Source organism: Pararhizobium polonicum (assembly GCF_001687365.1).
In the GTDB taxonomy this organism is placed as follows: Bacteria; Pseudomonadota; Alphaproteobacteria; order Rhizobiales; family Rhizobiaceae; genus Pararhizobium; species Pararhizobium polonicum.
The window spans coordinates 1-46,555 of record NZ_LGLV01000024.1; the positions used below are offsets into that span (position 1 = coordinate 1).

Sequence of the window (46,555 nt, forward strand, 5' to 3'; positions counted from 1 at the left end):
CTGGACCCATGGACGGCAAAGCCGTCCGGCGGGGTGAACCGCCCGTGGTGTGGCTACCCGGCACGCCCGGCCCGCTTTCACGAACCGGAGGAGAACCGCCTTTCACGCAGCCCCGGGGATCTGACGCGCGTTTCGCCAAACCGTCCGGGCACCGGCTCCGCCTCGCCGGCAACGCAAACCGGTGTATCCTCGGCGGAACGAAGTCATGATGGCATGGAACGAAACGGCGGGGATGAACGGGGATGAAAAAATGGACGGCAGGGTCCGGCACCGGCCGTCTTGCCGCCCGATCGCTGCTCTCCTTACGTAAGAAAGATCGGATTCAATCTTTATTGGTAATTTTCCGTTAGCAATTATTGGCAGTGGGGGCGGATGCCGCCGATTGTCTGTTTTGCGTGCGGGTTCTCAATGCGTCTATCGGCTCTTCCAGCAATCCTTCTTGTCGGCCTTTTCCTGGCGGGCTGCACCTCCAGTTCCGGACCGGACAGCCTCACCGCCGGATTGCCGTCGAAGGAAACCACCAGCTCGGTTGCGCGCGGACCGGTTCCCACGACAGATGTCGGTCAGGTCATCGCACAGGCCGAGGCGCATCAGGAGCAGCTGGCCTGGGCCGGCCAGGTGCCGCAGCCGCAGGCCTTCGAATCCATGACGACAGAGGGCATGGCCGTTCCGGCGGAGCGGCCGGTGGCGCTGGTCATGCCGCAGAACCCGGGCACCGATGCGAGCCCCCGGCGGCGGGCGCAGATCTACAGCCACCAGTTCCGCGACGCGCATCCGATCAATTTCGGCAAGGCTTCGCCGCGCAAGCTGGCCGTGCACGGCGTCGATGTGTCGCGCTGGCAGGCCGAGATGGATTGGCCGAAACTGCGCACGCAGGGGGCAAACTTCGCCTATATCAAGGCGACCGACGGCGGCGACCACCTCGATCCGATGTTCAAGACGAACTGGAAGCGGGCAAAGGACGCCGGGCTGAAGCGGGGTGCCTATCACTTCTTCTACTGGTGCCGCACGGCCGGCGAACAGGCCGACTGGTTCATCCGCAACGTGCCGCGCGATCCCGACGCGCTGCCGCCGGTGATCGACGTCGAATATAACGGCGAATCGAGCTGCAAATACCGCCTGTCGCGGGCCAAGACGCTGGAAAAGATGCAGGTGTTCATGGACAAGCTGGAGCGCCACTACGGCAAGCGCCCGGTGATCTACACCGCGCCCGACTTCTACCGCGACAACCTGACGGGCGAATTCAAGGACTATCCCTTCTGGCTGCGCTCGGTCGCGGCGCATCCGTCCCAGGTCTATCCGGGCCGCAAATGGCTGTTCTGGCAATATTCCGGCTCCGGCCTTTCGCACGGCGTCGAAGGCCGTATCGACCTCAACGTGTTCCATGGCAGTGAAGAGGAATGGCACCGCTGGGTGGCGCGGGGATAAACGGTCTCCGCCCTGCATGGAGCGGAGACTGCTGAGGTGGCTCTCCTGCCGCTCGGTCGGCCAACGTCGGCCGACCTTCGGGAATAGCCGCAAGGCATAGTCGCGGTTACAGAGCTTCGAGAATGATGCCGATCAACCGCCGCGCCGCGCCCGGATGATTGCGGCGACGTCGATCTTCTTCATCTCCATCATCGCCTCGAACGCCCGCTTCGCTTCGGCGCCGCCGACCGCCAGCGCCTCGATCAGCACGCGCGGGGTGATCTGCCAGGAGATGCCCCACTTGTCCTTGCACCAGCCGCAGGCGCTTTCCTGTCCGCCATTGCCGACAATGGCGTTCCAGTAGCGGTCCGTCTCCTCCTGATCGTCGGTGGCGATCTGGAAGGAGAAAGCCTCCGTGTGCTTGAAGGCGGGGCCGCCGTTGAGGCCGAGACAGGGGACACCGGCGACCGTGAATTCGACCGTCAGCACGTCGCCCGCCTTGCCGGAGGGGAAATCGCCGGGCGCGCGATAGACGGCGCCCACCGCGCTATCGGGAAATGTTTCGGCATAGAACCGCGCGGCCGCCTCGGCATCCTTGTCGTACCAGACGCAAATCGTATTTTTTGCCATTGTCTCCATCCCTTCTCGTTGAGCACAACTTCATCTTGCTTGCCTGTGCGCAGACCTGCTCCGTCCTCAGCGTAGCCGTCGAATACGACGATAGAATGCATGGGCGCGCTCGATGTTCCTGCAATCGGCCCAAAAGGCGATGATCCTACGCTGCCCGTCCTCCCATCGCCCGCGTCACCCCGTCGGCCGCGGCCTTCACCACCGGCCCCAGTACCGCCAGCGTCTCGTCTGCCAGCCGCACCGCCGGGCCTGACACCGAAATCCCGGCGATCGCCTCGCCGTACTCGTTGAAGATCGGGGCGGCGAGGCAGCGCATGCCGAGTGTATGCTCCTCATCATCGATGGACCAGCCGCGGGCGCGGATGGTTTCCAGATCGGCGAGCAGCCTGGGCAGGGTGTCGCGGGTTTTTTCGGTGAAGCGGGGAAGCGGGCGGAACGACAGCAGGCGTTCGATGTCGGTGTTGTCCCACGTCGAGAGGATGGCCTTGCCGATGCCCGACGCGTGGATCGGGCCGCGGCGGCCGGGCCGGAAGAAGGCGCGCATCGGAGCGTGGCTTTCGACCTGCGAGATGAAAACGACGTCGCCGCCATCCTCGATACCGATATTGGCGGTTTCGCCCGAGCTTTCCATCAGCTGTTTCAGGAAGGGACGGCTGATCGTACCGAGTTTGCGGAAGCGCAGGAAGGCATTGCCGATTTCGAAGGCTTTCAGCCCGATGGTCCACGCGCCGGTCTCGGTATCGTGGGCGACCATGCCATGTGCGCCCAGCGACGTGAGCAGCCGGTGGACGGTGGAGGGGGCCATGCCGGTCTGGTCGGCGAGATCGGTGAGGGCGGCACCTTCACCGGATGCGACGAGATCGAGCAGCTTCAGGCTGCGGTCGAGAACCTGCACGGAGGAGGGAGCGGCGTTTTCGCTCGCCTTGCGGCCGGGTTTTGCGCGGAGGTGATCCTGTTTCGATGGTTGCGGCTTGGCGGGCATATCGGCTCCGTTCGGTTCAAGGGCTGGGGCTTATTGCATTATCGTGAAGTCTGGGCGTCTCGCTTGCACGAACGGCCCCCTCATCCGGCCTGTCGGCCACCTTCTCCCCGTTCACGGGGAGAAGGGATATGCCGCACCTTCATCGCTAATCGAACAGGAGGAAGAAGGACAGGCGGCGCACTCTGTCATTCCGTCTCCCCGCGTGCGGGGAGAGGGCTAGGGTGAGGGGCCATTGGAAAGGGGCCAGGCGTTTGTCATGCGGCTGATTGCCCTAGATTCATTGAAAATGTTTATTTCCACATGATGGGAATGATTTCCATTCAATAATTGCCTGATCGGAAAAAAGCTCTACCCTGATCCTCACACGACGGAGGAGACAGTCATGGCGAAAATGCGCGCAGTCGATGCGGCGGTTCTGGTTCTGGAGAGGGAAGGCGTCGATTGCGCCTTCGGGGTTCCGGGGGCTGCAATCAATCCCTTTTACTCGGCGCTGAAGGCGCGCGGCTCGGTGCGTCATATCCTGGCGCGGCATGTCGAGGGTGCGTCCCATATGGCGGAAGGCTATACCCGCGCCAAACACGGCAATATCGGCGTCTGCATCGGCACGTCGGGGCCGGCCGGCACCGACATGATCACCGGGCTCTATTCGGCTCAGGCGGATTCGATCCCGATCCTCTGCATCACCGGCCAGGCACCACGCGCCCGGCTCGACAAGGAGGATTTTCAGGCGGTCGATATCGCCAGGATCGCCGGGCCGCTGACCAAATGGGCAGTCACCGTGATGGAGCCGGCGCTGGTGCCGTTCGTCTTCCAGAAGGCGTTCCACCTGATGCGCTCGGGGCGTCCCGGTCCAGTGCTGATCGACCTGCCGGTCGATGTACAGCTGGCCGAAATCGAGTTCGATATCGACACCTATGCGCCACTCGAGGCCTACAAACCCTCCGCGACGCGGGCGCAGGCCGAAAAGGCGATCGCCATGCTGAACGCGGCGGAGCGGCCGCTGATCGTTGCCGGCGGCGGAATCATCAACGCGGATGCGTCGGATCTGCTCACCGAATTCGCCGAGATCACCGGCATCCCGGTTATCCCGACGCTGATGGGCTGGGGGACGATCCCGGACGACCATCCGCTGATGGCCGGCATGTGCGGGTTGCAGACATCGCACCGCTACGGCAATGCCAATCTGCTCGCCTCGGACTACGTGCTCGGCATCGGCAACCGCTGGGCCAACCGGCATACCGGCAACGTGCCGACCTATACGGAAGGCCGCACCTTCGTGCATGTCGATATCGAGCCGACCCAGATCGGCCGCGTCTTTGCGCCCGATTTCGGCATCGTCTCGGATGCGGGGGCTGCGCTGAAACTGTTCCTCGATGTCGCGACGGAATGGAAGACAGCGGGCAAGCTGAAGGACTGGTCGGGCTGGGCGGAGGAATGCCGCGCGCGCAAGCGGACCATGCTGCGCAAGACGCATTTCGACCAGACGCCGCTAAAGCCACAACGTGTCTACGAGGAAATGAACAAGGCGTTCGGCCGCGACACCTGCTACGTCTCGACCATCGGGCTTAGCCAGATTGCCGGCGCGCAGTTCCTGCATGTCTATCGCCCACGCAACTGGATCAATTGCGGCCAGGCCGGCCCACTCGGCTGGACGCTGCCGGCCGCGCTCGGCGTGCGGGCTGCTGATCCGGACAGGACGATCGTGGCGCTCTCGGGCGATTACGACTTCCAGTTCATGATCGAGGAGCTGGCTGTCGGCGCCCAGCACAAGCTGCCCTACCTGCATGTGGTCGTGAACAATTCCTATCTCGGCCTCATCCGCCAGGCGCAACGCGGGCTGAACATGGATTTCGAGGTGAGCCTCGCCTTCGACAATATCAACGCATCCGGCGATGCCGAGAAGGGTTACGGCGTCGATCATGTGGCGGTGGCCGAAGGGCTGGGCTGCAAGGCGCTCCGGGTGAGAAGCCCGAACGAGTTTCAGGAGGCATTCGCCAAGGCCAAGGATCTGATGGCGGAGCATCAGGTGCCTGTTGTCATCGAGTTCATCCTCGAGCGCGTCACCAATATTTCGATGGGCGCCGACATCAATGCGGTGGTCGAGTTCGAGGAGCTGGCCGAACGCGGTGAGGATGCACCGACGGCGATCATGGCCTTGCTCGACTGACAGACAATACGGAGGAAACATCATGCCCAAGTTCGCGGCAAACCTGACCATGCTTTTCAACGAGGTGCCGTTCCTCGACCGCTTCGCGCTGGCCGCCAAGGCCGGGTTCACTGCGGTGGAATATCTCTTTCCCTATGATTTCGATGCCAAGGGGCTGAAGGCGGCGCTCGATACCAACGGCCTGACACAGGTGCTGCACAACCTGCCGGCCGGCGATTGGGCCGGCGGCGAACGCGGCATCGCCATCCTGCCCGACAGGATCGACGAATTCCGCCGTGGCGTCGCCTTGGCCATCGACTATGCGACGGTGCTCGGCTGCACGCAGATCAATTGCCTGTCCGGCATTGCGCCGGCCGGCATGTCGGACGCGGTGCTGTCGGCCACCTTCGTTGCCAATCTGCGGCTGGCGGCGGCGGAACTCGGCAAACACGGAATCCGGCTGTTGATCGAGCCGATCAACCGCTTCGATATTCCCGGCTTCTATCTCAACACGGTGGAGCAGGCCGCCTCGATCATCGCGGAGGTCGGTAGCGACAACCTGTTCATCCAGTACGATCTCTACCACCAGCAGCGCACCGAGGGCGAGCTGATCGGCGCGTTCAGGAGGCACCAGACACAGATTGCCCATATCCAGCTCGCCGACAATCCCGGACGCAACGAACCGGGCACCGGCGAGATCAACTATCCCTTCGTCTTCGAAACGCTGGATGCGGCCGGATATGACGGCTTCATCGGCTGCGAATACAAGCCGCGCACCACGACATCCGAAGGGCTTGGCTGGCTCGCCGCCACCCAATTCGCCCGTAGTGCAGACATCATCAGGATCAGGAGTTAAGCATCATGGCCACAATCGGCTTTATCGGACTGGGTATCATGGGCACGCCGATGGCGCGCCACCTGCAGGATGCCGGCCACACCGTTATTACATCCAAATTCCACATTCCGCCGAAACAGGAGCTTCTCGATAACGGCCTGCGTTTTGCCGACACCCCGAAGGCGCTGGCGGACAAGGTCGACATCACCATCCTGATGCTGCCGGATACGCCGGATGTGAAGGATGTCCTGTTCGGTGAAAACGGCGTTGCTTTCGGTCTGTCGAAGGGCAAGCTGGTCATCGACATGAGCTCGATCTCGCCCATCGACACCAAGGAATTTGCCAGACAAGTTCGCGAGACGGGCGCCGAATATATGGACGCGCCGGTGTCGGGCGGTGAAGTCGGCGCCAGGAACGCATCACTGTCGATCATGGCGGGTGGCACCGAGGCAAGCTTCGAGCGGGCGCTGTCGCTGTTCAAGCTGATGGGCAAGAACATCACGCTGGTCGGCGATTGCGGCGACGGGCAAGTGACCAAGGTCGCCAACCAGATCATCGTCGCGCTGACCATCGAGGCGGTTTCGGAAGCGCTGGTGTTTGCGTCGAAGGCCGGTGCCGATCCGGCGCGGGTGCGCGAAGCCCTGATGGGCGGCTTTGCCTCCTCGCGAATCCTCGAAGTGCATGGCGACCGGATGATCAAGCGCAGCTTCGAACCGGGGTTCCGCATCTCGCTGCATCAGAAGGATCTCAATCTGGCGCTGCAGGGGGCCAAGGCTCTCGGCGTCTCGCTGCCGAACACGGCGGCAACGCAGGAACTGTTCAACAGCTGCGCCGCCAATGGCGACGCCGGTCTCGATCACTCGGGCCTCGTCAAGGCTCTCGAACGCATGGCCAACCACGCGGTCGCCTGACGAACCGGCCGGGCGGCAAGGAGGAGGGCCGCCCGGCCATTCCATTGGATGAGAATATGATATCCGCGCGATCGCGGCGTCAGCCGTTTGTCCGCAGCCAGCCATCGATCCCCTCAGCCGCCGCTCGCCCCGTGGCAAAACACGCGGTCAGCAGATAGCCGCCGGTCGGCGCTTCCCAATCGAGCATTTCGCCGGCGGCAAAGAGGCCGGGGAGCGCTTTCAGCATGAAGCGATCGTCGACGCCGTCAAGACCGATGCCACCCGCCGACGAGATTGCCTCGGCGATGGGACGCGGCCGGACGACGGGGACCGGGAGTGCCTTGATCAAACGTGCCAGTTGGCCGGGATCGTTGAGGATGGACTGGGGGCCAAGCTCCCGCACCAGCGCGGCCTTGACGCCTTCAACACCGGCGCCCTTGCGCAGGCGGGTGGAGAGGCTCGCCTTTGCGTCCTGCCGTGCAAGGTCTTTTGCCAGACGCTCGGTGCTTCTTCCCGGTGCGAGATCGACAAGCAGGCTTGCCTTTCCCTGCCGCGCCAGCCTGTCCCGCAGTGCCGTCGCATGCGCATAGACGAGGCTGCCCTCGATGCCATGGCCGGAGACCACGAATTCGCCGGGAAAAGTACCGGCATCCGATGTGGTGGTGACCGACTTCAACGGCGCTCCGGCGAAGCGGCTTTTGAAGACATCGCTCCAATCGACATCGAAGCCGCAATTGGCGGGCTGAAGGTCATGAATATCAACGCCCCTTTCCCTGAGCAGCGCAATCCAGCTGCCGTCCGATCCAAGGCGCGGCCAGCTGGCGCCGCCGAGCGCAAGCAGGGTGGCATTGCTGCGGATTGTTGTGGGGCCGTTCGGGGTTTCGAAGGCGAGGTTGTCACCGGCAAAACCTGTCCATCGGTGGCGCGTCAGCAGCCTGACGCCCTGCGCCTCCAGCCTCCCCAGCCAGGAGCGCAACAGCGGCGAGGCTTTCATGACGTTGGGGAAGACGCGGCCGGATGTGCCGACGAATGTCTCCGTGCCGAGGCCTGATGCCCATGCCCGCACGTCATCTGGCGTGAAGGCGTCGAGCGCCGGGCGCAGCCGCGCGGATGCCGCTCCGAAACGGGTGGCGAAGCGCTGATAGTCTTCGGAGTGGGTGATGTTGAGACCGGACTTGCCGGCGAGCAGGAGTTTCCGACCAAACGTCGGCATGGCGTCGTAGACCGTGACGGCATGGCCGGAAAGCGAAAGCACCTCCGCCGCCATCAACCCCGCCGGCCCGCCGCCGATGATTGCGATCTGCTTTCCCGTCATGATCTGTCCCGTACCGATTCCTGGTCGCCAGTCTTGGCGTCTGCGGCCGCCCGGCGCAAGGGCAGTGACGATCGTGCGTGGCCATCGCCGGAACGCAAACGACCGGTTTTGCATCGCAATTTTTGCAAATCGTGCGCGCAACTTCCTGTCTTGGTTCGGAAATTGTCGGGCACGTGTGATAGTCTCACCAGACGGATTGACCGCGCGGGAAGAGGAGCCTGCCCGGTCTGTGTCTGACGGTTGCGATCTCGGGAGGAGGTTCGATGTATTCAGGCGGTTTGAGCTTTGCGCTTGGCGGCGAAATCGAGGCTCTGCGCGACACCGTGCGCCGGTTTGCCGGTGAGCGTATTGCGCCGAAGGCAGCCGACATTGACCGGGACAACAGCTTTCCGATGCCGCTCTGGCGGGAGATGGGCGATCTCGGGCTGCTCGGCATCACGGCGGGCGAGGATTACGGTGGCATCGGTCTCGGTTATCTCGCCCATTGCGTGACGATGGAGGAGATCAGCCGGGCCTCGGCGTCGGTGGGCCTGAGCTATGGCGCGCATTCCAATCTCTGCGTCAACCAGATCAACCGCAACGGCTCGGATGCGCAGAAGAAACGCTATTTACCGAAGCTGATTTCCGGCGAACATGTCGGGGCACTGGCGATGTCGGAGCCCGGAGCCGGGTCCGATGTGGTGTCGATGAAACTGCGCGCCGACAAGCGCGGCGACCACTACATCCTCAACGGCAACAAGATGTGGATCACCAACGGGCCGGATGCGGATGTGCTGGTGGTCTATGCCAAGACCGATCCCGAAGCTGGACCACGCGGCATCACGGCGTTCCTCGTAGAGAAGGGTTTCGCGGGATTCTCCACCGGCCAGAAGCTCGACAAGCTCGGCATGCGCGGCTCCAATACCTGCGAGCTGATCTTCAGCGATTGCGCAGTACCGGAAGAGAATGTTCTCGGCACTGTCGGTGGCGGGGTTCGTATCCTGATGTCGGGGCTCGACTATGAACGCGTCGTGCTGTCGGCCGGGCCGCTTGGCATCATGGCGGCTTGCCTCGATGTTGCGGTCCCCTATCTGCATGAGAGAAAGCAGTTCGGTCAGCCGATTGGAGAGTTCCAGCTGATGCAGGGCAAGATCGCCGACATGTATGTGACGATGAACGCCGCGCGGGCTTACGTCTATGCCGTGGCTGCCGCCTGCGACCGGGGCGAGACGACACGCAAGGATGCGGCGGGATGCATTCTCTACGCGGCGGAGCGGGCAACGGCGCTGGCGCTCGAAACCATCCAGGTGCTGGGCGGCAACGGCTATACCAACGACTATCCGGCCGGCCGGTTGCTCAGGGATGCGAAGCTTTACGAAATCGGTGCCGGAACCTCGGAAATCCGCCGCATGCTGATCGGCAGGGAGCTGTTCGGCGAGACGGCGTAAGGCGGGAGGAGAGCAGGATGTTTGGTCGGGGGAATGAATGGCCGTTCTGAAATCGCAGATATCGACGTCGTCGGAAACATTCCGTGCCAACAGCGCGGCGATGACGGAGGCGATGCGCGTGGTCGAGGACGCGGCCGTTCTGGCCGCCGGTGGTGGCGGCGAGGTGGCGCGCGAACGGCATGTCAGCCGCGGCAAGATGCTGCCGCGCGAGCGGGTGGCCCAGCTGATCGATCCGGCGACGCCGTTTCTGGAAATCGGCCTGACCGCCGCGCACGGGCTTTACAAGGGCGAGGCTCCGGGGGCGGGACTGGTGACGGGCATCGGCCGTGTTTCCGGCCGCGACTGCATGATCGTCTGCAACGACGCCACGGTCAAAGGCGGTACCTATTATCCGATGACGGTGAAGAAGCATTTGCGGGCGCAGGAGATTGCGGCGGAAAACAACCTGCCCTGCATCTATCTGGTCGATTCCGGCGGCGCCAACCTGCCGAACCAGGACGAGGTCTTTCCGGATCGCGATCATTTCGGCCGCATCTTCTACAATCAGGCCAATATGTCGGCCGCCGGCATTCCGCAGATCGCCGTGGTCATGGGATCGTGCACGGCAGGCGGCGCCTATGTGCCGGCCATGTCTGACGAGGCCATCATCGTCGAAGGGCAGGGCACGATCTTTCTGGCCGGTCCGCCGCTGGTTCGCGCGGCGACCGGCGAGGTGGTGTCTTCCGAGGATCTCGGCGGCGGCGATGTGCACACGCGGCTTTCGGGCGTGGCCGATCATCTGGCGCGCGATGATGCACATGCGCTGGCGCTGGCACGGCGGGCGGTCGCCAACCTCAATCGGCCAAGGATTGCCACCGTCGAGCGGCAAGCGCCGGAGGAGCCGGTCTACGATCCCGACGACATTCCGGGCATCGTGCCCTTCGACCTGCGCACGCCCTATGACATTCGCGAGGTGATTGCCCGCATCGTCGACGGTTCGCGGCTGGACGAGTTCAAGGCGCGCTATGGCTCAACGCTGGTCTGCGGCTTCGCCCATGTGCACGGCATTCCCGTCGGCATCATCGCCAACAATGGCGTGCTGTTTTCGGAATCGGCGCTGAAGGGTACGCATTTCGTCGAACTGTGTTCGCAGCGCAAGATCCCGCTGGTTTTCCTGCAGAACATCACCGGCTTCATGGTCGGGCGGAAATACGAGACGGAGGGCATTGCCAAGCATGGCGCCAAGCTGGTGACGGCGGTGGCGACGACGAAGGTGCCGAAGATCACCATGCTGGTCGGCGGTTCCTTCGGTGCCGGCAATTACGGCATGGGCGGCCGGGCCTTTTCGCCGCGCTTCCTCTGGACCTGGCCGAACAGCCGGATTTCGGTGATGGGCGGCGAGCAGGCGGCCGGTGTGCTGGCGACGGTGCGCGGCGATGCGCTGAAGCGGACAGGCACGCCCTGGAGCGAGGAAGACGAGGCGAAATTCAAGCAACCGGTGCTGAACCTGTTCGAAACCCAGAGCCACCCGCTCTATGCCTCGGCCCGGCTCTGGGACGACGGCATCATCGATCCGCGCAGGAGCCGCGACGTGCTGGCTCTGTCTCTTTCTGCGGCGCTGAACGCGCCGATCGACGACACACGCTTTGGCCTGTTCAGGATGTGAGGAGAATGAGCATGAAACGCGATGCTTTCAACGCCAAGAACGCCCCGCAGCCGCGCGGCGGCTATTCGCAGGCCGTGCGGCTGGAGGATTTCACCCGTGTGCTGTTCGTCAGCGGCCAGATCCCGGCGGATTCCGATGATATCCTGCCGGCTGGATTCGAAGCCCAGGCGCGGCAGGTCTGGCTCAATGTCGATGCGCAGCTGAAGGCGGCCGGCATGACCAAGGCGGATATCGTCAAGGTGACGACCTATCTTTCCGACCGGCACCACACCATGGCCAACCGGGAGATTCGCAGCGAGTATCTGGGGCACCTGGCACCGGCGATGACGGTGGTGATCGCCGGTATCTTTGACGAGAGCTGGCTGCTCGAAGTCGAAGTCGTCGCCGCGCAATAGACCACCGGAAGACATCGATGTTCACGAAGATCCTCATTGCCAATCGCGGCGAGATCGCCTGCCGCATCATCCGCACCGCGCGGCGGCTCGGCGTGCGCACCGTCGCGGTCTATTCCGATGCGGACGCCGGTGCGCTGCATGTCGAACTGGCCGACGAGGCTTTTCGCATCGGTGGCGCATCCGCAAGCGACAGCTATCTGTCCGGCGAGCGCATCATCGCGGCGGCGCTGCGATCCGGAGCGCAGGCCGTCCATCCCGGCTACGGGTTTCTTTCGGAGAATGCGGAGTTTGCGGAAAGCGTCGAGGCGGCGGGGCTGGTGTTCATCGGCCCGTCACCCTCAGCCATTCGCGCCATGGGGCTGAAGGATGCGGCTAAGGCGCTGATGGAGCAATCGGACGTGCCGGTGGTTCCGGGCTATCATGGCGACAATCAGGATGCCGCGTTTCTTGGCGAGCAGGCCGTCGGGATCGGTTTTCCGGTGCTGATCAAGGCGCGGGCCGGCGGCGGTGGCAAGGGCATGCGGCGGGTCGACCGGGCGGAGGATTTCGGCCCGGCACTCGACGCGGCACGGCGGGAGGCGCAAGCGGCCTTCGGCGACGGCGCGGTGCTGATCGAGAAATATCTGCTGCGGCCGCGCCATATCGAGATCCAGGTCTTCGGCGACCGGCATGGCAATGTCGTGCATCTGTTCGAGCGGGACTGCTCCCTGCAGCGGCGGCACCAGAAGGTGATCGAGGAAGCGCCGGCGCCCGGCATGACGGCGGAAATGCGCCGCGCCATGGGCGATGCTGCCGTCCGCGCGGCGCGGGCGATCGGCTATTGCGGCGCGGGCACGGTCGAGTTCATCGCAGACGTCTCGGACGGTCTCTGGCCGGACAAGTTCTTCTTCATGGAAATGAACACGCGCCTTCAGGTCGAGCATCCGGTGACGGAGGCGATCACCGGGATCGATCTGGTCGAATGGCAATTGCGGGTCGCGAGCGGTGAACCGCTGCCGAAAAAACAATCCGACATCGCCATCGAGGGATGGGCTTTCGAAGCGCGGGTCTATGCCGAGGACCCGGCACGCGGGTTCCTACCCTCGACCGGCACGCTGTCCTCTCTTGCCTTCCCGGAAGGCGGGGTCCGGGTCGATGCGGGTGTGCGGCAAGGCGATCGCGTCAGCCCGTATTACGACCCGATGATCGCCAAGGTGATCGTTCACGGGCCGACCAGACCGGCAGCACTTGCCCGCCTGACCGAGGCGCTGCAAGGCAGCCATATCGGCGGTGTTGCCAACAATCTGGATTTTCTCGCCCGGTTGAGCCGGCAAGCGGATTTTGCCTTGGGGCATCCCGATACCGGGTTGATCGAGCGTGAGCTCGAAGCGTTGACCACGCCCGAGGCGCCGGCCGATACGGTCGTGGCGCTTGCCGCTGTATTCTCACTGGGGGCTCTGAAAACCCCGCCGGCCGGCGATCCCTGGCTGTCGCTCGGCCACTGGCAGCTCTGGGGGCAGGCGACCCGCACGGTGACGCTGGACCATGCCGGCGAACGCCACATCCTGCGGGTGGCGGCGCGCGGGCTGGATCTGTTTGCCGTCCATATCGGCAGCCGGGTTATTCCGGTGCGCATCGGCAGCCGCTCCGAAACGGGCTGCCATGCCGAAGTCGATGGCCGGCAGAGCCGCGTCGAGGTGCTGGAGCACCCTTCAGGGCTGACGCTGCGTCTCGATGGCCGATCTCATGATTTCCATCTGCCCGATCCGCTCGACGGGGTATCGGAGAACGCGGCAGGCAGCGACCGTCTCGTCGCGCCGATGCCGGGCCTCATCAAGCTGGTGCGGGTGCGGCAGGGCGATGCGGTCTCCAAAGGCGATGCGCTTGTTGTCATGGAAGCGATGAAGATGGAGCTGACGCTGTCGGCCGGCCGGGATGGCATCGTGGAGAGCCTGAACGTTGCCGAGGGCGACCAGACGACCGAGGGCACGGTGCTGCTCGTGCTGAAAGCCGAGGAGGCGTGATGGCGGAGCCATATGCCGCTGGGGCCTCAAACCGTGTCTCGATCGTGGAGATGGCGCCGCGGGACGGGCTGCAGAACGAGAAGGCGCTGATCGATACGGCTGCCAAGGTTCGCCTGGTCGATATGCTATCGGCCTGCGGCTTCGAGCGGATCGAGGTGACCAGCTTCGTCAGCCCCATATGGGTGCCGCAACTGGCGGATGCCGCTGACGTGATGGCCGGGATCGCCCGCAGGCCGGGCGTGCGCTATGCGGTTCTGACGCCCAACATGAAGGGCTTCGAGGCCGCACTTGCGGCCGGAGCGGACGAGGTGGCGATCTTTGCGTCGGCCTCGGAAGGATTTTCGCAGCATAATATCAACTGCTCCATCGCCGAGAGCATCGAGCGGTTTCGCCCGTTGGCGGAGGCAGCGCGAGAGCAAGGCGTTCCGGTGCGCGGCTATGTGAGTTGCGTCGTGGAATGCCCCTATGACGGGGCTGTCGCGCCCGAAAGCGCTGCCAGCGTCGCCGGGCGTCTGAACGATCTCGGCTGCTACGAGATCAGCCTTGCCGATACGATCGGCAGGGGAACGCCGCAAGCCGTGGATCGTATGCTGGAGGCGGTGCTGGCGGCGATCCCCGCCGCCAAACTCGCCGGGCATTTCCACGACACGTCCGGCCGGGCGCTCGACAATATCGGCGTGGCGCTCGAACGCGGTATCCGGGTCTTCGATGCGTCGGTCGGCGGGCTCGGCGGTTGCCCCTATGCGCCGGGGGCGAAGGGCAATGTCGATACGCTGGTGGTCGACCGGTATCTGAAAGCGCTCGGTTTTGAAACGGGGCTGGATGAGGACGCGCTTGAAAAGGCATCAGCATTTGCACGCAGCTTGAGGAGCCCGGCATGACGCTCGAGACCATTCGGATCGAGATCGACGGCAGGGGCGTTGCCCGTCTGACGCTTTCGCGGCCGGACAAGCACAATGCCCTGTCCGGCGCGATGATCGGCGAACTGACCATGGCGGCGCAGCAACTGGGTGCCGATAGTGCCGTTCGGGCCGTCGTGCTGGCTGCCGAAGGCGTCAGTTTCTGCGCCGGCGGCGATCTTGGCTGGATGAAGGCCCAGATCGAGGCGGACCGGACGACGCGTATCGTTGAAGCCAAGCGGCTGGCGCTGATGTTCAAGGCGCTGAACGATCTCGAGAAGCCGGTCATCGCCCGTGTCCATGGCAACGCCTTTGGCGGCGGCATCGGCTTGCTCAGCATTTCGGATGTTGCGATCGCCGCAGATACGGCCAAATTCGGACTGACGGAGACGCGGCTGGGGCTGATCCCGGCAACCATCAGTCCCTATGTCGTGGCACGGATCGGCGAGGGGCAGGCACGGCCGCTGTTCATGTCCGGCAGGATTTTTGACGCGCGGGAGGCGCAGTCGGTGGGCCTGCTGATGCGCGTGGTGCCGCCGGAAGACCTCGATGCGGCGATCGAAAGGGAGATCGCGCCGTATTTGCAGGTCGCCCCCAGTGCTGTCGGCCAATCCAAGGCGCTGGCGCGGTCGCTGGGAATGCCGATCACGCAGACCGTTATCGACGCGACGATCGAGCGTCTGGCCGACGTCTGGGAAACGGATGAGGCGCGGGAAGGGGTCTCGGCCTTTCTGGAGAAGCGGGAGCCCTGGTGGCGGCGACCGGTTTAATTGCCAGACGCGCTTGAAATGCGCATGTTTTGCGCATATTTTGATATTATGCTTATCAAAATGCGTTAGGATCGTGTCATGACAGCTTTGAGCTTCGATACTGCGGCAAGCCGGTTCGGTGACGGCCAGTCGCCGTTTCTGTCGGCGCAACGCGTCTGGGAACAGCTTGGCGTCACGCAGTCCGAGCTTGCCCGGCTGATCGGCGTTGCCCGCAATACGCTGACGGCAAAATCGAGCGCGCGCAAGGTGGACAGCGCCTTGAGCCAGGTCGTGCGCATCCTTGCCATGGCCAGCGAAATGGCCGGCGACGAAAACCGCGCGACCATCTGGTTCAAGCACCAGCCGATCCCCGGCTGGGCCGGCAAGACGGCCTATGATCTGGTGAGCGAAGGCAAGTCGGACAAGGTGCTGGCCTATCTCGAGGCCGTGCGGTCCGGCGTCTATGCCTGACAAAAACACGGGCACGCAGACGCTGTGGCGCGCTTTTGTGCCGCAATGGGCTTTTGCTCCGCTTTCGGGCGAGGGAGCCGCGCGGTTCGGCGGCCGCTGGAACCCGGTCGGCGTGCCGACGATCTATGCGGCGCGTGAGCTTTCCACAGCCTGGGCGGAATACAATCAGGGCTTCGTCCAGCACCCGGCCTTGATCACGCAGCTGGAGCTGAAAAACGCTGATCTCGCCGATCTGACCGATGCGACAATGCTTTCGAGCCTCGCAAGCTCCGACGAGATACACCGTTGCGAATGGCGCATGCATCTCGATCGGGGCGAGGTGCCCGAAACGCACCGTCTGCGCGAACGGTTGATCGGTCAGGGGTTCGATGGCGTGATCTATCCGTCCTTCATGTCGCCCGGCGGGACCTGTGTGGCGCTCTGGCGGTGGAATTCAAAAGATGCGCCGCGGCTCGACGTCATCGACCCGGATGGACGATTGCCGAAGACGCCGGCATCGTGGATGTAGCGGCTCTCCTTGGTCGTGCGCTGCCGAGGCCCTAAGCGGACGCGACCTTCATCGCCGAAGCACTCCCGTTCCTGTGAACCGCGGCCCCCGCATATGCTCGCAGGAAGGTGCCCACCGCATTGCGCGCAGCACTTTCCAGCTCTTCTTCCGTCGGGATCTCGCCAAACAGCGTGCTCATCTGCAGATCGGCATTGACCAGCGCCAGAAACTGCCGGGCGGCGACGTCGAAGTCGTCGATCTGCAGCAGCCCCTTATGGGCAAGCCGGGCGAACAGGGCGGCCAGCGCCGTGCCGATCTTGCCGGGGCCGTGCTGGCGCCAGGATTCGAACAGATGCGGATAGCGCTCGCCTTCCGACTGCACCAGCTTGCGCAGGAATTTTCCATCCTGATTGCACAGGCAATTGCGGCTGAGCCGCACGGCAAAGTCAGCAAGATCCTGTTCGAGATTGTCCGGGCTTTCCGGAAAGGTCGACAGGATGGAGAACAGCATGGCGTTTGCGCGATCCATCACATCCTCGACCACCGCCGTGAACAGGTTCTCCTTCTCGCGGTAGTGATTGTAGACGGTCTGGCGCGACACGCAGGCTTCTCCTGCGATCTCATCGATGCTCGTACCGGCAAACCCCTGACGGCAAAAGACTTCGGCGGCGGCATCCAGAATCGATACACGCTTGGCACATTGTCCGCGCTGGCTGTGCACGGATGTCCTGGGAACAGTGTTGTTGGAACGTTTCATCGCTTGAAGATAATGCCTCTTGACGTTTTAGACAACAGTGTCTAATTTTACACCTGTGTCCAAGTTTATTGACACGTTCTGCCAAGTGGGCGCGGGTTCCTCCCAAGCACCGCGCGACCATTCCGGCAACGATCATTATTGAACCCTCGTGAAAGCAACGCAGCGCGACCCTGACCCGGTTTGCGCTGCTGTCTTCTGAAAGATGATCCCATGACGTCCTCTTTTTTCCGTACGGCGCTTATTCTTGGCCTCCTGTCCGCCATAGGTCCCTTTGCCATCGACATGTATCTGCCTGCGCTGCCCTCGATCGGACAGGACCTCGGCGCTGAAAACCACATCGTCCAGCTGAGTCTGCTGGCCTTCTTCATCTCCTTTGCTCTTTCCCAGCTCGTCTATGGTCCGTTGTCGGACATGTGGGGCCGCAAGGCACCGCTTTATATCGGCATCGGCATTTTCGCCGTCGCCAGCATCGGCTGCGCGCTGGCCAGCGATATCGAAACCCTGATTGCCTTCCGCTTCCTGCAGGGCATCGGCGGGGCCGCCGGCATGGTCATTCCGCGCGCCATCGTCCGCGATATGCACACCGGCGTGCAGGCCGCGCGCCTGATGTCGCTGCTGATGCTGGTGTTCAGCATCTCGCCGATCCTGGCACCCTTGACCGGCAGTGCCGTCATCGAGTTCTACGGCTGGCGTGGCGTATTCTGGGCCGTGACCGTTGCAGCCTTCATCGGTCTGATCCTGCTGGCGACGCAACTTCGCGAAACCCGCCCGAAGGAACACCGGGCCGAAAGCGGCCTGCGCAGTGCGATGGCGGCGTATGGCCTGCTGCTTCGGGACAAGAACTTCCTGACGCTCACCTTCATCGGCGGCCTCGGCATTTCCAGCTTCCTCGTCTATCTCGCCAATTCGCCCTTCGTGCTGATCGACTATTACGGGCTGACGCCGACGCAATACAGCTTCGCCTTCTCCATCAATGCCGTGTCGTTCTTCACGGTGTCGCAGGCGACCGGCTGGTTCGGCGAGCGTTTCGGTCTCGTCCGCGTCATGCGTATCGCGGTCACTGCCTTTGCGCTCACCATGGCCGCCATGGCGATCGTCATGAGCCTCGGGTTCAACCAGTTGCCGGTTCTGGCCGCCTTCCTGTTCGTCGGTTACGGCTTCCTCGGTCTGGTCATTCCGACAACTGCGGTGCTTGCGCTGGAAGAGCATGGCGAGATCGCCGGCACGGCATCGTCATTGATGGGCACGCTGCATTTCGTCACCGCGGCCGTCGCCATGGTCATCGCATCCGTCTTCTTCGATGGAACGGCCGTTCCGATGGCGATTGGGATTGCACTCTGCGCTGTCGGGGCACTGCTGCTCACCCAGGCGACCATCGGCCGCCGCCGCGCGGTTGCCGCCGCCGAGTAAATTCGACGGTCGACGATATCTGCAGAATCAAGGCGCGGGACAATGTCTCGGGCTTTTTTTCGACCGTGTTGCACGACGGCGTTAACCCGCCGTTAGCCATACGGCCAGAAAAATTCCGCGTCGCTCGGCATGTTTCCGGTGCCTACACATTGACGTTTTCTCCTAGAAGTATACTATATCTAGTGTTCAAGGTTCCCCTGACTCGCAAGGGTCGGGGGCTAAGACGGGAATACGGTGCGCAAGGCCATTCTGGCCAAGCAATGCCGGAGCTGCCCCCGCAACTGTAAGCGGCGAGCGTCTGTCCCATTTCAAGTCACTGAAGCATGATGCTTCGGGAAGACGGGACAGAAGCAACGACCCGCAAGCCAGGAGACCTGCCTTGAGCGAAAACGTCCACGGGCGGGGTGTCCGGAAGGTCGCGTGATGTGCAGCGGAATGACTCCGCTTTATGTTGCGTTCCTCCGATACCCGCCAAAAGGCTTCGGGGTGAAGGCATGTCAGTCAAACGAATTCGCAGACCAAGAGACGCGGGATCGCGATTGACGGCGCACGCCTAGTCCATTCGCCAGCGCGACATTGAGAAGAACACGATCGGATCCGCGTGCAGCGGCCCGGAAGCCTTTCGTGCGCCCATTTCCATCACAGACAACGAGGAACGACATGAGCATTACCGTCTACAGCAAGCCCTCCTGCGTCCAGTGCACCGCGACCTATCGCGCGCTTGAGCGCAGCGGCATCGACTACCGGGTCATCGACATTTCCACCGACGAGGACGCCTTTGCGACCGTGGTCGGTCTCGGCTACCAGCAGGTACCCGTGGTGGTGGCGGGGCAGGACCATTGGGCCGGCTTCCGGCCGGACAAGATCAGCGCGCTTTCCTGATCGCGGCCCGAACTTGAATGGACAAGCGATGGGCCTGATCGTCTATTATTCCAGCCTTTCGGAAAACACCCATCGCTTTGTCGCCAAGCTCGGACTGCGCGTGGCCCGCATCCCTGTCAGCACTGGCGATGCGGCGCCGGACGTGCGGGAACCCTTCGTTCTCATTCTGCCGACCTATTGCGGCGATGACGGCAGGGGCGCCGTTCCCAAGCAGGTCATCCGCTTCCTCAACGACGCGGACAACCGGTCTCTCATCCGGGGCGTGATCGCCGCCGGCAACAGCAATTTCGGCGAGACGTTCGGTCTCGCGGGCGATGTGATCTCGCAGAAATGCCAGGTGCCGTACCTCTACAGGTTCGAGCTCCTGGGCACTGATGAGGACGTCGCCAACGTCAGGAACGGATTGGAACGATTTTGGACGTCTCAACGCTCGAACGCCCTTTGAAGGCGACGGAAACCGCACTCGACTATCACGCGCTCAACGCGATGCTGAACCTCTATGACGACGAGGGGAAGATCCAGCTCGACAAGGACCGGCTGGCGGCGAAGCAATATTTCCTCCAGCACGTCAACCAGAACACCGTCTTCTTCCATAATCTGAGAGAGAAGCTCGATTACCTGGTGACCGAAGGCTATTACGAGCAGGAGGTGCTGGACCAGTATTCCTTCAACTTCGTGCGTGATCTGTTCGATCATGCCTATGCCAAGAAATTCCGCTTCCCGACCTTTCTCGGCGCCTTCAAGTATTACACCAGCTACACGCTGAAAACCTTTGACGGAAAACGCTATCTCGAGCGCTACGAGGACCGTATCTGCATGGTGGCGCTGGCTCTTGCTCAAGGCAACGAGACGCTGGCGCGCGACATGGTCGACGAGATCATTTCCGGCCGTTTCCAGCCGGCGACGCCGACGTTTCTCAATGCCGGCAAAAAGCAGCGCGGCGAGCTTGTCTCCTGCTTCCTGATGCGCGTCGAGGACAATATGGAGAGCATCGGCCGCTCGATCAATTCGGCGCTGCAGCTCTCCAAGCGCGGCGGCGGCGTAGCGCTGTCGCTCACCAATATCCGCGAGGCCGGGGCGCCGATCAAGCATATCGAGAACCAGTCGTCCGGCATCATTCCGGTGATGAAGCTGCTCGAAGACTCGTTTTCCTATGCCAACCAGCTCGGCGCGCGCCAGGGGGCAGGCGCCGTCTATCTGAACGCCCATCATCCCGACATCATGCGCTTCCTCGACACCAAGCGCGAAAATGCCGACGAGAAGATCCGCATCAAGACCCTGTCGCTCGGCGTCGTCGTGCCGGATATCACCTTCGAACTGGCGAAGAACAACGAGGACATGTACCTGTTCTCGCCCTATGACGTGGAGCGTGTCTACGGCGTGCCGTTCACCGAAATCTCGGTGACGGAGAAATACCGCGAGATGGCGGATGATGCGCGGATCTCCAAAAAGAAGATCAAGGCGCGGGAATTCTTCCAGGTGCTGGCCGAAATCCAGTTCGAGAGCGGCTATCCCTACATCATGTTCGAAGACACGGTGAACCGGGCCAACCCGATCGCCGGCCGCATCACCATGAGCAATCTCTGCTCGGAAATCCTGCAGGTGAGCGAGGCCAGCGAATACAATGACGACCTCTCCTACAAGCACATGGGCAAGGATATTTCCTGCAATCTCGGCTCGCTGAACATTGCTGCGGCAATGGACTCGTCCGACTTCGGCAAGACCATCGAGACCTCGATCCGGGCGCTGACGGCCGTGTCCGACATGAGCCATATCTCGTCGGTTCCCTCGATCGAGAAGGGCAATGACGACAGCCATGCCATCGGGCTTGGCCAGATGAACCTGCACGGCTATCTCGCCCGCGAGCGCATCCATTACGGCTCGGAGGAAGGCGTCGATTTCACCAATATCTATTTCTACACGGTGACCTATCACGCCATCCGGGCATCGAACCGGATCGCCGTCGAACGCGGCTCCAGCTTCAAGGGCTTCGAGAACTCGAAATATGCCTCCGGCGATTATTTCGACAAGTACACGCAAGCCGAATGGGTCCCGGCGACGGAGACGGTGAGGGGACTGTTCGAGACCGCCGGCATCCACATCCCGACACAGGCGGACTGGCTGGCCCTGAAAAAGGACGTCATGGCGTCCGGGCTCTATAACCAGAACCTGCAGGCTGTGCCGCCGACGGGATCGATCTCCTACATCAACCACTCGACCTCCTCGATCCATCCGATCGTCTCGAAGATCGAGATCCGCAAGGAAGGCAAGATCGGCCGCGTCTACTATCCGGCGCCGTACCTGACCAATGACAACCTGGACTACTATCAGGACGCCTATGAGATCGGCCCGGAAAAGATCATCGACACCTATGCGGCGGCCACCCAGCATGTCGACCAGGGCCTGTCGCTGACCCTGTTCTTCCGCGACACGGCGACGACGCGCGATATCAACAAGGCGCAGATCTATGCCTGGAGGAAGGGCATCAAGACGATCTACTACATCCGTCTGCGGCAGATGGCGTTGTCGGGCACCGAGGTGCAGGGGTGTGTGTCGTGTACGTTGTAGGCTGAGGCGCCCCTCATCCGCCCTGTCGGGCACCTTCTCCCCGTTCACGGGGAGAAGGGACAGGCGGCAACCTCCGTCGTCCCCTCTCCCCGCCTGCGGGGAGAGGGCTGGGGTGAGGGGCAATTTCACGTGCGAACACAATGAAAACCAAGGACATTCCGATGAACATCGCCATCAAGCCCGCCTCCCGCGTGCGTGCCATCAACTGGAACCGCATCGAGGACGACAAGGACCTCGAAGTGTGGAACCGGCTGACCGGAAATTTCTGGCTGCCGGAAAAGGTGCCGCTCTCCAATGACATCCCGTCCTGGGCGACCTTGCGGCCGGAGGAACAGCAACTGACCATCCGCGTCTTCACCGGCCTGACACTGCTCGACACGATCCAGACCAGTATCGGTGCACCGAAATTGATGGAGGATGCGATCACGCCGCATGAGGAGGCTGTGTATTCCAACATCTCCTTCATGGAAGCGGTGCATGCACGCTCCTATTCCTCGATCTTCTCGACGCTGTGCTCGACGCCCGACGTTGACGACGCCTATCGCTGGTCGGAGGAAAACGAGCATCTGCAAAAGAAATCGGCGCTGATCCTTGAGCAATACCGCAATCCCGATCCGCTGAAGCGCAAGATCGCCAGTGTCTTCCTCGAAAGCTTCCTGTTCTATTCCGGCTTCTATCTGCCGATGTTCTGGTCGAGCCGGGCGAAGCTGACCAACACCGCCGACATGATCCGGCTGATCATCCGCGACGAGGCGGTGCACGGCTATTATATCGGCTACAAATTCCAGAAAGGGCTGGAGCGGCTGAGCGCCGAAAAGCAGCAGGAGATCAAGGACTTTGCCTACGAACTTCTCTTCGAGCTTTATGACAATGAGGCCAAATATACCGAAACGCTCTATGACGGCGTCGGCCTCACCGAGGACGTCAAGAAGTTCCTGCATTACAACGCCAACAAGGCATTGATGAACCTCGGCTATGAAGCGCTGTTTCCGCCCGAGGCCTGCAAGGTCAATCCGGCGATCCTCTCGGCGCTGTCGCCGAATGCCGACGAAAATCACGACTTCTTCTCCGGCTCCGGCTCGTCCTATGTCATCGGCAAGGCGGTCGCCACGGAAGACGACGATTGGGATTTCTGAGCGGGGGATTGTGCCTCTGCCTGTCATGGGACGCTGGATATTTCCTGAGCGGCCCCTATTTTCCCAGCCGGATCCGCTGACGCGGACCGGAAATGGAGGACGCAGATGACAGGGCAACCGGGGCTATGGGACGGGATCAGGATTGCCGATCTCGACGGAAAGGCAGTTCTGATTACCGGGGCATCGACGGGCATCGGGGCAGCGCTGGTGCGCGCCTTCGCAGCACAGGGCGCCGAGGTCGCGATCCACTACAACGAGAGCCGGCAGGCAGCGACGGATTTGCTTGCTGAGGTAGAGGGCTCCGGCGGCAAGGCGGTTCTGGTGCAGGGCGATGTTTCGGCGGATGGCGTGACCGAACGGGTGGTCGAGGAGGCTGCCAATCATTTCGGCCGGCTCGATGGATTGATCAACAATGCCGGCGGCATGCTCGGTCGCGTCTCAACAGCCGAGATGAGCGATGCGCATTACGAGCGGGTGATGGATCTCAATGCCCGTTCCGTGCTGGCAGCGACCAGGGCCGCGCATCCGTGGCTCAGGAAACAGGGCGGCTTCATCATCAACACGACATCGATTGCCGCCCGCAACGGCGGCGGCGGCGGGGCGATCCTCTACGCTGCCTCCAAGGGCTTCGTATCGACGATCACGCGCGGGCACGCCAAGGAGTTCGCCGGCGACAACATTCGCGTCAATGCGGTGGCACCGGGTGTTATCGCAACACCCTTCCATGACCGTTATACCAGTCCCGACATGCTGGACGCGCAGCGGAAAACGGTTCCCATGGGTCGCGTCGGCACGCCGGAAGAGTGCGTCGGCACCTATCTGTTCCTCGCGTCCCCGACGCTGTCCGGCTACATCACCGGCCAGATCATCGAGGTCAATGGCGGTCAGTTGATGCCGTAGACGGCAAGGGCGGTGCTACCGTCTTGACGCCGCCGCCGCGCTCGGACTAAGTGACATCCGACGGTTCCCCGATGGATGACTTCGAGGGGATTAATAGGGAACACGGTGCGGAAGACCCAACAGGGACCAAGACCGTGGCTGCCCCCGCAACTGTAAGCGGATTGCCGATCGTCCACGTGACGCTTTTCACAAAGCGTCATGTCACTGTCCGAACCTGCGGGTTCTGACGGGAAGGCAGACGACCGGCGCATATCCGCGAGCCAGGAGACCTGCCGTCGAACGCAACATCCAACTTCCCGGGCGGGGTTGCCCGGAACAGGAGCCATCATGACTGATTTCGACCGCCACCTCCGGCATCCCTTCGCCATTTCCTTCAAAACGGAACGCTCCGCCCGCCCTTGAGGCACCGGATATTCGCGCCTGCGCGCCCAAGCGTGACCGGTCACAACCGGAGCCGCTTTTGCGTGGCCGCGCGCCACCGCCGTATCCCGTTTCAACCCAGTGCCGGAGCGCTGTGCCGCCTGGCCTGAAGTCCATCCCAGAAGGTCACCATGCCCAATCACCGCCCATTCATCCGCCTTTTCCGCGTGCTGGCGCCGCTATCGGCCGCCGTGGTCGCCATCGCCGCCCTGTCCACACCGGCTGTTGCCGCATCGACGGCCTATCCATTGACGATCACCAATTGCGGCCAGACCGTCCGTTTCGACAGGCCGCCGGAAAAGATCGTCTCGATCGGCCAGGGGATGACCGAGATCCTGTTTTCGCTGGGTCTTGCCGACAAGATCGCCGGCACGGCCGTCTGGGTCGGCCCGGTGCTCCCGCAGTTCGAAGCCGACAACAGCAAGATCAAGCGGCTTGCCGACAACGATCCCAGCTTCGAATCCGTCGTCGGTGAAGAGCCGGACCTGGTGGCCGCCGAATTCGAATGGCATGTCGGCGCGCAAGGCTCGGTCGGCAAGCGCGAGCAGTTTTCCGGCCTCGGCATCGACACCTATGTTTCGCCGGCCGATTGCGTCGCCAAGGTCAACACCGACGGCGGCGACGGCGTGCGCCGCGAACTGTTCACCATGGATCTGATCTATCAGGAGATCGGCGAGCTGGCCGAAATTTTCGATATCCAGGATCGCGGCGAAAAGCTGATCGCCGGCCTGAAGCAGCGCGAGGCCGATGCCGTCGCATCGATCGGCGGCGCCAAGCTTGGCGCGCTTCCGGTCGTCTTCTGGTTTTCCAGCAAGGAAGTTGCGGGCGATGCCTTCATTGCCGGCAAGAACAGCGCTCCGGCCTATATTCTCAAGACGCTCGGCGCCAAAAATGTCGTGACCACCGAAGAGGAATGGCCGCTGGTCGGATGGGAAACCATTGCCGAGGCCAATCCGTCGGTGATCGTCATCGCCACCATGGACCGCCGGCGTTACGCGGCCGACGATCCGGCCGTGAAGATCGGCTTCCTCGAAAAGGACCCGGTCACAAGCCAGCTTGACGCGGTGAAGAACAGGCGTTTCGTCGAGATGGACGCGCAATCGATGAACCCGACGATCCGCACGATCGACGGCATCGAGATCCTTGCCAAAGGCATCAAGTCGTTCGGATTGTCGCAGTGAGCCTTGCCATGGCCCAACCGGTCGTCATCGGCCAGAGGTGGTGGGCGCGTCTGGCGCTCGTCGCCTCGGCCTTTGCCGTGCTCGGTTTCATGATCAGTCTCGCCGTTTCGATCGGCGAGATTTCCATTCCGCTTGAAACGACAGCAAAGGCTGTCTCCAACCGCCTGTTCGGCACGGCCTTCGAATTGAGCCGCATCCATCAGGGCATCGTCTGGGATTACCGTCTCAGCCGGGCGCTGCTGGCGGCCAGCGCGGGTGCTGCCCTGGCGCTGTGCGGCGCAATCCTGCAGGCGCTGCTGCGCAACCCGCTTGCCGAACCCTATGTGCTCGGCATTTCCGCCGGTGCCTCGACGGGAGCGGTCGCGGTGATGATCCTGGGCTTTGGCTATGGCGTGCTGACGCTGTCGACCGGCGCCTTCATTGGCGCCGTCGTCGCCTTCGTTCTGGTCTCGGCGCTGGCGGCCGGCGCGGGGGGAGGGGCTGACCGGATCATTCTGGCGGGCGTCGCGGGCTCGCAGCTTTTCAATGCCCTGACCTCCTACATCGTCACCACATCCGCGAATGCCGAGCAGGCGCGTGGCGTGATGTTCTGGCTGCTCGGGAGCCTTTCGGGCGTGCGCTGGCCGGATGTCTATCTGGCCGCGCCCGTGGCGTTCATCGGCTTTGCGGTGGCGATGTTCCATGCCCGTGCGCTCGATGCCTTCACCTTCGGGATCGATGCCGCCGCGGCCCTCGGGATCGCGGTCAATCGGGTCCGCATCATCCTACTTGGCGCCACAGCACTGATGACGGCGGCGATGGTCAGCATTGTCGGTTCGATCGGCTTCGTCGGACTGGTCATTCCGCACGCGGCACGGTTTCTGGTCGGCCCCGCGCACGGCCGTTTGCTGCCGGCCACGGCCCTGATCGGGGCCATCTTCATGGTCGCCGCCGATATCGTCTCGCGCATCATCATCCCGCAGCAGATCCTGCCGATCGGCGTGGTCACGGCCTTGTTCGGAGCGCCCGCCTTTGCGCTCATTCTCTACAAGGCAAGGAGGCCGGTGTGAGCATTTCCGTTCGTGACGTGCATTGGTCGGCCGGTGGCCTGATGATCGTCGATGGCATCAGCATCGATGTCACGCCCGGCAGGACGCTGGGCCTGCTCGGGCCCAACGGCTCGGGAAAATCCAGCCTGCTGCGGCTCATTTGCCGTCTGCGAAACGTGAAAAGCGGCGTCATCGCCCTTGGAAATACCGATATTGCCGCAATGGCGCGTCTCGATATCGCCCGCCGCGTCGCCTTCGTCGAGCAGCAGGCAACGACCGAGGCGCAGGTGACCGTGCTGGATGTCGTCCGGCTGGGCCGCACGCCGCATCGCGGCCCGCTATCGCCGTGGAGCGCTGCAGACGACATGGCGGTCAATGCTGCCCTACGCCATGTCGGCATGCCGGAACGCGCCGGCCAGCTGTGGCACACGCTGTCGGGCGGCGAACGCCAGCGCGTGCACATCGCCCGCGCGCTGGCGCAGACCCCCAGCGAGCTGCTGCTGGATGAGCCGACCAACCATCTCGATATCCAGCATCAGCTGGAAATCCTGGGCCTCGTCACACGCCTGCCGGTCACCAGCATCATCGCGCTGCACGATCTCAATCTCGCGGCGATGTTCTGCGACAATCTGGCGGTTCTGCACAAGGGCAAGGTCGTGGCCGCCGGAACGCCGGAAGAGGTGCTGACCGAAGACCTGATCGCCGACGTCTTCGGCGTCCGGGCCTATATCGAACGCTCGGCCCATCACGGGCGCCAGCATGTTCAATACCGGCTCGATTGAGCCGTTGTCGGGTCCGACAGATTGGTTCCAAAGAGTGCGGTTTCGGCTTTGTAGCTGGGTGAGTGAGTGAACGAGATGTTCTGTCCAGCAGCGGTTATGCCCTACGGAAGGACGGAAAGTGTGTTGCGCATCTCAAAATACCGGGTTTGTTGCTTTCCGTAAGGCGCCGATCTGCAACACGACCTCATCATGTTGCAGATCGAAGTTAGGTCGCTGTTGCTTTATTGAAGCGGTGCGAACGAACGGTTCATCGCCACGCGGTCCTCGTGGGTCGCGTCCGGCCCTAGCGTTGCCATCTTGCTCTTGAACACGGGCCACCTTGTGTGTGCTTCCCCCTCGACTGCGGCGTCGAGTGCCTTGCGCATGGTGGGGGCGTCGAAGTCGCAGCAATAACCCGGCGTCAAAGGCTGCTGCCGCCAGGATTCGGCAAGCGGTCCGCCATCGACCGGGTCGAACCCGACCTCGTTTACGATTGCCATGGCGATCTTCTTCGCGTCGTCGTCGTCCCCTGCGACCGCCACGGCCAGACGGCCGGGTGTTCCCTCGGGCTGGCCCAGTTCGGCCAGGGAATAGGCGAGGATGTTGTTGAAGGCCTTGATGATGGGGCGACCAATCTGTCTGGAGACCCAGACGCTCTCGACCTCGCCCGCATCGAGGTCGGCGATCTGCGGATCGCGCAGGCCCGGATAGTAGTTGCTGGTATCGATGACCGGGACGTTGGCGGGCAGGTCCTTGAAGAGGTCCTTCGGCAGGTTTTCGATGGCGAGAAGCGGAATGGAAAGGATGACCGCGTCCGCGCCGGAGATCGCGCCCTTCGTGTCCGTCGCCGTGGCTCCGATCTCGTCGGCGAACAGTCTGACAGCGTCGGCTCCCTTCGAGTTCGCCACGCTGACCTCGTGTCCTGCCGATGCGAGCTTGCGTGCGAGAGTGCCGCCAATGTAGCCAATTCCGATGATACCGATTTTCATGCTGATGCTCCTGTTGTGCTGCCTACCAAGATAATGGATACTGTGACGACAACAAGAACAGACAGATAAGTGGGTTACCCACCAAAAGGTAAGTATGGCCCAGGAACGGGAGTGGAGGTGCGGAGACCCGCAACAGCAGCGCAAGTGGGCGGAAGCGACCACGGACGCGCTACGCGTCCTCGAAGGCAAATGGAAGATCGTCATCATCTGCCAACTGTTCGGAGCCAAGGAAGCGCTTCGCTTCTCCGAACTTGAACGGCGGTGTGAAGGGGTGAATCAGAAGATGCTCATCCAGCAACTGAAGGAGCTTGAGAAGGATGGGATCGTGACCCGTACCGTCTATCCCCAGGTGCCGCCGAAGGTGGAGTACGCGCTGACCGAGATGGGCAAGGCACTCGGGCCGTCGATGGCCGAGCTCATCGACTGGGCCTTCATGCGCAGGGAGCGGATGGCGGACGAACTCACACCATGAGCCGTCGCTAATTCTCGTCGAACCGAAGAGCCGTATTGCGCTGCAGGCTCGCTGGAGCCGCCTCGATTATCTCGTTGATAAGATCGACGTCGCCGACGAAAACGACGGTCTCTGTGCCGGGAGTATCGTGGTGTAGAGCATGTTGAATGCCGACCCTTGCGCCTTGTGAACCCGCGCTCCTGAAACCCGCGCAACTGTCCCAACGCCGATCTAAAAAGCAACACCAGCGAAACCACGTTTATGTTCCATAAGATAGATTATCTGATCTGGAACTGTAGAGGCTATTTAGTAATGCGACAGTTGGGCCAGTTAGAGTTTCACTCTCCCCGCGTTTGATAACGCGGAGACGAGCAGATGGGACTGATTGCGATGAGCGAGCGCGATCTGTAGCGGAGTGAGATTTTGTCGAAGGTCATTGAGCTGTCGGGCATCGGCGACGTCATCTCGTTCCCATGCCGCCTGCGGATGCAGGGCTTTCAAGTGCGACCCGTTGGATGTAGTTGCGGACCGGAGCGCTGGCGCTGTCGGCCCGCCACAGGAGCTTCATCTCCATGAGAGGCATCGGGTCGCTGACTTCGAGATAGACGACCCCCCTGAAATTCAAGGATTGCATGGGGGATGGAACGAACGCCACGCCGAGACCCGACGAGACATAGGTCATCAGGCTCATGATGTGGCTGGTCCTGTAAACATGCCGAGGCGACAATTCCGGGAAAGATGTCATCACGCCGGCAATGTTCGAGCGGCCGTCGGGTTCGGCATAGACCGCAAGACTTTCCCCCGAAGCCTCCAAGACCTTGGCGGTCTTCTGGCCCGCCAGCCGATGGTTGTCCGCGACGGCCAACAGCCACGGCCACGCCCCCACTTTACTGGACATCACGCCCTTGGGTTCCTTGCCTGTAATCGCGGCATATCCGACATCGATCTCCTTGCTGAGAAGAGCGTCGGACACCTCGCTGCTGGGCATTTCCCTGAGCGTCACGTTGACGCCGGGCCATTCCGACCGGAAGCGCCTGACGGTGTCAGAAACCAGGCCGACAATAGCGGCGTTTGCCCCGTATCCCAGCCTGAGCGTCCCGGTCGTCCCGCGTGCGAAGTCCCTGACGGTGTCGATCGCCGACCCGACCTGGGCCAGCGCCGCGTAGCTCTCACGCAGGAACTCCCGTCCCGCCTCGGTCAGCTCGACACGCCGTTTCGTGCGCTCGAGCAGTTCGATGCCGAACATCCTTTCCAGCGACTTGATCTGAGCGGTGAGCGCGGGCTGCACGATATTCAATCGCTGAGCGGCCCGCCCGAAATGGAGTTCCTCAGCGACCGCGATGAAGTACCGGAAGTGCCGGAGTTCGATGCCGGGGATGCGCTGACTTGCTGTTTCCAACTGTAATCACTCCAGATGATTAATGGTGATCGAGAAGCTATTGGAAATGATATCCCGAAATGTGCTTAGTGTCTTTGTAAAAAGGATAGAACCATGCTCCAGCAGACTCCGCCGAAAGGGCCAGCGCTTGTCGGTGTCCAGCCCCACGAGGTTGCCGCCCCGAAACCCGCGCGCGATTTTACGAAACTTCTCATCCCGCTGTCCGTCGTTGCGGCAGTCTGCGTCCTTGTCGGCGTGAGCTCCCAGCGCTGGGACAGATGGACGGCCGGAGCCGACACCCAGACGACGGACAACGCCTATATCCGCGCCGAACTCAGCCGCCTGAGCGCGCGCGTGGCCGGGAACGTCAGCGCCATCAACGTCGGCGATTTCGACCACGTTAAGGCCGGAGACGTGCTGGTCGAGATCGATGCATCGGATTACCTGGCCAAACAGGCCCAGGCAAAAGCCGCCCTCGATTCCGCCCTCGCCCAGCTCGGCAACCTCGACAACCAGAAGACCCTGCAGAAGGCAGCCATCCGCCAGGCGGAAGCTCAATCGGCCGTGGCGAAAGCCAATGCTGCATTGGCCGCGACAGAGGCCGAACGTCAGGTCACCTTGATGTCCAGCGGCGCCGGCACGCAGCAAAAGACCGAGCAGGCGCAGGCTGCGGTGCAATCCACGGCAGCCACGGCTCTGGCCGCCGAGGCGGCCGTGGCGTCCGCCAAGGCCCAGCTCGAATATGTCGAAGGCCAGAGCGACCAGCTTTCGGCAAATGTCGATGCGGCCAGAGCCGCGTTGAAGGCTGCCGACCTTTCCGTTTCCTATACCAAGATCACTGCGCCGTTCGACGGCGTGGTCAGCGAAAGGCAGGTCCATGTCGGAGACTATGTGACGGTCGGAACGAACTCCATCTCGATTGTCCCCCTGCCCAACGTCTACATGATCGCCAACTTCAAGGAGACCCAGCTTGCCCGCATGAAGGAAGGTCAGTTCGCAGACGTCACGGTGGATGCGCTCCCCGGCGAAGCCTTCAAGGGGCATATCAGCCGCCTTTCACCCGCGTCTGGGTCGCAGTTTGCCCTGCTCCCCGCCGACAACGCCACGGGCAATTTCACCAAGGTCGTCCAGCGCGTTCCCGTCAGGATCGACTTCGAGGCCTCGCCGTCGCTTGAGCGCCTGCGTTCGGGCATGTCGGCGGTCGTCTCGGTTTCGGTCGCGTCGGAAGGACGCTGAGCCGATGGCCGAAATTCTGAGACTGGCAATCCCGTTCCGCAGCACGGGACGGGAAACCCATCATCCGATCCTTGCCGTCTGCGCCGTGCTGCTCGGGCCGTTCATGGTCGGCTTCCATAGCCGGCTGTTCGGGATCGGTCTCGTCGACCTGCGCGGCGCATTCGGTCTCGGCGTCGACGAGGGAGCATGGCTGAGCACGCTGGCGACCGCCCCGCAGATCGTCTTTGCTCCGGCCGTGGCCTGGCTGGCGGCCGCATTCGGCATCCGGCGCGTCATGGTCGTGCCAGCCCTGATCTACGCCGTCGTCTCCCTGCTGATTCCGTTCACCCGCGACTTCACGGCCCTCGCCGTCCTCCATGTTCTCCATGGAACGCTCCTCGGGGTCTTCGTTCCTGCGACGCTGATGATCATCTTCCGTAATCTGCCCATGAAGTGGTGGGTGACGGCAATCGCGATCTACGCCTTCCGCGGAGCGTTCACCGTCAATTCGGGAACGGCGCTGCTGGACTTCTACGTGCAGCACTTCGGCTGGCAGTATCTCTATTGGCAGGATGTCGTGCTGGCACCTCTGCTGGCCTTCCTCGCCTACAATGGCGCACCGCGCGAGAGCGTGAACATGGACCTCGTCCAGCGCGCGGACTGGGGCGGCATGCTCCTTCTCGGCACAGGGCTCGCCTTTCTTTTCGTCGCGGTCGACCAGGGAAACCGGCTGGACTGGTTCGAAAACGGTGTTGTCGTTTCCGCACTCCTCGGCGGCCTCGTGCTGATCGCAGCGTTTTTCGTCAACGAGATGCTGGTCGAGCATCCCTGGGCCAGTCTCGGGGCGATCGGCGCACGAAACGTCGTCCTCCTGCTGTCGATCGCCATGCTCTACCTGATGAGCAGCATGTCGAACTCGGCGCTGGTGCCGAACTTTCTCACCACGGTCGCCGGGCTGCGTCCCGAGCAGATCGGTGCCACTCTGGTGGCCTGGGTTTGCGTTCCGTTGATCCTGATGACGCCCATAGCCGTCTGGGCGATGCACCGGACAGACGGACGATATCTGCTGTTCACCGGCCTCTGCTGTTTTGCGGGGGCGGCACTCATCGGCACTGGATTGTCGCCTGACTGGAACGGCGACAGCTTCCGGACGATGTGTGTCCTTCAGGGGGCTGGCCACATCCTGACCTTCCTGCCGATCATCATCCTGACGGTGGCCAACGGCGATCCCAAGAAGGCCATCGCCGTCGCGGCCTACATCCAGGTGATCAGGCTCCTCGGCACCCAGACGGCGCAGGCGTTGATGACCACCTATATCCGCAAGGGTGAGCAGTTCCACTCCTATTTGACCGGCCTCAACCTCGAGCGTGGCTCCGAAGCATCGGTGGCGACACTTTCGGCCCTCGCCCACAAGATGGCAGGTGCAGGCCAGGCGGTATCCCAGAGCCGGGCGACGGCCCTGCTCGCGCAGCAGGTCCAGAAGCAGGCCAACGTGCTGTCGTTCATCGATGCCTTCTGGCTGACCTTCTTCTGCGCCCTCGGCGGTCTCGTCATCCTCGCCTTTGTCACCAAGGCGCCCAAAGGCCCCCTCTCCCCCGCCTGAAATCGCCATTGCGGGTAGCATGATGAGATTGCGGGGCATAATGGTTCGTGCTACGAACCATTATGCCCGCGAGGATCGGCATGAGGATCGACATGGAGCTGACGTCAGCAATCGTAAGGACGGCATTTCTTGTCGTTGACCTTCATGCCTCAGCAGCACGGCGGCATGGAATGTCCGCGCAGCAGGCGCAGTTGCTGTGCGTCGTCGGCAGTTGCTTGCCCACAATGGGCGAAGCCGGTTCGCTCATGCGGATTGAGAAATCCAGCCTCAGCGGGCTGGTTCAACGTGCCGAGCTTGCCGGCCTCGTGGAGCGGGAACGGGACGGCGGGGACGGCCGCACCCAGCGGCTGAAACTGACGGCACACGGAAACGTGTGCGCCAAAGCGTTCAAGGCGGCGGTCGTCCACGACCTCTGTCAAATCCTCGAGACCCTTTCCGAAGACGACAAGACCTCGCTTTCAACCATTCTCCCGCAAATCGTCGCCGCACGTGACACCCGCCAGTGGGCTGCCGCCCCACTCCCAGATGCCGGGCATGATGAAGCCGCGCTCGATCGAGCGGGCTGAAACGGAATTCCACCTCCCTTAGAAACCAACCCTTGGAGTAGCCTATGACAAAGCTTAAAATCGCGGTGATCATCAGCAGCACGCGGGATACGAGGTTCGGCCCCATCCCGGCCCGGTGGATCGCCGATCTTGCAGGCAAGCGCGATGACATGGAGATCGAGGTTGTCGATCTGAAGTCCTTCGAACTGCCGTTCTTCAACGAAGCATCGTCAAATGCCTGGGGCCCGAGCAAGGATCCTGCGGCGGTGGCCTGGCAGAACAAGATCGGCGAATTCGATGGCTACATTATCGTCACGGCCGAGTACAACCGCGCCCTGACGGGAGCGATGAAGAATGCATTCGACCAGGCCTATGTGGAATGGAACAACAAGCCGATCGCCTTCCTCGGCTACGGCGGATTGGGTGCTGCCCGGGCTGTCGACAATGGCCGTACCGTGGCGATCGAGCTGCAGATGGTGCCGATCCGCAACGGTGTTCATATCGGTGGCGGCGAGTATGTGAAGGTGGCCCACAAGCGTCAGCCGATCAGCGACATCGAGGAAGCCATCCTGCCGAGCGCCAAGGCCATGCTGGATCAGCTCGCATGGTGGGGCTGGACGACCAAAGCCGGACGCGAGGGCCGCATTCCCGAACTGGCGGCGCCATCGAAAGGCTGATCTCCGTTTTCGGGGTCAGCGGTGATCGCGGTACAGCCTCGGTCACCGCTGACCCAGCCTCGCGACGAGGAACGATACCGTCGCCTCATGCTTTTCCGCTGATCGAAAGACAACGGCGGCCTTGAGTAGATACCCGCATCGTTTCATTTCTGAAACATAAGCACCTTATTTTTCCTGCCTTGAGGTCCTGTGTGCCAGATATACATTAATCAGTGAAACAACGGGGTTAAATCCATGACCGATCATTCGATTAAGACGATCCCTTCCGATCAGCCGCTCCCTGCGGACGACCTGACCCGCACGCTGACGGTTGCCCTGCCGGACGATCCGTCGGTCCCCCACATCTCCCAGGCCGGAAACGTCTATACGATCCTGATCTCGGGAGAACAGACCGAAGGACGCTACTGCCTGATCGACATGCTGGTACCCGACGGCGGCGGGCCACCGCCGCACCGGCATGATTTCGAGGAGATGTTCACGCTGCTTGAGGGCGAACTGGAATTCACCTTCCGCGGTGAGACGCAGACCATCCGCGCGCCTGCGTCAGTAAACATTCCCGCCAATGCGCCGCATCGGTTCGCCAATCGGTCGGGACAAATGGCGCATATGCTGTGCATGTGTACGCCGGCCGGACAGGAAGAATTCTTTCTTTCGGTGGCGGACAGGATCCCCGACCGTTACTCTCCAGCGCCGAAACCCGACGCCATGAAGCAGGCGGAGAAAAAGGAGCTCATGAAAACTCTGGCTCCCAAGTACCGAACCGAGTTCCTTCCGCCAAACTGACACGGGCCGGGCCTAAGACCGGGTCCCCCACCCTCCCCCATCAGCATCCGAACCTGGCACGGCCACACGGCCGTGGGGTTCTCCATGCGCGAAAAATTGAAAGAGCGACTGCCATGACAACTGCAATCAGGCCCATTGACGGGTTCGGCTCTGTGACAGGTGTGCCCAGGCTCCCGAAGGGTTTCCTGGACGTCTTCACCAGCCACAAGGTACAGGCGAACGGGATCGCCCTGCACGCGGTCATCGGTGGCGAAGGGCCGCCATTGCTGCTGCTCGGCGGCTGGCCCCAGAACTGGTTCGCCTGGCGGTATCTGATGCTTCCGCTCAGCCGAGATTTCACCGTGATCGCCGTCGATCCCCGTGGTGTCGGCCTGTCCGAAAAGCCGTCCGAAGGCTACGATCCCGATACCCTGTCAGCCGATATGTTCGCGCTGATGGATTCGCTTGGTCATGAGACGTTTTCGATGGTCGGCCACGATGTCGGCCTGTGGATCGGCTACGTCATGGCGGCCGACCGCCCGGATCGTATCGAACGCATTGCCCTTGGCGAAGCCATCGTTCCCGGCTTGTCGCCGTCACCTCCGCTGCTCAGCGACGATCGTGGGACAAGCGATTTTCTCTGGCACTTCAATTTCAATCGTGCACTCGGCGTCAACGAGCGCCTGGTCGAAGGCCGCGAGGACATCTATTTCGGATATCAGTTCGACACGAAGTCCGGATCCGCCGCTGCGTACCCTGCCTATGGCAAGGAATTCTATATCGAAACCCTGCGCCGCGTTCCCGGCGCGCTGAAAGCCAGCTTCGACTACTACAGGGCAATCGATGACTCGATCCCGCAATACCGCCGCCGCAAGGAGAAAAAGATCGAGATTCCGGTTCTCGCATTCTCAGGCGCTCTGGCCTGCGGAACCATGGTCGAAAACGAATTGCGCTCCGTCGCGAACCACGTGGAATCCGTGATCATTCCCGATTGCGGGCATTACCCCGCGGAAGAGCAGCCGGCGGCGCTGCTCGAGGCATTGCAGCGTTTCCTTCTGCCGTAACCTGGATCAACCGTGGCAGGCCTCTGAAGACCTGCGGCCCATGATTACGTTACCCGAGCCGCCGTTTCGCACGTAATGGTGGCGGATCTCGTTCACCCGCCTCCACGCCTGTCCGGGAAGAATGATCTTCCCGGACAGGCTCGACGCTCCAGAGTTAGATACCCGCCAAACTCACCGTTTGACCGGACTTGGCCGAGCGCGTCGCGGCTTCCGCGACGGCCAGTGCGTTGACGCCGTCGTCGAGCGTGACCGGCAAGGCCGTGCCCGAATTGACAGCCTCGACGAACGCCGCCCATTCCGCGGAATAGGCGCGCATGTAGCGCTCCAGGAAAAAGAACTCGGGCTTTGCCGAGGACACGCCATCCTTGGTCGCCTTCGAGACGGTGTTCTCCAACACGTTACCCGCCGAGAGCAGTCCCTCCGAGCCAAGCAGTTCGACCCGCTGATCGTAGCCATACACCGCGCGGCGGCTGTTCTTGATGACGGCGATGCGGCCGTCGGCAAAATGCAGCGTCACCACGGCCGTATCGACATCGCCGGCGGCGCCGATTTCCGGATCGACGATCGAGCTTCCGATGGCGGTTACCGTCTCCGGCAAGCCGCCCATCAGCCAGCAGGCCATGTCGAAATCATGGATCATCATGTCGCGGAACAGGCCACCCGATACCTTGACGTAGGAAACCGGCGGCGGCGCGGGATCGAACGACGTCACGGACAGCAATTCGGTCTTGCCGATCTCGCCGCGATCGACCGCTGCCTTCAGCGCCGCGAAATTGGGGTCGAAGCGGCGGTTGAAGCCGATCATGACCGGACGCCCGTTCTTCGCCGCGACCTTCTGGCAGGCGCGTGCCCGTTCGAGGCTGAGGTCGACGGGTTTTTCGCAGAGCACGGCCTTGCCGGCGGTCGTCGCTGCTTCGATCAGGCCGGAATGGGTGTCCGTGGATGTCGCGACCAGCACGGCATCAATCGACGGGTCATGGATGATCTCATCCGTCGTCTTTGCCGCGGCGCCATACTGGCTTGCGAGCTTTTTCGCCGCATCCATGTTGACATCCGAGATCGCGACGAGCGTGCTGCCGGGGTGCGAAGAGATTGCCTTTGCGTGGACGTTGCCGATGCGGCCAGCGCCAAGGAGGCCAACTTTAAGCATTTCAATTCCTTTCCATGAGCGGTTCAAAGACCGCTTGTTCTTTCTGATGTCGGCGATGTTGCTCGACGTTAAGCTTTAATACCGGCCGCGAAGCGCTCGAATTCGGCGTCCGTTATCGGGACGGCATGCTGCGGGGCCGGATAGGCGCCCGTTTCGACGTCGGAGATGAACTCCTTGAAGGCCGCGACCCTCTGCTGCTGCAGCCGCGCAAATTCGGCTGCGAAGTTGCGATAGGTTTTCGCGTGCCTTGGCTTGTGGCCGGCCGTGTGGCCGAGCACATCCTCGGCAAAGAGATATTGCGCGTCGGCCCCCGCGCCAGCGCCCATGCCCAGCATGATCAAGGGGGTGCTTTTCGAGATCACCTCACCGACGCGGTCCGGAACGACTTCCAGTTCTGCGCCGAAGCAGCCGATCGCCTCCAGCCGCTTGACGTGGTCCCAGACCGCTCTGGCGCTTTCAGCGGTCTTGCCAACCGCCTTGAAGCCGCCGGTCCAGGTGGCTTGCGAGGGGATCAGTCCGACATGGGCGATCACCGGAACGGCGTTGTCGCAAAGCGCTTTCTGGATATCGAGCGAGGCGGCGCAATAGATGCAGTCGGCGCCGATCGCCATGAAGCGGAAGGCTTCGCGCAGATAGTCTTCGGCAGTGGCGAGCTTGCCGAAGGGGCCGAAAGGCAGCCCTACCTGCACAAAGCAGTTTCCGGCCGCCTCGCGCATCTCCGGGCTGAAGAACCGGCCCTCGATCGACAACATGTCGATGCCCGCCGCGTTGGCCGCCGCCGCCTCTTCGAGCGTCGTGACATAGAGCATGGAGATTTTCTGGCCGCGCGCCTTCATGGCGCGGATGTCTGCGACCGTCGGACGGGTGTGATAGAGACCCATTGGTTACCCTTTCAAACTGTGAATGCGTTGCGGAAGGCTTCAAGTGCTGTGTCCGCGTCGCCGGAGGCGAAGGCCTCCATGCCAATCGGGCCGGAATAGCTCATGGCCTTCAATGCTTTGGCGATATTGTGCCAGTTCACCTCACCGGTTCCCGGCTCACATCGGCCCGGCACGTCGGCGACCTGAATTTCTCCGATCCACGGCAGCGACTTGCGGCACAATTCGATCAGGTTTCCTTCGCCGATCTGCGCATGGTAGAGATCGAGATTGAGCCGCAGGCGCGGGTGGTTGACGGCCGAAACGAGAGCCAAAGTGTCCTCGGCGCGGCCGAACGGAACGCCCGGATGATCGACCGGCAGGTTCAGGTTCTCCAGCGTGAACGTCACGCCCTCTTCTTCGGCCATGTCGACAATCCGGCAAAGGGTATCGCGCGCTTTCAGCCACATCGCGCCGGTGACGACCTCGATCGGCTGGACGGGCAAGCCGCCCTCCCCGAGGCCCGTTCCATGCAGGTTGAGGCGCTGCACGCCCAGCCGCTTGCCGATCTCGGCGGTTTCGCGCGCGGTCTTCAAAAGCTCCGCGGCACCCTCGTCATCCGTCAACCGGCCGCGCAGATAACCGTTCATGATGGTGAAGGTGGCACCGGTGGTCTCCAGCTTCGCCAGATCGTGGTCCGGCCAGTTCCAGAGCCCGACGCCGAAGCCCAGATCCTTCAGCCGGCTGGCGCGCCACTCTATCGGGCGCTCGCGCCACAGCATTTCGGCGCAGGCGGCAAGTGCGAATGTTCCAGTTGTCATGTTCATATCTCGATAAAGACGCGGTCGTTTTCGACCTTGGCTGTGTATGTTTTCAGGTTGATGCAGACGGGCATGCGCATCGCCTCACCCGTGCGATAATCGAAGACGCCGCTGTGTTTCGGGCATTCGATCGAATGATCCATCACCAGGCCATCGGCAAGGTGAACCTTCTCGTGTGTGCAGACGCCATCCGTGCAGTAGAAATCGTCTTCCGGGCTACGGAAAATGCAGAATGTTCGACCCTGATGATCGAAGCGAATGACTTCTTCCTGCTCCACGTCGTCCGTTCCACAGGCTTCCACCCATTGAGGCATGATACGAATACTCTCTCTTCTATTGTCGCTTTTGAGGTCTACGGCCCGGACCCTTGTGGGGGCCGGGCCGCGGGAAGATCCGCGCGTGGAGGTGCGCGGACCGGGAGAACGTAGGGACATCGCTTGCGTGATGTCCGGCAAGCGCATCAATGCGCGTGCTTGGCCGGTTCTGGATGGCCTTCGCCCGTCACCATGTAGCTTTCGATCTCGGCCTCCAGCTCGGCCATCTGTTCGCCGCCCGCCATCAGATCGGTGATCTCCTCCCGGCTCTTTTCGCCCTTGCGGAAATCCGCCGCCTTGGCGCCACGGATAAGAACCGCGAAGTGATCGCCAACCGTCAGCGCATGGATGACATTGTGGGTAATGAAAACCACGGCGATGCCCTTCTGGCGCGCCTGCAGGACGATGCGCAGGACATGCGCGGCCTCTTTCACGCCCAGAGCCGCAGTCGGCTCATCAAGGATCAGGAGCTTGGCGCCGAAATGAACGGCACGGGCAATGGCCAGGGCCTGACGCTCGCCGCCCGAAAGGCCGCCGACAAGACGGTCTCCGTCGTCGATACGGGTGATCCCGAGTTCGCGCATTTCCTTGACGGCGATGCCGTTGGCACGGGCGCGGTCATAAATGGTGAATGGCCCCCATCGGCGTGTCGGCTCTGCACCGACAAAGAAGGAACGCCCGATGCTCATCAGCGGGAACGTGCCGCCGAACTGATGCACCGTTGCGATGCCCTGTTCGCTGGCTTCGCTGGGTCCTTCGAAGGAGACGGGCTTGTTGTCGAGCTCCATCAAGCCCGAGCTGGGTTTGTGAACACCCGACAATATCTTGATGAGCGTCGATTTGCCCGCGCCATTGTCTCCGAGCAGGCAGAGCACTTCGCCGGCATGGACGTCGAGCGAGATATCGTGAAGCACATCGATCGGTCCGAACGACTTGTTGATACCGGTCAGTTTGAGCAAGGGCGTCTTCATTTGCCAGCTCCCTTCTTGGAACGGGGCGAATACATCAGCGCCATATTGCGGAAGGTATTGTTCATCAGCACCGCGACGAGGAGAAGGACGCCAATGATAAGGCTGGCCCAGTTCGCATCGAAGCCGGTGTAGAATATCCCCTGGTTGACGATGGCGAAGGTCATGGTGCCGAGCACGATGCCAACCACCGAGCCGTATCCGCCGGTGAGCAGGACGCCACCGATAACGACGGCGATGATCGAGTTGAAGATGAAGGACTGGCCGGCTGCGACCTGAGCACTGTTGTAGAGCAATGCCTGCGACAGGCCGACGAATGCCGAACACAAGCCGCTGCCGACGAACAGCGAGATCGTCAGCCGTTCCGTCGGAATGCCGGCATTGCGCGCACTGACGCTGTCTCCGCCCATGGCGAAGATCCAGTTGCCGTAGCGCGAAAAATTCAAGAGAAGCCCGACGATCAGGACAGCCCCGATCCACCAGAAGATCGTGACCTGGAATTTGCCGCCGACGAACTGGCCGAGCAGCGCCTTGGCAACCGGTCCGCCTTTGAGGGCGACACTCGTGTTGCCGGCCAGGATCACCGACAAGCCAAGCGTCAGGCCGGCAACGGCAAACAGCGTGGCAAGCGTCACGACGAAGGACGGTACTTTCGTGCGAACAACGACGAGACCGTTGATAAAGCCGACAGCCATGCCCAGACAGAGAGCGGCGGCAATCCCGACCAGAATTGGGGCCTGATAGTATCCGGAGACGATGGCAATCGTCATCGAACTGGCGGGAATGACGGACCCCACGGACAGATCGAGATGACCGGCGATCATCAGCAGGCCGACCGGAAGCGCGACGATGCCAAGGCCGGCGGCAACGTTCAGCCAGCTTGCGAACCCGCCTGCGGAGAGGAAATTCATGCCACCGAATACGGAGAAAAAGGCGAAGACCACGATCAGGCCGATCAGCGAGCCGATCTCGGGCCGTCTGACGAGACTGCCGATGGAAGGCCCTGTGCGGGCAGGCGCGGCTGATACCGCTCCTGCAACGGGGTGAGTTAAGGTTTGAGTTTTCATGGGTTTCCCCCCTGATGAGCCGAAAATGCAATGGATTGACGCTGCTGACAGCGTGACGGAAATGCCCGGCCCGAAGGCATCCAGCCTCGGGCCAGGCATCAGCGCGAAGTGCTAGCGGGCGCCCGCCGCTACGCCGTTCAGCGTCGCTTCGACGTTGGAGGCATCGACAATACCGGGACCGGTCAGAACCGGTTTTGTCGGCAGGTCGAGTCCGAAGTTGACGTAGCTGTTCAGGAGCGACACGGCCAGAAAGCCCTGCAGATAGGGCTGCTGGTCGATGGCGAAGAGCTGCGTGCCATCCTTGATGCGCTGCAAGCCGGTCTCATCCATGTCGAACGTGCCGAGCTTGACCTTGTCGACGGTACCGGCCTGCATGACGGCATTGGCGGCACTGTTGCCGTCACCCGCGCTGATCGTGATCACGCCATCGACGGTTTCGTCCTTGAGCAACGCCGCCTTGATGGCTTCAGCCACTGCGGTCGGATTGCCGAAGCTGGTGGATGGCAACGGCAATTGGCTCGCCTTGCCGCCATGTTTGGCGATCCCGTCGGCCAGTCCCTTGCATCGGGCCTCTGTATTGGCGGCGCCGGGAAGCGAGTTGATACAGAGGACGTTCTTGGAGCCGTTCTTTGCAAAATTCTCGCCGCCGGCAACGCCGGATTCATATTCATCGCTGCCGATATAGTTCATCGCGCCCAGCGTCTTGGCCGCTTCCATGCCGCCGGCATTGTAGATGATGAGTGGAACCTTAGCATCGACAACCGCCTTGAAAGCCTCGTCCATGGCTTCCGGAACCCAGTCCGGACCGACGATGGCGCTGGGGTTCTGGCTGAGCGCCGTGCGGATAAGATCGGCGGCATCAGGGCCCAGATTGTCATAGTTCTGCGGACCGAGCCAGGTTACCGAACCGCCCTGCGCGGAGACGAGCTGGCCGGCGTCATCAGCACCCTTCTTGACCTTCGACCAGAAAGGGTCGTCGGCCTTTCCGCCGATGACGAAAATTTTCGCTCCATCGGCCATCGCAACCGAGGCCGTTGTCGCGATCACCGCGGCTGTGAGCGCCGCCGTGATCAGATGCTTGATATGTTTCATGTCTTCCTCCTCCTAGCGGCCGTCACCTGACGGCCTTTTAAAAACATCGGCGATGAGAACGGTCGGGGCTTGCAGCCAAGCCCATGGAAATCCGGTACTCCTCAACCGGATCTCTGTGCTCATCGCCTCCCAAGGCTCAGCGCTGGCTTGCCGTCTCCGTATTCTTGGCGTTCAGCCGGGCTTTCTTTTCCTGGAACCGCGCCTGCATCTGAGCCTCGCCCTCCTTGGTTCCGTCGTGCCAGGTGCCGAACCACTTATCGAGCGGGATCAACCCGTCGCCGCCGTAGTTCACCTCGAAATACTTGTGGTGAAGGTAGTGTGCGTAAGCATGGCTATCGACGGCGGTTTCCTCGGTGACCTCGAGCTTTTCGAAGCCGATATGGCCGTTGACCGCACCAAAGCCGGCAATGTGCAACTGGAACAGCGCAACGATCGGATTGGAGGGAATGACGAGATGCCACAGCGCGACGGCGTGATAGAGAAACCCTTCCACCGGATGCATGGACAGCGACGACCACGGCGACGGATTGACCGAATTGTGGTGGACGGAGTGAATCCACTTGTAGAGCAACGGCGTGTGGATCAGCCGGTGGATCAGGAAGAAATGCACCTCATGAATGACCGGTGCGATGAAGACCAGCAGGGCCAGATAATAGGGATGCTCATCCCAGTTGACCCAGGTGGCGGAACCGTTGGCGAAGCACCAGAGCATGGCCACTTCGACCACTGTCCAGAGCGGGATCGAGATGAAGAAACTCCGCATGAAGTTGTCGATATTCTGGCTCTTGAACCAGAAGACATCCGATGGCTGCTCGGATGGGAACTTCGCGTTGTATTTAAAGCGGTTTCCCTGAACACGCTTGACGTAGTAGAAAAGCTCGATCGAGCCGTACATGACGAAGATCGCTGTCGCGTTGACCGCATAGAGATAGAGTGGCCAGCCCCAGCTCAATGTCTTCATCGTCTCGATATCGGGAATGACGAGGTACCAGTAGGCGAGCGCGGTTGCCATGTGGAACGCATTCCACGGAAAGAGATATTCCGGCAGCCAATGCAGCACTTTCAGGAATTTCGGCGGCCAGGCCCAGAAGGGCGCAACCTCGATGCGGCCGTTGGGCGACCAATCGCCCCGCTTGTTTCGTGTGCCAAACTTCAGATCATCCATGTTCAATCCTCGAGCGGGCAATGTGCCTTGCCCAGCAGCAGCCTTGATGTTGTTCACACAGGTCGAAGCCCATCACCGCGGACACACAGAACCGTTCGGTGCCCAGGTGCTGGGCCCGTCCTTCTCATTCCCCACGGCTGACTATCTTCCTCCCAAACGGCCGGGCATCCCGAAGCCGTCTTGCTTGAGTGAAGTTAAATGGCTTGACGCCTCTCAACGCAAGTGCTGTTGATATGCGGAGATACAAAAGTTTCATTTGTATCAGTTTGGCGTGAAATTTGACATGAAATGATATGAGGAACGACGATGACGCGTCCAACGATACGGGATCTGGCCAATGCGGCCGACGTTTCCATCGCCACGGCGAACCGGGTGATCGGGGGCAGCGGGAGTGTCAAGCAATCGACCATGCAGCGGGTCAAGGAAGCGGCGCAGGAGATCGGGTTCTACGGCATGGGCGCCATCGACAGCCGAATCGCCGCAACAAGAAGCAAATACCGCTTCGGCTTCCTTCTGCATCAGCCATCCCGGCAATTTTACCTGAACCTTGCGCAGGCGCTGCGAGCCGCAGCCGAGCGCATCCCCGACTGCTTGATCGATCTTCGAATCGAGTTTCTCGACGATCTGTCGCCACAGAATACGGCGGCAAAAATGCTTGAGCTTGCCGAAACCTGCGATGCCGTCGGTGTCGTCGCTGCGGTTCATCCCATTGTCAGCCAGGCGGTGGAAACGCTACAGAGCCAGGGCAAGCCGGTCTTTGCGCTCATTTCGCAGATCGCCCCGACAGGGCAGGTTCACTTCATCGGTCTCGATGGCTGGAAAGTGGGCCGCACGGCGGCCTGGATGTTCGAGCATGTCTGTGATCGTCCCGGCAAGCTCGGGGTTCTCATGGGCAACCCCCGATACCGTTGCCAGGAGATGAACGAGAGCGGATTTCGATCCTATTTCCGGGAATATGCCTCCGATTTCACCATTCTCGAGCCGCGCTCCACTTTCGAGTCGAAGGCGGTCGCCGAGGAAATGACCGAGAACCTTCTCAAGGAACACCCGGACCTGCAGGGCCTCTATGTTGCGGGCGGCGGTATCTCCGGCGCCCTCGCCGCGCTGAGATCGACCGGCAACGCCGGGAAAGTCATGCTGGTCGGCTACGAGCTGATGGACATAACGAAGCAGGCGCTTCTCGACGGCACCATGACCTTTGTCATCTCCCACCCCTTAAATCGCGTGGCGGAGGAAGCCCTGTCGGGCATGGTTCGCTGCGTCAAGGCAAAGGGTGGCGACGGCGCCTATACCAGCGTCCTGCCGTTCGAAATCTACACCCGCGAGAATATATAGCCCCCTGCGCCTCGATAATAATGATATTGTTTATCTCATTTTTATCGAAAAATGATAGTCAATGATACATTGCATCATTGGCATGTTGCGCCTTGCCGGACATTGCGTATGGTCGGACCCACACCTTGGGAGGCAACACCTGTGACACAACACTTCGTCATCATCGGCGCTGGCGAATGCGGCGGCCGTGCGGCACTCTCTTTACGTGAACGAGGCTTTACAGGGACACTCACGCTGATCGGCAGTGAAAGCCTGGCGCCCTATGAGCGTCCGCCGCTGTCGAAGGACGGTATTCTTCTTGCCGCCGGGCCGAAATTCGTTGCGGAAGCGGACGATTTTGCATCGCGCGGCATTATCTTGCGGCTGGGCGTTTCCGTGACCGCAATCGATCGTGGCAGCAAGTCCGTTTCCATCTCCGACGGAACGGTCCTCGCCTATGATAAACTGCTGCTTGCGACCGGCGCGCGGCCACGGGAGTTTCCCGCGTTGCCTTCTCACGGCAAGCGGATCCGCACGCTTCGCAGCCATGCCGATGCCATGGAGATCCGCACGTTCCTCGGGCCGGGACGGAAGATGGCCATGATCGGCGGCGGCTTTATCGGCCTGGAACTGGCGGCGAGCGCCAGGCGGCTCGGCACAGCGGTGACGCTGATCGAGGGGCTGCCGCGGATCCTGTCGCGCGGCGTTCCCCCGGAGATCGCCGCAGCTGTCGCCTCTCGCCATCGGGCCGAAGGCGTGGACATTCTCTGCAACGCCCGCATCGCCGGGATCGACGACACCGGAGACGGCGTGCGTGTTCTCCTGGAGGATGGTTCCGCAATCGAAGCCGATATTCTGGTCGTTGGGATAGGATCCGTCCCCAACACCGAAATCGCCGCCGCCGCCGGTTTGGCCGTCGACAACGGCATTGCCGTCGATATCCATCTGCAGACCAGCTACCCGGACGTCTACGCCGCGGGCGACTGTTGCTCCTTCCCGAGCGATCATTACGGTGGCCGCCGCATCCGGCTTGAATCGTGGCGCAGCGCCCAGGAACAGGCGCTTCTCGCTGCCGCCAATATGATGGGCGCCAAGGAAGCTCTATCCGCCGTGCCGTGGTTCTGGTCGGATCAGTACGACTTCACGCTGCAGGTCGCGGGACTGGCCGATGGCGCAGCAACCACGGTGCGCCGTGATCTGTCTTCCGAGGCGTTTATTCTCTTCCACCTGGCCGAAGACGGCCGGCTGCTTGCGGCCAGCGGCATCGGGCCGGGCAATGCAATCGCCCGCGATATCCGCCTGGCTGAAATGCTGATCGGCGCCGGCCGCCATCCCGATCCCAAGGCGCTCGCAGCGCCGGAGGTCAAGCTCAAGCAATTGCTGGCAGCCTGACCCCTCCCCTTTTCGCTATCAACGCGGACAAGCCGCTCGCTCATCCGACTGAGGATTCTCATGACCGCCCATGTACTGACCGTTTCGTGCAAATCGACCCGTGGCATCGTCGCGGCAATTACCGGCTATCTGGCCGACCAGGGGTGCAACATCGTCGACAGCTCGCAGTTCGATGATCTCGAAACCGGCCTGTTCTTCATGCGCCTGAGTTTCGACAGTCAGGAAGGAAACCAGCAGGCAGAACTGGAAAAAGGCTTTGCGGCTGTCGCCGCCCGGTTTCAGATGACGGCGCAGTTTCATGACAGCGAACACCGGATGAAGGTGCTGTTGATGGTGTCACGCTTCGGCCATTGCCTGAATGACCTGCTCTACCGCTGGAAGATCGGCGCCCTGCCGATCGAGATCGT

At 62.0% G+C, this 46,555-nt stretch carries 45 protein-coding genes and 2 riboswitches; of the genes, 31 read left to right on the forward strand and 14 right to left on the reverse strand.

The genetic code is table 11. From position 1 onward, the window contains the following. The first annotated feature begins 408 nt into the window (after positions 1-408). Positions 409-1,428 carry a glycoside hydrolase family 25 protein gene (locus tag ADU59_RS28485; protein WP_068959074.1) on the forward strand — a complete coding sequence of 340 codons (1,020 nt, stop codon included), beginning with the start codon at positions 409-411 and terminating at the stop codon, positions 1,426-1,428. Positions 1,429-1,560: 132 nt separating this feature from the next. Here the strand turns inward: ADU59_RS28485 and ADU59_RS28490 are convergent, their stop codons facing one another. Both ADU59_RS28490 and ADU59_RS28495 read right to left on the reverse strand, forming a co-directional pair. Then, positions 1,561-2,037 (reverse strand): VOC family protein, encoded by a 477-nt coding sequence (locus ADU59_RS28490; protein ID WP_068959155.1) that lies wholly within the window; start codon positions 2,035-2,037, stop codon positions 1,561-1,563. Between the two features lie 145 nt (positions 2,038-2,182). After that, complete coding sequence (locus ADU59_RS28495) at positions 2,183-3,019, reverse strand: IclR family transcriptional regulator (RefSeq protein WP_068959077.1); 837 nt, start codon at positions 3,017-3,019, stop codon at positions 2,183-2,185. A gap of 382 nt (positions 3,020-3,401) precedes the next feature. Here ADU59_RS28495 and gcl point away from each other — a divergent pair, with 382 nt between their 5' ends. The 3 genes from gcl to ADU59_RS28510 are packed head-to-tail and all read left to right on the forward strand — an operon-like array spanning position 3,402 to position 6,911. Continuing rightward, positions 3,402-5,186 (forward strand): glyoxylate carboligase, encoded by a 1,785-nt coding sequence (gcl, locus tag ADU59_RS28500; protein WP_068959079.1) that lies wholly within the window; start codon positions 3,402-3,404, stop codon positions 5,184-5,186. Between the two features lie 22 nt (positions 5,187-5,208). Beyond that, positions 5,209-6,021: a hydroxypyruvate isomerase gene (hyi, locus tag ADU59_RS28505; protein WP_068959081.1), complete on the forward strand. Its 813-nt coding sequence runs from the start codon at positions 5,209-5,211 to the stop codon at positions 6,019-6,021. A gap of 5 nt (positions 6,022-6,026) precedes the next feature. Then, entirely contained in the window at positions 6,027-6,911 is an 885-nt protein-coding gene (locus ADU59_RS28510; protein ID WP_068959084.1) for a 2-hydroxy-3-oxopropionate reductase, read from the forward strand. Positions 6,912-6,990: 79 nt separating this feature from the next. Here the strand turns inward: ADU59_RS28510 and ADU59_RS28515 are convergent, their stop codons facing one another. Beyond that, positions 6,991-8,205 carry a TIGR03862 family flavoprotein gene (locus ADU59_RS28515; protein ID WP_068959158.1) on the reverse strand — a complete coding sequence of 405 codons (1,215 nt, stop codon included), beginning with the start codon at positions 8,203-8,205 and terminating at the stop codon, positions 6,991-6,993. 263 nt (positions 8,206-8,468) lie between these two features. Here ADU59_RS28515 and ADU59_RS28520 point away from each other — a divergent pair, with 263 nt between their 5' ends. The 8 genes from ADU59_RS28520 to ADU59_RS28555 all read left to right on the forward strand — a co-directional run bounded on the left by ADU59_RS28520 (position 8,469) and on the right by ADU59_RS28555 (position 16,302). Beyond that, positions 8,469-9,632: an isovaleryl-CoA dehydrogenase gene (locus ADU59_RS28520; protein WP_068959086.1), complete on the forward strand. Its 1,164-nt coding sequence runs from the start codon at positions 8,469-8,471 to the stop codon at positions 9,630-9,632. Between the two features lie 37 nt (positions 9,633-9,669). Next, positions 9,670-11,277 (forward strand): carboxyl transferase domain-containing protein, encoded by a 1,608-nt coding sequence (locus ADU59_RS28525; protein ID WP_068959088.1) that lies wholly within the window; start codon positions 9,670-9,672, stop codon positions 11,275-11,277. Positions 11,278-11,288: 11 nt separating this feature from the next. Further along, positions 11,289-11,672: a RidA family protein gene (locus ADU59_RS28530; protein WP_068959091.1), complete on the forward strand. Its 384-nt coding sequence runs from the start codon at positions 11,289-11,291 to the stop codon at positions 11,670-11,672. A gap of 17 nt (positions 11,673-11,689) precedes the next feature. Further along, positions 11,690-13,675 carry an acetyl/propionyl/methylcrotonyl-CoA carboxylase subunit alpha gene (locus ADU59_RS28535; protein ID WP_068959093.1) on the forward strand — a complete coding sequence of 662 codons (1,986 nt, stop codon included), beginning with the start codon at positions 11,690-11,692 and terminating at the stop codon, positions 13,673-13,675. Further along, positions 13,675-14,556 (forward strand): hydroxymethylglutaryl-CoA lyase, encoded by an 882-nt coding sequence (locus ADU59_RS28540; RefSeq protein ID WP_068959095.1) that lies wholly within the window; start codon positions 13,675-13,677, stop codon positions 14,554-14,556. The genes ADU59_RS28535 and ADU59_RS28540 overlap by 1 nt, the downstream gene beginning before the upstream one ends. Beyond that, complete coding sequence (locus ADU59_RS28545) at positions 14,553-15,344, forward strand: crotonase/enoyl-CoA hydratase family protein (protein ID WP_068959097.1); 792 nt, start codon at positions 14,553-14,555, stop codon at positions 15,342-15,344. The genes ADU59_RS28540 and ADU59_RS28545 overlap by 4 nt, the downstream gene beginning before the upstream one ends. 78 nt (positions 15,345-15,422) lie before the next feature. Then, the gene (locus ADU59_RS28550) at positions 15,423-15,794 is read left to right on the forward strand and encodes an antitoxin Xre/MbcA/ParS toxin-binding domain-containing protein (protein WP_068959099.1); all 372 of its coding nucleotides are present in this window, start codon (positions 15,423-15,425) and stop codon (positions 15,792-15,794) included. Then, positions 15,787-16,302, forward strand: a complete 516-nt coding sequence (locus ADU59_RS28555; protein ID WP_068959101.1) for an RES family NAD+ phosphorylase — start codon at positions 15,787-15,789, stop codon at positions 16,300-16,302. The genes ADU59_RS28550 and ADU59_RS28555 overlap by 8 nt, the downstream gene beginning before the upstream one ends. A gap of 31 nt (positions 16,303-16,333) precedes the next feature. Here the strand turns inward: ADU59_RS28555 and ADU59_RS28560 are convergent, their stop codons facing one another. Beyond that, positions 16,334-17,038, reverse strand: a complete 705-nt coding sequence (locus tag ADU59_RS28560) for a TetR/AcrR family transcriptional regulator (RefSeq protein WP_068959103.1) — start codon at positions 17,036-17,038, stop codon at positions 16,334-16,336. A 210-nt stretch (positions 17,039-17,248) separates the two neighbouring features. On the opposite strand from ADU59_RS28560, the gene ADU59_RS28565 reads away from it, so the two are divergent. The 9 genes from ADU59_RS28565 (at position 17,249) to ADU59_RS28605 (ending at position 27,345) form a co-directional block, all read left to right on the forward strand. After that, positions 17,249-18,448, forward strand: coding sequence for a multidrug effflux MFS transporter (locus ADU59_RS28565; RefSeq protein ID WP_068959106.1), 1,200 nt, complete (start codon positions 17,249-17,251; stop codon positions 18,446-18,448). A gap of 172 nt (positions 18,449-18,620) precedes the next feature. Further along, positions 18,621-18,844, forward strand: a riboswitch (cobalamin riboswitch). Positions 18,845-19,108: 264 nt separating this feature from the next. Continuing rightward, the gene (gene nrdH / locus ADU59_RS28570; RefSeq protein ID WP_068959109.1) at positions 19,109-19,330 is read left to right on the forward strand and encodes a glutaredoxin-like protein NrdH; all 222 of its coding nucleotides are present in this window, start codon (positions 19,109-19,111) and stop codon (positions 19,328-19,330) included. A 28-nt stretch (positions 19,331-19,358) separates the two neighbouring features. Beyond that, positions 19,359-19,775 carry a class Ib ribonucleoside-diphosphate reductase assembly flavoprotein NrdI gene (gene nrdI / locus ADU59_RS28575; RefSeq protein WP_068959111.1) on the forward strand — a complete coding sequence of 139 codons (417 nt, stop codon included), beginning with the start codon at positions 19,359-19,361 and terminating at the stop codon, positions 19,773-19,775. Then, positions 19,745-21,898, forward strand: a complete 2,154-nt coding sequence (nrdE, locus tag ADU59_RS28580; protein ID WP_068959113.1) for a class 1b ribonucleoside-diphosphate reductase subunit alpha — start codon at positions 19,745-19,747, stop codon at positions 21,896-21,898. The genes nrdI and nrdE overlap by 31 nt, the downstream gene beginning before the upstream one ends. Positions 21,899-22,059: 161 nt before the next feature. Next, complete coding sequence (nrdF, locus tag ADU59_RS28585) at positions 22,060-23,034, forward strand: class 1b ribonucleoside-diphosphate reductase subunit beta (protein WP_068959160.1); 975 nt, start codon at positions 22,060-22,062, stop codon at positions 23,032-23,034. A gap of 105 nt (positions 23,035-23,139) precedes the next feature. Next, positions 23,140-23,934, forward strand: coding sequence for an SDR family NAD(P)-dependent oxidoreductase (locus tag ADU59_RS28590; RefSeq protein ID WP_068959115.1), 795 nt, complete (start codon positions 23,140-23,142; stop codon positions 23,932-23,934). 44 nt (positions 23,935-23,978) lie between these two features. Continuing rightward, positions 23,979-24,225: riboswitch (cobalamin riboswitch) on the forward strand. A gap of 260 nt (positions 24,226-24,485) precedes the next feature. Beyond that, complete coding sequence (locus tag ADU59_RS28595; RefSeq protein WP_068959117.1) at positions 24,486-25,535, forward strand: ABC transporter substrate-binding protein; 1,050 nt, start codon at positions 24,486-24,488, stop codon at positions 25,533-25,535. An 8-nt stretch (positions 25,536-25,543) separates the two neighbouring features. Further along, a complete protein-coding gene (locus ADU59_RS28600) occupies positions 25,544-26,584 on the forward strand; it encodes a FecCD family ABC transporter permease (RefSeq protein ID WP_068959119.1) in 1,041 nt (346 codons plus the stop codon). After that, the gene (locus tag ADU59_RS28605) at positions 26,581-27,345 is read left to right on the forward strand and encodes an ABC transporter ATP-binding protein (protein WP_068959121.1); all 765 of its coding nucleotides are present in this window, start codon (positions 26,581-26,583) and stop codon (positions 27,343-27,345) included. Before ADU59_RS28600 ends, ADU59_RS28605 begins: the two co-directional genes overlap by 4 nt. A gap of 221 nt (positions 27,346-27,566) precedes the next feature. Here the strand turns inward: ADU59_RS28605 and ADU59_RS28610 are convergent, their stop codons facing one another. Next, on the reverse strand, positions 27,567-28,313 hold the full coding sequence (locus ADU59_RS28610) for an NADPH-dependent F420 reductase (protein WP_068959123.1): 747 nt from the start codon (positions 28,311-28,313) through the stop codon (positions 27,567-27,569). Between the two features lie 94 nt (positions 28,314-28,407). Here ADU59_RS28610 and ADU59_RS28615 point away from each other — a divergent pair, with 94 nt between their 5' ends. Beyond that, the gene (locus tag ADU59_RS28615) at positions 28,408-28,785 is read left to right on the forward strand and encodes a winged helix-turn-helix transcriptional regulator (protein WP_068959125.1); all 378 of its coding nucleotides are present in this window, start codon (positions 28,408-28,410) and stop codon (positions 28,783-28,785) included. A gap of 439 nt (positions 28,786-29,224) precedes the next feature. On the opposite strand, the gene ADU59_RS28620 is transcribed toward ADU59_RS28615, so the two are convergent. After that, positions 29,225-30,163 carry a LysR family transcriptional regulator gene (locus tag ADU59_RS28620; protein ID WP_083198469.1) on the reverse strand — a complete coding sequence of 313 codons (939 nt, stop codon included), beginning with the start codon at positions 30,161-30,163 and terminating at the stop codon, positions 29,225-29,227. Positions 30,164-30,256: 93 nt separating this feature from the next. Here ADU59_RS28620 and ADU59_RS28625 point away from each other — a divergent pair, with 93 nt between their 5' ends. The 6 genes from ADU59_RS28625 (at position 30,257) to ADU59_RS28650 (ending at position 36,008) form a co-directional block, all read left to right on the forward strand. Further along, positions 30,257-31,378 carry an HlyD family secretion protein gene (locus ADU59_RS28625; RefSeq protein WP_068959127.1) on the forward strand — a complete coding sequence of 374 codons (1,122 nt, stop codon included), beginning with the start codon at positions 30,257-30,259 and terminating at the stop codon, positions 31,376-31,378. A 4-nt stretch (positions 31,379-31,382) separates the two neighbouring features. Further along, positions 31,383-32,960 carry an MFS transporter gene (locus ADU59_RS28630; protein ID WP_068959129.1) on the forward strand — a complete coding sequence of 526 codons (1,578 nt, stop codon included), beginning with the start codon at positions 31,383-31,385 and terminating at the stop codon, positions 32,958-32,960. Positions 32,961-33,130: 170 nt separating this feature from the next. Then, positions 33,131-33,526 carry a MarR family winged helix-turn-helix transcriptional regulator gene (locus ADU59_RS28635; RefSeq protein WP_158515780.1) on the forward strand — a complete coding sequence of 132 codons (396 nt, stop codon included), beginning with the start codon at positions 33,131-33,133 and terminating at the stop codon, positions 33,524-33,526. A gap of 44 nt (positions 33,527-33,570) precedes the next feature. Further along, the gene (locus tag ADU59_RS28640; protein WP_068959132.1) at positions 33,571-34,182 is read left to right on the forward strand and encodes an NADPH-dependent FMN reductase; all 612 of its coding nucleotides are present in this window, start codon (positions 33,571-33,573) and stop codon (positions 34,180-34,182) included. A gap of 234 nt (positions 34,183-34,416) precedes the next feature. Then, complete coding sequence (locus tag ADU59_RS28645) at positions 34,417-34,965, forward strand: cupin domain-containing protein (protein WP_068959134.1); 549 nt, start codon at positions 34,417-34,419, stop codon at positions 34,963-34,965. Between the two features lie 113 nt (positions 34,966-35,078). Continuing rightward, positions 35,079-36,008 carry an alpha/beta fold hydrolase gene (locus ADU59_RS28650; RefSeq protein ID WP_068959136.1) on the forward strand — a complete coding sequence of 310 codons (930 nt, stop codon included), beginning with the start codon at positions 35,079-35,081 and terminating at the stop codon, positions 36,006-36,008. 154 nt (positions 36,009-36,162) lie between these two features. Here the strand turns inward: ADU59_RS28650 and iolG are convergent, their stop codons facing one another. The 8 genes from iolG to ADU59_RS28690 form a co-directional block, all read right to left on the reverse strand. Further along, positions 36,163-37,158 carry an inositol 2-dehydrogenase gene (iolG, locus tag ADU59_RS28655; protein WP_068959138.1) on the reverse strand — a complete coding sequence of 332 codons (996 nt, stop codon included), beginning with the start codon at positions 37,156-37,158 and terminating at the stop codon, positions 36,163-36,165. Positions 37,159-37,226: 68 nt separating this feature from the next. Then, positions 37,227-38,039 (reverse strand): 3-methyl-2-oxobutanoate hydroxymethyltransferase, encoded by an 813-nt coding sequence (locus ADU59_RS28660; protein WP_068959140.1) that lies wholly within the window; start codon positions 38,037-38,039, stop codon positions 37,227-37,229. 11 nt (positions 38,040-38,050) lie between these two features. Then, complete coding sequence (locus ADU59_RS28665) at positions 38,051-38,836, reverse strand: TIM barrel protein (protein ID WP_425332066.1); 786 nt, start codon at positions 38,834-38,836, stop codon at positions 38,051-38,053. Positions 38,837-38,838: 2 nt separating this feature from the next. Further along, positions 38,839-39,150, reverse strand: coding sequence for a MocE family 2Fe-2S type ferredoxin (locus tag ADU59_RS28670; protein WP_068959144.1), 312 nt, complete (start codon positions 39,148-39,150; stop codon positions 38,839-38,841). Positions 39,151-39,296: 146 nt separating this feature from the next. After that, positions 39,297-40,121 carry an ATP-binding cassette domain-containing protein gene (locus ADU59_RS28675; protein ID WP_068959146.1) on the reverse strand — a complete coding sequence of 275 codons (825 nt, stop codon included), beginning with the start codon at positions 40,119-40,121 and terminating at the stop codon, positions 39,297-39,299. Further along, on the reverse strand, positions 40,118-41,113 hold the full coding sequence (locus ADU59_RS28680) for an ABC transporter permease (RefSeq protein ID WP_068959164.1): 996 nt from the start codon (positions 41,111-41,113) through the stop codon (positions 40,118-40,120). The genes ADU59_RS28675 and ADU59_RS28680 overlap by 4 nt, the downstream gene beginning before the upstream one ends. A 183-nt stretch (positions 41,114-41,296) precedes the next feature. Continuing rightward, positions 41,297-42,277: a sugar ABC transporter substrate-binding protein gene (locus tag ADU59_RS28685; protein WP_068959148.1), complete on the reverse strand. Its 981-nt coding sequence runs from the start codon at positions 42,275-42,277 to the stop codon at positions 41,297-41,299. A gap of 136 nt (positions 42,278-42,413) precedes the next feature. Then, positions 42,414-43,442, reverse strand: a complete 1,029-nt coding sequence (locus ADU59_RS28690; RefSeq protein ID WP_068959150.1) for a sterol desaturase family protein — start codon at positions 43,440-43,442, stop codon at positions 42,414-42,416. Positions 43,443-43,748: 306 nt separating this feature from the next. Here ADU59_RS28690 and ADU59_RS28695 point away from each other — a divergent pair, with 306 nt between their 5' ends. The 3 genes from ADU59_RS28695 to ADU59_RS28705 form a co-directional block, all read left to right on the forward strand. Further along, complete coding sequence (locus tag ADU59_RS28695) at positions 43,749-44,777, forward strand: LacI family DNA-binding transcriptional regulator (protein WP_068959151.1); 1,029 nt, start codon at positions 43,749-43,751, stop codon at positions 44,775-44,777. Positions 44,778-44,918: 141 nt separating this feature from the next. Beyond that, positions 44,919-46,148, forward strand: coding sequence for an NAD(P)/FAD-dependent oxidoreductase (locus ADU59_RS28700; RefSeq protein ID WP_244506538.1), 1,230 nt, complete (start codon positions 44,919-44,921; stop codon positions 46,146-46,148). Between the two features lie 60 nt (positions 46,149-46,208). Further along, a partial coding sequence (locus tag ADU59_RS28705; RefSeq protein ID WP_139093244.1) for an ACT domain-containing protein occupies positions 46,209-46,555 on the forward strand: 347 nt, incomplete at its 3' end.

What these genes read in the sequence shown, in the direction of transcription:
- ADU59_RS28485 (WP_068959074.1), top strand. Translation starts at nt 409, where the DNA reads ATGCGTCTATCGGCTCTTCCAGCAATCCTTCTTGTCGGCCTTTTCCTG.
- ADU59_RS28490 (WP_068959155.1), bottom strand. Translation starts at nt 2,037, where the DNA reads ATGGCAAAAAATACGATTTGCGTCTGGTACGACAAGGATGCCGAGGCG.
- ADU59_RS28495 (WP_068959077.1), bottom strand. Translation starts at nt 3,019, where the DNA reads ATGCCCGCCAAGCCGCAACCATCGAAACAGGATCACCTCCGCGCAAAA.
- gcl (WP_068959079.1), top strand. Translation starts at nt 3,402, where the DNA reads ATGGCGAAAATGCGCGCAGTCGATGCGGCGGTTCTGGTTCTGGAGAGG.
- hyi (WP_068959081.1), top strand. Translation starts at nt 5,209, where the DNA reads ATGCCCAAGTTCGCGGCAAACCTGACCATGCTTTTCAACGAGGTGCCG.
- ADU59_RS28510 (WP_068959084.1), top strand. Translation starts at nt 6,027, where the DNA reads ATGGCCACAATCGGCTTTATCGGACTGGGTATCATGGGCACGCCGATG.
- ADU59_RS28515 (WP_068959158.1), bottom strand. Translation starts at nt 8,205, where the DNA reads ATGACGGGAAAGCAGATCGCAATCATCGGCGGCGGGCCGGCGGGGTTG.
- ADU59_RS28520 (WP_068959086.1), top strand. Translation starts at nt 8,469, where the DNA reads ATGTATTCAGGCGGTTTGAGCTTTGCGCTTGGCGGCGAAATCGAGGCT.
- ADU59_RS28525 (WP_068959088.1), top strand. Translation starts at nt 9,670, where the DNA reads ATGGCCGTTCTGAAATCGCAGATATCGACGTCGTCGGAAACATTCCGT.
- ADU59_RS28530 (WP_068959091.1), top strand. Translation starts at nt 11,289, where the DNA reads ATGAAACGCGATGCTTTCAACGCCAAGAACGCCCCGCAGCCGCGCGGC.
- ADU59_RS28535 (WP_068959093.1), top strand. Translation starts at nt 11,690, where the DNA reads ATGTTCACGAAGATCCTCATTGCCAATCGCGGCGAGATCGCCTGCCGC.
- ADU59_RS28540 (WP_068959095.1), top strand. Translation starts at nt 13,675, where the DNA reads ATGGCGGAGCCATATGCCGCTGGGGCCTCAAACCGTGTCTCGATCGTG.
- ADU59_RS28545 (WP_068959097.1), top strand. Translation starts at nt 14,553, where the DNA reads ATGACGCTCGAGACCATTCGGATCGAGATCGACGGCAGGGGCGTTGCC.
- ADU59_RS28550 (WP_068959099.1), top strand. Translation starts at nt 15,423, where the DNA reads ATGACAGCTTTGAGCTTCGATACTGCGGCAAGCCGGTTCGGTGACGGC.
- ADU59_RS28555 (WP_068959101.1), top strand. Translation starts at nt 15,787, where the DNA reads ATGCCTGACAAAAACACGGGCACGCAGACGCTGTGGCGCGCTTTTGTG.
- ADU59_RS28560 (WP_068959103.1), bottom strand. Translation starts at nt 17,038, where the DNA reads ATGAAACGTTCCAACAACACTGTTCCCAGGACATCCGTGCACAGCCAG.
- ADU59_RS28565 (WP_068959106.1), top strand. Translation starts at nt 17,249, where the DNA reads ATGACGTCCTCTTTTTTCCGTACGGCGCTTATTCTTGGCCTCCTGTCC.
- nrdH (WP_068959109.1), top strand. Translation starts at nt 19,109, where the DNA reads ATGAGCATTACCGTCTACAGCAAGCCCTCCTGCGTCCAGTGCACCGCG.
- nrdI (WP_068959111.1), top strand. Translation starts at nt 19,359, where the DNA reads ATGGGCCTGATCGTCTATTATTCCAGCCTTTCGGAAAACACCCATCGC.
- nrdF (WP_068959160.1), top strand. Translation starts at nt 22,060, where the DNA reads ATGAACATCGCCATCAAGCCCGCCTCCCGCGTGCGTGCCATCAACTGG.
- ADU59_RS28590 (WP_068959115.1), top strand. Translation starts at nt 23,140, where the DNA reads ATGACAGGGCAACCGGGGCTATGGGACGGGATCAGGATTGCCGATCTC.
- ADU59_RS28595 (WP_068959117.1), top strand. Translation starts at nt 24,486, where the DNA reads ATGCCCAATCACCGCCCATTCATCCGCCTTTTCCGCGTGCTGGCGCCG.
- ADU59_RS28600 (WP_068959119.1), top strand. Translation starts at nt 25,544, where the DNA reads ATGGCCCAACCGGTCGTCATCGGCCAGAGGTGGTGGGCGCGTCTGGCG.
- ADU59_RS28610 (WP_068959123.1), bottom strand. Translation starts at nt 28,313, where the DNA reads ATGAAAATCGGTATCATCGGAATTGGCTACATTGGCGGCACTCTCGCA.
- ADU59_RS28615 (WP_068959125.1), top strand. Translation starts at nt 28,408, where the DNA reads ATGGCCCAGGAACGGGAGTGGAGGTGCGGAGACCCGCAACAGCAGCGC.
- ADU59_RS28625 (WP_068959127.1), top strand. Translation starts at nt 30,257, where the DNA reads ATGCTCCAGCAGACTCCGCCGAAAGGGCCAGCGCTTGTCGGTGTCCAG.
- ADU59_RS28630 (WP_068959129.1), top strand. Translation starts at nt 31,383, where the DNA reads ATGGCCGAAATTCTGAGACTGGCAATCCCGTTCCGCAGCACGGGACGG.
- ADU59_RS28635 (WP_158515780.1), top strand. Translation starts at nt 33,131, where the DNA reads ATGTCCGCGCAGCAGGCGCAGTTGCTGTGCGTCGTCGGCAGTTGCTTG.
- ADU59_RS28640 (WP_068959132.1), top strand. Translation starts at nt 33,571, where the DNA reads ATGACAAAGCTTAAAATCGCGGTGATCATCAGCAGCACGCGGGATACG.
- ADU59_RS28645 (WP_068959134.1), top strand. Translation starts at nt 34,417, where the DNA reads ATGACCGATCATTCGATTAAGACGATCCCTTCCGATCAGCCGCTCCCT.
- ADU59_RS28650 (WP_068959136.1), top strand. Translation starts at nt 35,079, where the DNA reads ATGACAACTGCAATCAGGCCCATTGACGGGTTCGGCTCTGTGACAGGT.
- iolG (WP_068959138.1), bottom strand. Translation starts at nt 37,158, where the DNA reads ATGCTTAAAGTTGGCCTCCTTGGCGCTGGCCGCATCGGCAACGTCCAC.
- ADU59_RS28660 (WP_068959140.1), bottom strand. Translation starts at nt 38,039, where the DNA reads ATGGGTCTCTATCACACCCGTCCGACGGTCGCAGACATCCGCGCCATG.
- ADU59_RS28665 (WP_425332066.1), bottom strand. Translation starts at nt 38,836, where the DNA reads ATGACAACTGGAACATTCGCACTTGCCGCCTGCGCCGAAATGCTGTGG.
- ADU59_RS28670 (WP_068959144.1), bottom strand. Translation starts at nt 39,150, where the DNA reads ATGCCTCAATGGGTGGAAGCCTGTGGAACGGACGACGTGGAGCAGGAA.
- ADU59_RS28675 (WP_068959146.1), bottom strand. Translation starts at nt 40,121, where the DNA reads ATGAAGACGCCCTTGCTCAAACTGACCGGTATCAACAAGTCGTTCGGA.
- ADU59_RS28685 (WP_068959148.1), bottom strand. Translation starts at nt 42,277, where the DNA reads ATGAAACATATCAAGCATCTGATCACGGCGGCGCTCACAGCCGCGGTG.
- ADU59_RS28690 (WP_068959150.1), bottom strand. Translation starts at nt 43,442, where the DNA reads ATGGATGATCTGAAGTTTGGCACACGAAACAAGCGGGGCGATTGGTCG.
- ADU59_RS28695 (WP_068959151.1), top strand. Translation starts at nt 43,749, where the DNA reads ATGACGCGTCCAACGATACGGGATCTGGCCAATGCGGCCGACGTTTCC.